The sequence below is a fragment of the Aquimarina megaterium XH134 genome, assembly GCF_000520975.1.
Lineage (GTDB): Bacteria > Bacteroidota > Bacteroidia > Flavobacteriales > Flavobacteriaceae > Aquimarina > Aquimarina megaterium.
In genome coordinates this window covers 115,343-171,296 of sequence record NZ_JACB01000033.1, presented here as the reverse complement: position 1 = coordinate 171,296, position 55,954 = coordinate 115,343, and the positions used below count along the sequence as shown (strand labels likewise).

At 32.8% G+C, this 55,954-nt stretch carries 45 protein-coding genes (1 of these 45 only partly in view); 8 read left to right on the top strand and 37 right to left on the bottom strand.

Translation table 11 applies throughout. The annotated features are described in order from the left end of the window. Window positions 1–3,031, bottom strand: a 3,031-nt coding sequence (locus tag Z053_RS30340; protein WP_025666400.1) for an Ig-like domain-containing protein, incomplete at its 3' end; no start/stop codon positions are given. Window positions 3,032–3,371: 340 nt separating this feature from the next. Here Z053_RS30340 and Z053_RS0118090 point away from each other — a divergent pair. Beyond that, entirely contained in the window at window positions 3,372–4,082 is a 711-nt protein-coding gene (locus Z053_RS0118090) for a LytR/AlgR family response regulator transcription factor (RefSeq protein WP_025666399.1), read from the top strand. 333 nt (window positions 4,083–4,415) lie between these two features. Here Z053_RS0118090 and Z053_RS0118085 read toward each other — a convergent pair whose 3' ends face one another. The 7 genes from Z053_RS0118085 to Z053_RS0118055 form a co-directional block, all read right to left on the bottom strand. Continuing rightward, entirely contained in the window at window positions 4,416–7,028 is a 2,613-nt protein-coding gene (locus tag Z053_RS0118085; RefSeq protein WP_035096380.1) for a glycosyl hydrolase family 18 protein, read from the bottom strand. Window positions 7,029–7,118: 90 nt separating this feature from the next. Further along, on the bottom strand, window positions 7,119–9,797 hold the full coding sequence (locus Z053_RS31605) for a glycoside hydrolase family 19 protein (RefSeq protein WP_081748292.1): 2,679 nt from the start codon (window positions 9,795–9,797) through the stop codon (window positions 7,119–7,121). A gap of 243 nt (window positions 9,798–10,040) precedes the next feature. After that, entirely contained in the window at window positions 10,041–12,272 is a 2,232-nt protein-coding gene (locus tag Z053_RS0118075) for a response regulator (protein ID WP_025666396.1), read from the bottom strand. Window positions 12,273–12,636: 364 nt separating this feature from the next. Continuing rightward, window positions 12,637–13,731 (bottom strand): acyltransferase family protein, encoded by a 1,095-nt coding sequence (locus Z053_RS0118070; RefSeq protein ID WP_316930199.1) that lies wholly within the window; start codon window positions 13,729–13,731, stop codon window positions 12,637–12,639. Beyond that, entirely contained in the window at window positions 13,728–15,563 is a 1,836-nt protein-coding gene (locus Z053_RS0118065) for a sodium:solute symporter family protein (protein WP_025666394.1), read from the bottom strand. Before Z053_RS0118065 ends, Z053_RS0118070 begins: the two co-directional genes overlap by 4 nt. 5 nt (window positions 15,564–15,568) lie before the next feature. Beyond that, complete coding sequence (locus Z053_RS0118060) at window positions 15,569–16,294, bottom strand: LytR/AlgR family response regulator transcription factor (protein ID WP_025666393.1); 726 nt, start codon at window positions 16,292–16,294, stop codon at window positions 15,569–15,571. After that, window positions 16,294–17,313, bottom strand: a complete 1,020-nt coding sequence (locus Z053_RS0118055) for a sensor histidine kinase (protein WP_025666392.1) — start codon at window positions 17,311–17,313, stop codon at window positions 16,294–16,296. The genes Z053_RS0118060 and Z053_RS0118055 overlap by 1 nt, the downstream gene beginning before the upstream one ends. A gap of 247 nt (window positions 17,314–17,560) precedes the next feature. Here Z053_RS0118055 and Z053_RS0118050 point away from each other — a divergent pair, with 247 nt between their 5' ends. The 6 genes from Z053_RS0118050 to Z053_RS30330 all read left to right on the top strand — a co-directional run bounded on the left by Z053_RS0118050 (window position 17,561) and on the right by Z053_RS30330 (window position 29,450). Continuing rightward, complete coding sequence (locus tag Z053_RS0118050; protein WP_025666391.1) at window positions 17,561–20,566, top strand: carboxypeptidase-like regulatory domain-containing protein; 3,006 nt, start codon at window positions 17,561–17,563, stop codon at window positions 20,564–20,566. Between the two features lie 19 nt (window positions 20,567–20,585). Continuing rightward, window positions 20,586–22,196, top strand: a complete 1,611-nt coding sequence (locus tag Z053_RS0118045; RefSeq protein ID WP_025666390.1) for a RagB/SusD family nutrient uptake outer membrane protein — start codon at window positions 20,586–20,588, stop codon at window positions 22,194–22,196. Between the two features lie 127 nt (window positions 22,197–22,323). Next, window positions 22,324–24,240 carry a glucosamine-6-phosphate deaminase gene (gene nagB / locus Z053_RS0118040; protein ID WP_025666389.1) on the top strand — a complete coding sequence of 639 codons (1,917 nt, stop codon included), beginning with the start codon at window positions 22,324–22,326 and terminating at the stop codon, window positions 24,238–24,240. A gap of 145 nt (window positions 24,241–24,385) precedes the next feature. Next, a complete protein-coding gene (locus tag Z053_RS0118035; protein WP_025666388.1) occupies window positions 24,386–25,258 on the top strand; it encodes an N-acetylglucosamine kinase in 873 nt (290 codons plus the stop codon). After that, window positions 25,258–27,561, top strand: a complete 2,304-nt coding sequence (locus Z053_RS0118030; protein WP_035096379.1) for a family 20 glycosylhydrolase — start codon at window positions 25,258–25,260, stop codon at window positions 27,559–27,561. Before Z053_RS0118035 ends, Z053_RS0118030 begins: the two co-directional genes overlap by 1 nt. A gap of 47 nt (window positions 27,562–27,608) precedes the next feature. Beyond that, window positions 27,609–29,450, top strand: a complete 1,842-nt coding sequence (locus tag Z053_RS30330; protein WP_025666386.1) for an Ig-like domain-containing protein — start codon at window positions 27,609–27,611, stop codon at window positions 29,448–29,450. Window positions 29,451–29,523: 73 nt separating this feature from the next. Here the strand turns inward: Z053_RS30330 and Z053_RS0118020 are convergent, their stop codons facing one another. Next, window positions 29,524–29,952 (bottom strand): DUF3995 domain-containing protein, encoded by a 429-nt coding sequence (locus Z053_RS0118020; protein ID WP_025666385.1) that lies wholly within the window; start codon window positions 29,950–29,952, stop codon window positions 29,524–29,526. Continuing rightward, window positions 29,949–31,082, bottom strand: coding sequence for an FAD-dependent monooxygenase (locus Z053_RS0118015; protein ID WP_025666384.1), 1,134 nt, complete (start codon window positions 31,080–31,082; stop codon window positions 29,949–29,951). Before Z053_RS0118015 ends, Z053_RS0118020 begins: the two co-directional genes overlap by 4 nt. An 85-nt stretch (window positions 31,083–31,167) precedes the next feature. Between Z053_RS0118015 and Z053_RS30325 the strand changes: the two genes are divergently transcribed. After that, window positions 31,168–31,791, top strand: a complete 624-nt coding sequence (locus tag Z053_RS30325; RefSeq protein ID WP_025666383.1) for a TetR/AcrR family transcriptional regulator — start codon at window positions 31,168–31,170, stop codon at window positions 31,789–31,791. Between the two features lie 79 nt (window positions 31,792–31,870). On the opposite strand, the gene Z053_RS0118005 is transcribed toward Z053_RS30325, so the two are convergent. The 27 genes from Z053_RS0118005 to Z053_RS0117875 form a co-directional block, all read right to left on the bottom strand. After that, window positions 31,871–32,632, bottom strand: coding sequence for a type 1 glutamine amidotransferase domain-containing protein (locus tag Z053_RS0118005; RefSeq protein WP_081748291.1), 762 nt, complete (start codon window positions 32,630–32,632; stop codon window positions 31,871–31,873). A gap of 65 nt (window positions 32,633–32,697) precedes the next feature. Further along, window positions 32,698–33,075 carry a VOC family protein gene (locus tag Z053_RS0118000; RefSeq protein ID WP_025666381.1) on the bottom strand — a complete coding sequence of 126 codons (378 nt, stop codon included), beginning with the start codon at window positions 33,073–33,075 and terminating at the stop codon, window positions 32,698–32,700. Between the two features lie 152 nt (window positions 33,076–33,227). Then, complete coding sequence (locus Z053_RS0117995; RefSeq protein ID WP_025666380.1) at window positions 33,228–34,049, bottom strand: AraC family transcriptional regulator; 822 nt, start codon at window positions 34,047–34,049, stop codon at window positions 33,228–33,230. Between the two features lie 202 nt (window positions 34,050–34,251). Continuing rightward, window positions 34,252–35,280, bottom strand: a complete 1,029-nt coding sequence (locus Z053_RS0117990; protein ID WP_035096378.1) for a hypothetical protein — start codon at window positions 35,278–35,280, stop codon at window positions 34,252–34,254. Window positions 35,281–35,504: 224 nt separating this feature from the next. Then, window positions 35,505–37,049, bottom strand: a complete 1,545-nt coding sequence (locus tag Z053_RS0117985) for an amidohydrolase family protein (RefSeq protein ID WP_025666378.1) — start codon at window positions 37,047–37,049, stop codon at window positions 35,505–35,507. Window positions 37,050–37,159: 110 nt separating this feature from the next. Beyond that, window positions 37,160–38,230, bottom strand: coding sequence for a helix-turn-helix domain-containing protein (locus tag Z053_RS30320; RefSeq protein ID WP_025666377.1), 1,071 nt, complete (start codon window positions 38,228–38,230; stop codon window positions 37,160–37,162). Window positions 38,231–38,374: 144 nt separating this feature from the next. Continuing rightward, window positions 38,375–39,691, bottom strand: coding sequence for a gliding motility protein GldB-related protein (locus Z053_RS0117975; RefSeq protein WP_025666376.1), 1,317 nt, complete (start codon window positions 39,689–39,691; stop codon window positions 38,375–38,377). Window positions 39,692–39,783: 92 nt separating this feature from the next. Next, a complete protein-coding gene (locus tag Z053_RS0117970; RefSeq protein ID WP_025666375.1) occupies window positions 39,784–40,194 on the bottom strand; it encodes a hypothetical protein in 411 nt (136 codons plus the stop codon). A gap of 77 nt (window positions 40,195–40,271) precedes the next feature. Further along, on the bottom strand, window positions 40,272–40,832 hold the full coding sequence (locus tag Z053_RS0117965; RefSeq protein WP_025666374.1) for a hypothetical protein: 561 nt from the start codon (window positions 40,830–40,832) through the stop codon (window positions 40,272–40,274). A 168-nt stretch (window positions 40,833–41,000) separates the two neighbouring features. Continuing rightward, window positions 41,001–41,456, bottom strand: coding sequence for a toxin-antitoxin system YwqK family antitoxin (locus tag Z053_RS30315; protein ID WP_025666373.1), 456 nt, complete (start codon window positions 41,454–41,456; stop codon window positions 41,001–41,003). Continuing rightward, a complete protein-coding gene (locus Z053_RS0117955; RefSeq protein WP_025666372.1) occupies window positions 41,434–41,757 on the bottom strand; it encodes a winged helix-turn-helix transcriptional regulator in 324 nt (107 codons plus the stop codon). The genes Z053_RS30315 and Z053_RS0117955 overlap by 23 nt, the downstream gene beginning before the upstream one ends. Window positions 41,758–42,224: 467 nt before the next feature. Continuing rightward, on the bottom strand, window positions 42,225–43,418 hold the full coding sequence (locus Z053_RS0117950; protein WP_025666371.1) for an alpha/beta hydrolase-fold protein: 1,194 nt from the start codon (window positions 43,416–43,418) through the stop codon (window positions 42,225–42,227). Between the two features lie 70 nt (window positions 43,419–43,488). Continuing rightward, window positions 43,489–44,334 (bottom strand): helix-turn-helix domain-containing protein, encoded by an 846-nt coding sequence (locus Z053_RS0117945; protein ID WP_025666370.1) that lies wholly within the window; start codon window positions 44,332–44,334, stop codon window positions 43,489–43,491. Between the two features lie 84 nt (window positions 44,335–44,418). Continuing rightward, window positions 44,419–44,970 (bottom strand): DinB family protein, encoded by a 552-nt coding sequence (locus Z053_RS0117940; RefSeq protein WP_025666369.1) that lies wholly within the window; start codon window positions 44,968–44,970, stop codon window positions 44,419–44,421. 54 nt (window positions 44,971–45,024) lie between these two features. Continuing rightward, on the bottom strand, window positions 45,025–45,561 hold the full coding sequence (locus Z053_RS0117935) for a Crp/Fnr family transcriptional regulator (protein WP_025666368.1): 537 nt from the start codon (window positions 45,559–45,561) through the stop codon (window positions 45,025–45,027). Window positions 45,562–45,718: 157 nt separating this feature from the next. After that, complete coding sequence (locus Z053_RS0117930) at window positions 45,719–46,246, bottom strand: Cif family virulence factor (RefSeq protein ID WP_035096376.1); 528 nt, start codon at window positions 46,244–46,246, stop codon at window positions 45,719–45,721. 168 nt (window positions 46,247–46,414) lie between these two features. Beyond that, window positions 46,415–47,836 (bottom strand): serine hydrolase, encoded by a 1,422-nt coding sequence (locus Z053_RS0117925; protein WP_035096375.1) that lies wholly within the window; start codon window positions 47,834–47,836, stop codon window positions 46,415–46,417. Window positions 47,837–47,982: 146 nt separating this feature from the next. Then, window positions 47,983–48,438: a hypothetical protein gene (locus Z053_RS0117920; RefSeq protein WP_025666365.1), complete on the bottom strand. Its 456-nt coding sequence runs from the start codon at window positions 48,436–48,438 to the stop codon at window positions 47,983–47,985. Between the two features lie 158 nt (window positions 48,439–48,596). Further along, window positions 48,597–49,010: a hypothetical protein gene (locus Z053_RS0117915; protein WP_025666364.1), complete on the bottom strand. Its 414-nt coding sequence runs from the start codon at window positions 49,008–49,010 to the stop codon at window positions 48,597–48,599. Window positions 49,011–49,067: 57 nt separating this feature from the next. Then, window positions 49,068–49,601, bottom strand: coding sequence for a Crp/Fnr family transcriptional regulator (locus tag Z053_RS0117910; RefSeq protein WP_025666363.1), 534 nt, complete (start codon window positions 49,599–49,601; stop codon window positions 49,068–49,070). A 62-nt stretch (window positions 49,602–49,663) separates the two neighbouring features. Continuing rightward, window positions 49,664–49,915, bottom strand: coding sequence for a hypothetical protein (locus Z053_RS0117905; RefSeq protein WP_025666362.1), 252 nt, complete (start codon window positions 49,913–49,915; stop codon window positions 49,664–49,666). A 20-nt stretch (window positions 49,916–49,935) separates the two neighbouring features. Continuing rightward, window positions 49,936–50,847 (bottom strand): TolB-like translocation protein, encoded by a 912-nt coding sequence (locus Z053_RS0117900; RefSeq protein ID WP_025666361.1) that lies wholly within the window; start codon window positions 50,845–50,847, stop codon window positions 49,936–49,938. Window positions 50,848–51,007: 160 nt separating this feature from the next. After that, entirely contained in the window at window positions 51,008–53,518 is a 2,511-nt protein-coding gene (locus tag Z053_RS0117895; protein WP_025666360.1) for a glycoside hydrolase family 3 protein, read from the bottom strand. Between the two features lie 212 nt (window positions 53,519–53,730). Further along, window positions 53,731–54,081: a DUF1801 domain-containing protein gene (locus tag Z053_RS0117890; protein WP_025666359.1), complete on the bottom strand. Its 351-nt coding sequence runs from the start codon at window positions 54,079–54,081 to the stop codon at window positions 53,731–53,733. A gap of 116 nt (window positions 54,082–54,197) precedes the next feature. Then, entirely contained in the window at window positions 54,198–54,575 is a 378-nt protein-coding gene (locus tag Z053_RS0117885; RefSeq protein ID WP_025666358.1) for a VOC family protein, read from the bottom strand. 5 nt (window positions 54,576–54,580) lie between these two features. Then, window positions 54,581–55,138, bottom strand: a complete 558-nt coding sequence (locus Z053_RS0117880) for a YbhB/YbcL family Raf kinase inhibitor-like protein (protein ID WP_025666357.1) — start codon at window positions 55,136–55,138, stop codon at window positions 54,581–54,583. Window positions 55,139–55,227: 89 nt separating this feature from the next. Further along, on the bottom strand, window positions 55,228–55,954 hold the 3' portion of the coding sequence (locus Z053_RS0117875) for a helix-turn-helix domain-containing protein (protein ID WP_025666356.1). It continues 113 nt past the right edge of the window; the window shows 727 of its 840 coding nt (coding positions 114–840); the start codon falls outside the window, past its right edge — the gene reads right to left on this strand; it ends in the stop codon at window positions 55,228–55,230.

Here is a 55,954-nt window from a genome sequence, read left to right as displayed (position 1 = left end):
ACCCAGGAATATTACATGTAAATTTCTCTCCTTCGTTTTGTACCTCCTGATCTTTACTATATGAAGTTCCTGCAACATATTGTGGTAATCCATCGCAATTACCATTTCCTACTGTAGTCACCGAAATTGATATCGAAGAAGAAGTTGAAGTAGCTCCACCATTATCAGTAGCTTTAGCTGTCAACGTATAATTTCCTGCAGATGCGTTAGAAATTGTATATGCATAAGGACTACTAGTATCTTCTCCCAGTTTTGTGGCTCCATTAAAGAACTCTACTTTAGTAATAGTTCCATCACTATCAGAAGCATTTGCAGTAACAGAGATTGAAGTCCCTTCGCTAAAAGAGTCATTATTATTGGGCGAAGTAATCGTAACTGTTGGAGGAGTATTATTAACCCCATTAACGGTAATGCTTATTACAGAAGATGTGGTCGATGCTCCTTGGTTATCTGTTGCTTTGGCAGTTATCGCATAGTTTCCTGCAGAGATATTTTGCCAAACATATTCGTAAGGACTAGAAACATCTTCTCCTAGTTTTGTATTACCATTATAAAATTCAACTTTAGATACTGTACCATCTGCATCTGATGCATTAGCAGATATTGTTACAGATGCTCCTTCTTGAAACGAACTATTGTTATTTGGAGAAGTAATACTTACCGTAGGACTCGTATTAGGAGTACCTCCGGTACAGTCTCCTGTTTTTGACCATGCATCCTGCCAGTGAGCTCCAGTACCTGGTGCATATGCCCAAGCTGCTGCAGAAGAACACCATCCAGGAATATTACATGTAAACTTCTCTCCTTCATTTTGCACTTCCTGATCTTTGCTATACGAAGTACCTGCTACATATTGTGGTATATTATCACATCCCCCACCGGTACTACCATTCACAGTTACAGAAACACCAGAAGATACTGTTGCTGCATTTTTATCATCTGTTGCTTTTGCAGTTAATGTGTAGTTTCCTTTAGCGACATTTGCCCATGAATATTCGTATGGTGCAGTAGTATCTTCTCCTAACAGAGTTGTACCATTATAAAATTCAACTTTTGTAATGCTACCATCAGTATCAGGATCTGATGCATTTGCTTTTATAACAATAGTAGTTCCTTCTGTAAAAGTAGCATTATTAGCTGGTTCTGTTATATTTACTACAGGTGGTGTGTTTGTGCCACTACCGTTTACAGATACAGAAACCGCAGAAGAAGTTGTCGAAGCATTACCGTTATCAGTTGCCTTTGCTGTTAAAGTATAATTACCTGCAGAAACACTCGACCACGAATATTCATATGGTGATGTTGTGTCTTCTCCTAATTTTGTACTACCATTATAAAATTCGACTTTCGTAATAGTTCCATCACTATCTGCTGCATTTGCAGTAATGAGAATTGTGTCTCCTTCTGTAAAAGTAGAATTATTGGCAGGAGCTGTTATATTAACTGTAGGAGAAACATTTCCTCCTGGTCCTCCATTAGCAAAAACTTCATTAATTTTATTCACCAAAGGGGATTTTACATTAGACCATCTTTTAAGTTTTCTACCAAAAGAAGTTGCTGTACCTCCAAATTCAAGATCACCATAGACTGTCCAAATAATAGTCCCTCCTAACTCATTATCATTAATAAACTGAGCTTTAATACCAATAGATTCTTCGTCATCATAGCTTAAAAAATACTTTCCATTCACCAAATAAGGAACCTTAGCTTCGTCATCCCATTTTCTGGTCCATCCGCTATTAGGGGATAAAGCTTTTTGTTTGATAAAGAAATAATTTGGTGTACCATCATATACTTCTTTTGGCCAATTTGTATAATCTGCTGCCGTTTGTATAGGTCCATCAGGTTGAACAGTTTCTGCTCTTTTTACAGTTTTTACATTAAGATCTGCATTTCCTTCGGTAACAACACCTCTACCATAGAATGGAGCTCCAAAACATATTTTGTTTTTAGGAACTCCTGCTTCAACAAGTTTTTGTAAAGTAGATTGCCAATTAAAAAAAGATACTTCTGCATCAGTATATGGGTAAACAGGAGCATTATGTCCTGCTTTATTAGACCAACCACCATTATAATCATAAGTCATCATGTTAAAGTAATCCATATTAGCAACTACTCCAGACCAATTAAATCCATCCAGTTTTCTTGGATCTGCAGCCATAGCCGATGTAATTAATTTTGTAGGTCCTATAGCATTACGAATTTCTTGTAGTAAAGATTCAAAATTCGCAAAATCTGCCTGACTACCTGTAAAATTCATTCCTGAAAATGGTCCTGGATATTCCCAGTCTAAATCAATTCCGTCGAAACCAATATTGATTAATCTTTTACAGTCTTCAATAAATTTTGCTCTTTTTACAGGATCGGCAGCCATTTCTGGGAAATGTTTACACATACTCCATCCACCAATAGATGCCATCACTTTCACTCCTTTTTGATGTGCAAGGTCTAGTAATCCCAAAGCTCCGTTTTCTTTTTTAAGAGGTAACGGCAATCCACCGCTTAGTCCCCAAACTGGGTGTGTCCAGGTACTAGCTCCGACCTCTACTTGAAATCCTTGAGCTTCTGCACGTCTTTTTATATCTTCATTTACATAGTTTACATATTCTAATTCTCCGAATAAAAGATGTAAATCCCAACTGCTGTACAAATCTGTATAAAACAAATCTGCAGGTTCTTGTGTCACACCATCTTGATATATATTCTTATTTCTATGATCTCCACTATGCAAAGAACCATCACGAGCTACTCCAAAAAATGAATAATTTAGAATCGTGTATTTAGAATAATCAATATTTAAATGTGTAAGAGCTCCTGCTTCAGGTACTCCTGCCGTATTGGTTTTCCAGGCGTCCCAGTTGGTAATATATCCTATAATCTGTTTTTGATGATCAGAAGTGGTAGCACTTCCTCCTGTGTTCACTTGTGCATAAGCAATGCTCGAAACGCACATAAAAATAAAAAGCAAAGATGTTTTCAGATACAAATCTCGAAAACACCAAGCCTTAAAAGTTTGGTTTAATTTTTTCATAATTTCTTACCTTAAGTTATAAATGGTTTGTGTTATTATTTACGAAAACGTTGTAGTTTTCAATGAAAAAGTAGAAAGAACTCGGGGTTTAAAAAAACTAATTAGCTGAATGACTTAAAACTGTAGATTTTCAGAAGAAAAACAGGAATAAGATGCATTTTACTCATATTCTATAATTTCTATAGGAAAAAGAGATTATCGAACAAAAACCTTTTAAAAAGAAAACAATAAAAAAGAATAAATCAGGTTACATACCCAGATAGGAAGTAAGATTTATTCATAAAAAAAAGGAGTAAATAACAACTATTTATTTATAGAATAATCTCTAAAAGACTATAGAATGAAAGTAAGATGTTTACTTGTAGACAATGACCCGCTAGCTATCAGTGCTTTAAAAAAACACTTGGCACATTTTGAACATTTCGAGGTAGTTTTTGTTTGTAATAATGCTGTTGATGCTTTTAATTTTATTCGTGAAAATTCGATTGATTTAGTTTTTGTCGATATTTATACGCCTATGGTTAATGGGTTAGAATTTATTAAAAACATACACAATCCTCCTCTTATTATTATAACTTCTTCTGATGAAGATTATGCTGTACAAGGATTTGAGTTAGGAGTCATAGATTATTTAATAAAACCAATCTCTTTGAAGAGGCTTGTAAAATCTTTACACAAAATATCCAGGACATTAAATACGGTGAACAAACTGCCATATACATCTTCATTAGAAGATCACATTTTTATTAAAGTAGATAAAAAAATGATAAAAATATATTTTGAAGATATTTTATACATAAAAAGTCTTAAAGATTATGTTATCATAAAAACAGATCACAAAGATTATGTAACACATTACAACTTATCTGCAATTACCAGGCTACTACCAGAGTATCTTTTTATAAGAATCCACAGATCATATACTATCGCCATTAATAAAATTAAGGCAATTGATAAAAATTGTATCGAAATCGATGATAAATCACTTCCTATGGGAAGAAATTATATAAAAAAAGTTAAAGGTAAAATCATAAATGGAGTTACCGTTTAAATCAAAAAAAGATCCGAGATATACCCGGATCTTTAGTATGGATAAATGACTAGCATCTATTCACAACATAACAAACAAAATTTTAATCGGTATATTGTTTAGCACCGTATTTCCTAACTAAATCTTCATTTTCATCGCCTGTCAAGTTTGCAATGAACCGAAAAGAATACTGAACTTGTTATTTTCATAACGATGAAGTTTTAGCGTTTATATTATAGTCAATGAATCTGCCAAATCAGGGCCCTAGAATGCACCTGTAAAAAAATCGTTGAGCTTGTGTTAGCAAATCAATGTTTCAGGACCCGTCATTTGGCAATTTTCTATTATTCAATTTTATTTTTTAATTACTTTTTTGGTGATTACTTCTCCACCTATATTAATTTTGTAGATATAGATTCCACTTTTAAGAGTCGATAAATCTTGTGTGAAATCTCTACTTCCTGTATATTCTCTTAAAGATTTTGTATGCATTAATTTACCATAGATATCATACACATCAATTTTCACCCATGATACTTCAGAAACTGTTATCTGATATTTTATAACATCATCTACCAATGTTTGAAATGTAACAGAAGACATATTTGGGTTACTCTTAACACAGTCTGAAACAAACTCCCACACAGAACTACTACCAGGAGTTTCACCTTCTGTCCACCATTTGGCTTTATAGATTTTTTGGCTATGGTATACTTGATCCCCACTATTATATGCAATAGATGTTATCCATTGTGGAGATCCACAAAAATCTCCACCACCAGAGCCTCCGCCACAACTAGAAACAAATTCCCATACAGAGCTACTTCCCGGGGTTTCTCCCTTCGTCCACCATTTATTGGTATAGAGATTACCGTTATAACTTACTTTTTGTCCTGCTGTCGCGTATACCTTATCAGCTTGCCATTCTGCTATTCCATCACAACTTCCTCCCACTACTTTTTCTTTTACAGTAAACATAACAACTGTCTCGGTAGATAGTCCTTCATTATCTGTGGCAATAATTTTATAAGATACTTCACCAAAGGCTCTAGGAGTCCAGTCTGTAGTATATTGAGTACCATTTGCAGATGGAGTAATTTCAATATTATTTACAATAAATTTAACAGAGCTTACCTGGGTATCGTCTGTTACCGTAGCTTTTAACTGAATTGATGACAATGCTGTTTGTTCTATAACATCTGCATCTTTTGGTTCGATAAGAGTTATTGATGGAGGTGTATTACCTCCCACTAATTTCTCCTTTACTGTGAAAACAATTGTCTTTTCTGAAGTTGCATTTTTATTATCTGTAGCAGAAGCAATGAGCGTTACTTCACCAAATGCTGCAGGAGTAAAACTGGCTGTATAGCTACTTCCATTTGCTGTAGCACTAATGTTAGTTGTATTATGCTTAAACATAAAAGATTGAATGGTTCCATCGGAATCTGTAGCACTGGCTTTTAGTGTTATCGGAGACAATTCTGTTAATTCGATAACTTGTCCATTTGTGGGAGTCTCCCATACAACTGTTGGTGAATTGTTTATAGGATCAGTGTTTCCTGCAGCCTCATTTACTGCTTTAAGAATACTTGAAGGTGAATTATAATCGGTATCTTGTGTAAGTTCCCATATGATTAACCCCTGATGCCCATACTGCTTAGAATATTTTATTTTTTCTCCAGCTAATTTTGGTGTGTTATAGTATATCTTTTTTCCATTTTCTCCTATGTATCCTCTTAGATTTTTAGGATCCTTAGGGTCATAACTTGTTGCTGCATTAGCAAAATCTTTTATGATATCCTTATAAGGAACAAATTTAGCTCCATTTCCTCCATCAGGCTTCTTTTCAGAAAAATCGTAACCATACACAGGTAGTCCGAAAGCTAATTTGGCTTTTGGCACATTAAATCCTCCTGCATGATTCCAGGCTGGTGGAGCAAATCCCATCCAATATTCTAATGCATCTTGCGCAGAATAAATTGGATTATCTGCTGTTTGTCCTTGATAAGTCCCTGGTTCTACTTTATAAAGAGAAGAATGAGGTCCTTCTGGAGATTTATCCCATGATCCTGTAAAATCATAAGACATAAGACCAATCCAATCCATATAGTCTGCCATACCATCATCATAGTTATTTCCATACCAAGATGTTCCGAATACAGCGGCTGTAATTAACTTATTAGGTATTTTGGCTCTTAGTTTCTGGCTTAATTTTGTTAACCCAATACCTGCGGGATGAGGGCCTTTATCAGCATCCCCCCATTTGCTGCCTCTTACTCTTCCTCCCTGATCTGAAGTCCCGCTAATGGCTGGATCTGCCCACCAACATTCCATATCCAAATCAACACCATCCAAATCATTCTGAGTAACATAATTAGCAATCAATGTTGCAATTTCATCTAATTTACTATCGTTGTTTTGATATTTGGTCATTAACCATAAGAACGCATAATCAGTAGCCCCTCCTAATGCAACAGATACTTTTACTCCTTTGGCTTTGGCTTTTTGAAGAACACCCAAATCGTTAAGAACAGAATCTACTTTTCTAGATTGAAACTCATCAAAAGATATAGAAGCAAAATTTGAACTATTATAATCATTATTATTTTGCTTAAACATCAAAAAAGAAATATTTAGATGTGTTACTACCTCTGGATTAAATTTATTTTTGATATCATAATCAGCAACCCAGGTAGGCAAATATCCTATAATTCGTTGTTTACCAGAGTAATCCGGGCCTAATCCTCCATCTCCACATGGTCCTATTAGTTCCCAGGAGCCGGCTCCCGGAGCATCATTAGTATAGTATTTACACTTATAATTAATATTATTATAAGAAACTTCTTGCCCTTGTTTATAAGGGACTTTACTTGCATCCCACTCTGGTGAACAGGTAGGAAAAGTGTATTGTGCATGCATCAATAGCGCACAAAAAAACATAAACAAAAATGTATAAAAATTTTTCATGATTAGTGTGATTAATTAATTCGAGTTTTTATATGTATAATCGGGTAGTTAAATCAGTAATAAAAACTACCCGAAATAGTTCCTTAGTAGTTAATTTTTAAGGATTTTCTCAAAATAAACATCGTCATTTATATATATTTTAAATACATAAAGACCATTTTTGAGATTTGACAGATCGTGCGTAAATGATTTTAGTGTCTTTGCCTGGACTCCATTAAATGATTGTGTACTTATCAATTTTCCAGAAAGATGATATAGGTTGATCTTAACCCATGATGTATTATCTGTTTTTATTCTAAAGTTTACAATATCCTGAGTTATAGTTGGAAAAACAGAGTAGTTATTTGTAGTTATTTCAAAATTACTTTTACCACAAGCTCCGATTTTTGTCCAGGCTGTTTGCCAATGTGCTCCTGTACCGGGGGCATATGCCCATGCTGCAGTAGATGAACACCACCCAGGAATATCACAACTAAATTTTTCTCCTTCATTTACTACTTCATCATTTAATCCATAAGAAGTACCTGCAACATATTGTTGTATATTTGCACAATTCCCATTTCCTCCACCGTTAGTCACCGTAACTTTTATTGCAGTAGAGGTTGAAGATGTCCCTTTATTATCTGTTGCTTTTGCCGTTAACGAGTAATTTCCTACTATAACGTTTTCGAATGTATAACTAAAAGGGCTAGCACTACTTTCTCCTATTTTATTATCATTATTAAAGAATTCTACTTTCGCAATCGTCCCGTCGCTATCAGATGCATTTACCGTGATAGGAATCGAAGTACCTGCTTCAAAAGTGGCATTATCTCCCGGAGAAGTTATACTAACAGTAGGAGCATTATTATTTCCTCCTGTTGTTTTTTCTTTCACAGTAAAAGAAATTGCTTTTTCTGAGGTATTATTTTGATCATCTGTGGCAGATGCTGTAATCGTAATTTCTCCAAATGCAGTTGGTGTAAAACTAGCCGTATAGGTACTTCCTGAAGAGATAGGAGTAATACTAGTATTATTATACTTAAAAATAAAAGATTGAACAGTTCCATCGGTATCGGTAGCACTGGCTTTTAAAGTAATCGGCGCAAGCTCTTTTTGTTCTATGACCTGCCCATTATCTGGTGATTCCCATGTTATTACAGGGCTACTTCCATTAGAAACACCGCATTCTTTTACAAACTCCCATACGGTATCACTTCCAGGAACATTACTGCTATCTGCATACCATTTGTTTTTATAGACGTTATTATTATATTTTACATAGTTATTTTTGTCTTTATAAATCCTCGATGCATTCCATTCGGGTACTTCCTGGCAGTCAAGATTTATTCCATCCCAAATAATAACTTTAATTTCTGATGTTGCCGTAGTACCATTTTCAAATACCGCATTAGCGCTTAAAACATGGTTGGTATAGCTAGATGGTGTCCAACTGAATGTTACTCCATCAAAAGTTTGATTTTCCACAGTTGTAGTAACGCTTACCAATTTTGTATTTTTTTCATCTATAGATAAGCTTACGGGAATTGGAGAAAATGTAGATTGCTCAAACATTTGGTTATTTCTGGGAGTTGTAAATGTTACCTGAGGTTTTTGTGCACAAGGTTCTGCTGTAAGATCGGCAGCATCACCACCATACCTAGCCATATCTTTACATCCACAATCAGAAAGATCATGAACTCCATCCATATCTGTCCCTATTTGATAAATATCTGTAAACCTTTCGTAGTATCCTATTCTATCTAACACCTGAGGTTTTTCTGTACCTTGTCCACATTCTACACCTCCATTAATAATATTTACAGTCATCCCTAATCCCGGAATTCTATTTTTGGTTTTATCCAACTCATTAGGAGTCCATTTATTCACCATTACATCATGAGCCGATGGTTTGGGGTATTGAGGCGTCATCCAAAACCAAATAGCAGTTTGAAAAGCCAAAGCAGCATCTTCGATTACTTTTTCTGGATGATCTAAAAGTATCTGTTTGTCTCCAAAAATGAATTCACTGGCAGGACCGTAATTATAATTGTATGATAACTGTATGGGGCCTCTTCCCTTATATGATTTTCCTGGAGTTGGAGGATAATTTGTATCTGGAGAAGCATAAGAAGCATTCGTAGGCTCTTCACGAAAGTGTAAGCCCCAAGAAAACTGTCCACCCGGGGCAGTTGACCACCCCCCAGTAGTCTCATGAGAGATATTAGCAAAAAAAGCTGTGATTTCTCTTTTTCTGGTTTCAAGGCTTCCTTCACCTAAAAAAGATCCATAATCTACTTTTTTGGTAACAATTTCTTTATCAGTATTTCTTGGTGCATCAAAATCTACATCGGTTCGAATCACTTTTGATATTCCTGTAGTCTTATCAGTACGTGTAATTCTATAAGCGTTCGTACCACATCTTCTCTCAAAGGTCACTTCGATTTTACTCATTCTATTAATGGCCTCGATAAAAGATTCGAAAGTATAAAAATCATCTTTCGGGTCTAGTACCCAAACACCACCTCCGGTGTCTTTAGCACCAAAACGATACGGAAACAAGGTGTTCCATAAATCTTTATTTATCAAATCATTCACTTGATGTAGTGGATGTATAGGTAAAAACTTATCCAGAGAGAAAGAATCAGTTGTTTTTGATATCTCGGGATATGTATTATCATCGTTAGAAAAAGTTAGATGAATAGTAAAAAGTAATACAGTAAAAATCATAATCCATGATTTCCTGCATAAAACCTGTTGGTTTTTTGGAGTAGTGAGTTTGTGTGTCATTGTTATTACAACATTTGTGTTAAGTCGTTGGCTTTCTTTTAGTTATTTAAAACCCTGATCTTAAAATACTACTTTTACGTCCTCTTGGAGAAATAAATTATACGAGTGACACTTTTTAGCACACAAAAACCATCATATTGACAATAAATGAAATTTTGGATTAATCTAATTATACAATTTTATAATTGTTCGTTTTTGAAGAAAAAAAGATCAACTAATTGGAGATATTAGACCTCGATAGGTTTATTTTTTTGAGATGGTAATCTGAATCTGTTGCAATAACGTTGTGGGTTCGAAAGGTTTATTTATTACTTTAGTAATACCAGCATCTATAAAATTTTCTTTGTTTTCTGATTCAGAAATAGCGGTTAAAGCAATAATTGGGGTTTTTTCATCTGATTTACGTATTCGTTTTGTTGTCTCAAATCCATCAATCCCCTCCATCATTATATCCATAAAAATAAGATCATATTCATTTTTCTCTGTCATTTTCAATGCTTCATAACCATCTGATGCAATTTCACATTGATAACCAAAATTAGTAATGATTTTTCGTGTAATTAATTGATTAATTTTATTATCCTCGACAACCAAAATTTTTACACCTTTCTTTTTTTTATCTTTAAATTCTGCTTGACCTATTTTCTCCTCTATATGTTCGAAAGGGATTTGAAAACTAAAAATTGTACCTTCTTTTTCGTCGGATGTAAAATCCAGCTTACTATTACATTGAAGAAGTAATTTATTAGCTATAACCAGTTCTAGAGTAGGCAGGTTATTTTCGTCTGATAAGGAAGTAAAAATAGCAGATTCGTTTTCTACAAAGGCTTTATTTAATTCTTCTTGCTTTTTCTTAGAAAAACATAAATCTTTACTCTTCAATGAAAACAAGATAGTGCTTGTCTTTTCTCTTGAAAAAAGATGCTGTACAGAAAATTCTATAATCCCCCCACTTATGTATCTAGAAGTATTTGAAAGGATACTAATAACTATTCTTGATAAGTGATCAGGATCACCCAAAAGTTTCTTGGGTAATTTATCGTCTAGTAGAAACCTAAAATCATTATTATTTTCTCCTATTATAAAGAATTTAAGAGATTCTTTAATTGTATTAACTAATTGGATAGGATCAAAAGGATGCTTTTTTAAAGAAATTTTATAGGCTTCATCCGATCTGTTTAATTCTATAATATCATTAATAAATCTTAATAGATATTTCCCCGAAAACTGTAATATATTTAACTGCTCTTTTCGTTGGCCTTCGTTCGATTCCTTATTTTCTAATAAATGTGCAATACCATTTATTGCATGAAGGGGAGTTCTTAATTCATGAGTAATATTATTTATAAACAATGTTTTCTGTTTATACGCTTCTTCTACCCTATTTTTTGCCTTTAATAATTCTTCATTTTTATGCTGTAAGAGTATGTTATTTTCTGTTTTTAGTCTAGAATTTTTATATTGAAGTAAGATCAAAAGAACCAAAATAACTATAATTACAATTCCTGATATCAAAAGATATTCATTAAGCTTTAATTGAGTTTGCTGATATTTATTCTCTGCCAGAATCCTTTCATTATCCTTTTGTTTTAGTTGAAGTTCTTTGTATCCCTTTATATCTTGAGCATACTTTTCAAGGAAGATATTATTCTGTTTTGCCTGTTCTTGGATATAATCTTTATAATAATCATTAGCTAATTTATATTCTTTTTTTCGATCATATATATCTGCAATCCCAGCAAGATATAGTGTATGATTTGCATAATTACTTGTCTTTGCTGAGTCTATTTCTCGTTTGGCAATCTCTTCACCTTTTCTAAAAAAGTTAAGCGCTTCATCATATCTATTTGTTTTTGAACATGCTGTTCCGATTCGATAATATAGATATATCAATCTTATATCTTTATGATATTTTTTTGCAAGTTCAATCGCCTTTTGAGAGATCTCATAACAGTTTTTCCAATCCGCATTTCGATAATAAATAGAAGTTAAGTTTACCAGCATATCAATACTCTGCTCTTCATACTTATATTTCTCTGCTCCGTCTATCGCTTTTTTTAAGAAAAAAACTGCTTTATCATTATCTTTTGATATTATTTTATGATATAATCCCCATAGATTATTTATATAAATTTCACCATATTGATCTTGTACTTGTTTTTGTAAGATAGTCGCTTTTTCGAGATAAGTTTCAAATCCTTCTAAATCCTGAACAGATATATACAACCCACTATGTAGTCTATAGATTCTAGCAATATACTTTTTATTGTCACTCTCTAATGCTAGTTTTTCGGTTTCATCAATTATGTTAAGAGCCTTACTTATATAGTTATGATCTATCCAATATTCTATAGAATCTAAATTTTGTTCTAAAACATTCTTCTGCTGTAGAGAAGAGAAATCATAAGTCTCTTTAGCATGAGCACATAAAATCAGTAATAAAATAAGAATTGAGGTGAATACATTTCTTTTCATATAATGTCTTGTTTTATCTTTTAGCTTAGAGTACTAACTCTATTGCCAAAAGTTTAAAATCAACTTACATATCATTAGATCTTATTCAAAAAATTATATTATTCTTGATAATTGTAATCACGAATAACAGATCTCAGGTATTTTTTAGCCAGCAGATATAAAACAAGAAGGGGTAATTATTTGTATTATAACCTACATTAGGTTTACTTTATTTTTTAACAAAAATAAAATTTATTTTTCAAAAATTTAACATAATCAATCTTTTTAGACAAAGTATTTGATAGTAAAGACACTACAAGAAGTATTTTTAATTATCAATTGTCTTAACTTCTTGTAGTACCCTTATAAATGTTTTTATTATAATCTAGACTTTAATAAATATCTTTTTCTTGTATAAAAAGTATGCCAAAAGTGTATAAAAACCAACAACAACCAATGCATAAAAAAAAGAGGACAACGGTTTATCAATCGACGGGTACACAAAAAATGTTTCAAAAAGAAATTGATGCACCGAAGTTTGAGAATCGATTTTAATCAGATAAAAAGATTTGGCAAATATCATAGAAGAAAAATAGATAATAATTGCATTTGCCCCTACATATTTCACAAGACTACCAAAATCATGTTTTTTATGATCCATAAAATAATGAAATAGTACTAAAAACAAAGTGGCATATCCCGATGTGACCAATACAAAACTACTGCTCCACAACACTTTATTGATCGGAAAAAAGATACTCCATAAATACCCTATGATCATAAAACCTCCTCCCATTGCCGCCAATAAAACAAGTTTTCGTTTTGCTGTACTTGCCAAAACCTCTCCAACAAAAATTCCGGTAATTGTTGTTACAATAGCCGGTAATGTGCTAAGTATACCTTCTGGATCATAATCTGGTTTCCAAATATGCCCTTTAAGCAATACGTAATCCAGATAATTAGCCCAGTTATTTGGTCCTCTTTCTAGAGTAGGAGAAGTCCCATCGGGCAATGGAATGTATGCCAACCATATCCAATACCCTACAAGAATAGTAACTGCTATAAAAATTAGCTGTTTTCGATTACAATTCAAATACAATATCGAGGCTACGCAAAATATAATTCCTATTCGCTGCAATACTCCAGGTAGACGTATAGATTCTGTTTCTATGAAAGGGAAATAAGGCAAAAATACATTGATAAATAGGCCTAGTACAATTAATTTTAGACTACGTATTAAGATTTTTTTATATATCGCCCAATCCGCCTTTTTATGTTTGTATACGAACGATATAGATATCCCTACAATAAATAAAAAGAAAGGAAACACAAAATCTGCCAAAGTAAGACCATTCCATTCTGCATGTAACAACGGTGTATACACATAAGACCAGTCTCCTGGTGTATTTACCAGGATCATAAGCATAATAGTAAGTCCTCTTAAAAAATCAACAGATTGTATTCGTTTAGTTATCCTCACGACATTAGGTTCTTTCCTATTGATTTCCAAACTTTCGCCAATAAAAAACCAGAAACTAAGGCTAATACCCCTATAATTCCCGCCATGATGTACTCTCCATAAAGCAAGTTCCCTACAGAAAACAAACAACTATATACCAATACACAACCTAATAGCATTGCTAGAATTCCAGAAGGTACAGACCATTTCTCATTAGATTCTACTATTTTTATCCCCTCTGCATTAGCTTCATCAACAATTTTTTTCCAGCCTGGCCCACCAGGTTGAATACTTTTATAAAAAGAGCGTAAAGTCTCTTTTGATTCTGGTTTAGTTAGATAAGTTGCCACAATCCAAACTATTGAAGTTATAATCACCATAGCTATAAATCTAAACCAGGAAGGAAATACACCTGATATTATTTCTCCGGCATCATTGGTATATCCAAATAATGAATCACCAAGAGGCGTAAAAGTCAAAATTAATGGGATAAGCATTGCAGAAAACATTACGGATATTTCACTCCATGCATTGATTCTCCACCAAAACCAACGCAAAATATATACTAATCCTGTTCCCGCTCCAAACATTAAAATAATGTCAAAAAGCTGCTTGGCATTAGTAAGATAAAGTGCAAATACAGCACTAGTCACCATAAGAACTATTGTAGTAATTCGTCCAACATTTACCAGTTCTTTTTCGCTTGCATCTTTTTTAATTTGTTGCTTATAAAAATCATTAACGATATATGATGATCCCCAATTAAGATGTGTAGATAACGTTGACATAAATGCAGCGCCCAGAGAAGCTAAGACAAGTCCTAATAGTCCTGCCGGGAGCTTTGTTAACATTGCCGAATAAGCCAAATCATGTCCTAATTTACTAGATTCAACATTAGGAAAAGCCTCTTGAATACTAGCAATATCTGGATACATTACTAAAGATGCTAATGCTACCAAAATCCATGGCCAAGGTCGTAGTGCATAATGCATAATATTAAAAAAGAAAGTAGCACCTATTGCGTGGTTTTCATTTTTTGCAGCAAGCATACGTTGTGCAATATATCCACCACCTCCTGGTTCTGCACCGGGATACCATGAACTCCACCATTGTACTGCTAATGGTATAATTAAAATTCCAATTAATGCTTCTGTATTAGAAAAATCCGGAAAAAATGAAAGTTTATCAGATACATTTGGGTGAGAGACCAAATTGCTCAACCCGCCCACTTCAGGAAGATTAATCAAATAATAAGAGGCCCCTACTGCACCCACTATTGCAACAAAGAAAAGCACAAAATCTGTATAAATCACTCCTCTAAAACCTCCTAAAGAACTAAAAACAGCTGTTACCACACCACCTATTAAAACAGTCTGTATTGGCGAAAGTCCAAGCATAATCTGCCCTATTTTAATGGCAGCAAGGTTTACGGCAGCCATGGCAATTATATTAAATACCACCCCAAGATATATCGACCTAAACCCCCTTAAAAACTTAGCGGGTTTTCCACTATATCTCAATGTATAAAATTCTAAGTCTGTCGTAACATTTGATTTACGCCATAGCTTGGCATACACGAATACGGTTAGAAGGCCTGTTAATAAAAAAGCCCACCATACCCAGTTACCAGCAACACCGTCCTGCCTTACAATATCAGTAACTAAATTTGGGGTATCGGTAGAAAATGTAGTTGCTACCATCGAAAAACCTAGTAACCACCACGGCATATTACGTCCAGATAAAAAATACTCTGCTGTATTTTTTCCAGATCTTTTAGATACCACAACTCCAATAATAATTGTGGTTAAGAAAAATGAGGCTATGATTATGTAGTCCAATGTAGTTAAAACCATTATTTTTATTTTAATAAATTTGATTTGTTTTTTAATATTCGTTGTTTGGCATGAGCCGCGTAATTCCTCCCTATAGGAATTCTTTTTTCTCCCACTTCGACAAGGTTTCCTTCTATAGATTTAACTTTATCTATAGCTATGGTATACGATTTATGAATCCTTATAAAATTTTCTGAAGGAAGTTCTTCACTGATACTTGTTAAGGATTTATGTGACATAAACGTATCTTCTAGTGTACTTACCCGGATATAATCTTTAAGACTTTCTATAAAAAGGATATCGGTTAACAAAATTTTCACCAATTTCTTATCTACTTTTAAGAAAATATGAGCCGGTTGAACCAAATCCATAGAAGGTTCATGTTTCTTTATGGCAATAAGTCTTGCCGTTAATTTATTTATAGATTTCAGAAATCGATTAAAAGAAATAGGTTTTACCAGATAATCGAGAACTTCTAGCTCATAACTTTCTAATGCATATTCTTTATATGCAGTGGTAATAATAATCTGGGGATACTCCTGTAAACTTTTTAAAAACTCTAAGCCATTCATTCTAGGCATATTAATATCTAAAAATACAGCGTCAATATCTCCTTGTTCTAATATAGATAATGCCTCTATCGGATTTTTAAAAGTATCAACGATCTGAATGTTCTTAAATTCTTTTAAAAAAGATTCAATAACTTCAATTGCCAAGGGCTCATCATCAATTATGATACATTTAATAATCATTATATAGGGATTTTAAGCAAAATCGAATACTCATTATTTTTTTGTGCTATGTTTAATGTATATTTTTTTGGGTAAAGTATTTCTAATCTTCTTTTTACATTTTTTATTCCAATTCCATTAAGTCTTTTAGTTTCTGATTCATCTTCATAATTATTTTTGGATATAAATATCAATTCATTTTCAAATCTTTCAAAAGAGATTAATAACTCCATTCTATCATTATTCCTAAGTCCATGCTTAAAAGCATTCTCAATAAATGGTAAAAACAGCATGGGAACTACTTTTACATCATCGATATTACCATTTATATCAACTCTAGAATCAACTCGATCACCATAACGCATTTTTTCGAGTTCTATATAATTATCGATATGATCAATCTCCTGCAAAAGAGGGAGCTTTTTTTTACTGGTATCATAAATCACATATCTCATAAAGTTAGATAGTTTTAATACAAGATTAGGTGCTAAATCCGATTTTTTTATTGTTAATGCATATAAACTATTAAGTGTATTAAAAAAGAAATGAGGTTGTATCTGTGCTTTTAAGTATTTTAACTCTGTTTTATATTGCAACTCACTTAGGTCTCTATTCTTATTTTGCATAATCAAAAAATCGACCGTATACTTTATTGCAGAAGTTAGTCCTACAACATACAATTCTCCTATAGCTACTGCTACAATATGATTAAACCCAAATGGATCCAGTCGTCCTTCTACTTCGGGCCAGATATCTTCGGTAACCAATAATAGGTTTAAACCTGATCTTAACATATAATGAACTCCAAGAGATATGCATAAGAAAAGTACATAATGCACATACTTTCTTTTGAATATGAACTTAGGGACCAAATAATAAATATTAAAATATACTAAGATGATGTGTAGAGGAAATTCTACAAGGTTTGATTTTAATGAATACCAATAATCATTAAAATAACTTCCCCATCGAATTACATTAAATGAAAAATAAATAATCCAAAAATATAAATGATATTTTCGTTTAATAGTCCTTTGCACGTTACCCCTCTTTTTTTTAAAAAATCATTAAATAACATCTGTTAAAATCACTTTTTTAACAAAAATTTTTGAAAAATGTAAGGCTATTTATAGAGAAAAACAAAAAAAATGAGAATATCGAATTTTAAAAAAACCGTTATCTATCAATGCATGTCGATTGTTATTAAAACCATGTCGTTGGTCTAAAAAAAATTTTGTTAAATAATTAAAATACTACTTTGAGATCATTCAAAAAACACATATTAATATGAAACAAAAGATTTTAACCCTAACCACTCTATTATTTTTTTCTTTTCTGAGTTTTGGGCAGGGAACCCAAATAACGGGGACAGTAACGGGAGCTTCAGATGGTGTGCCACTACCTGGAGTTAATATTATTGTAAAGGGAACTACAAATGGAGTACAGACCGATTTTGACGGAAATTACACAATCACTGCAGCAGCAGGAGATGTAATTCAGTTTTCCTATTTAGGAATGTCAGATAAAGAAATTACTGTAGGTAGTGAAACAGTAATAAATGTTCAATTGCAAGAAGATGCTGAACAATTAGAAGATGTAGTAGTAACTGCACTGGGGATTCAAAAAACCAGAAAATCACTTACTTATGCAGCTCAGGATATTAAATCTGATGAGCTAACAAAAATCAAAGATGCCAACCCTATCAACAGTCTTTCGGGTAAGGTATCTGGTCTTGTTGTAAACAGAAGTGCTTCTGGTGTTGGTGGATCGGTAAAAGTAACTTTACGAGGTAATACTTCTACCAGAAATAACCAACCATTATACGTTGTAGATGGTATTCCTTTATTAAACAATTCTGCGATTCAACCTAACAGTACATTTGGTGATATCGAAAATGCAGGAAATAGAGATGGTGGAGATGCTCTATCCTTGATCAATCCAGATGACATTGCAAGTATTAGTGTTCTAAAAGGAGCTTCGGCTTCGGCTTTATATGGTAGCCAGGGATCTAATGGTGTGATATTAATTACTACTAAGAAAGGTAAATCAGGAAGTTTTAGAACAAATGTATCTTCTAGTTTCACAGTAGATAACGCTGCTTATTTACTTGATTTTAATGATCGTACAGAAAAAAACATAGATGACTTCTTAGAAACAGGAACAACTGCAATTAATTCATTGTCGGTATCTGGAGGAACAGAAAATGCTCAAACTTATTTCTCGTATGCAAATACACAAGCATCAGGAATACTTCCTACTCACAATGTAAAAAAGCATACTCTTAATATTAGAGAAACGGCTAAACTATTCGATAACAAGTTAACTGTTGATGCCAATATCTTGCTTTCAACTCAAAAAATACACAATAAGCCTGTTTCTGGTTTATATTATAATCCATTAGTAGGAGCAACAGCATTTAATTCGGATACAGAAACTTTAAGTGATTATAGAGTTTTTGAAGAATTTAATGTAGATAGAAATTTAATGGCGCAACGTTGGTTTAGAGGAACTTCTGATATCGAACAAAACCCATATTGGATAATCAATAGAAATGCCAGTGATGATCAGAATCAAAAAGTTTTGGCATCTGTTTCTTTAAAATACAGGTTTAATGATTGGTTAACCGTTCAAACCAGAGGAAGTTATGACAAAAACTTTTATAAGTTTGAAAGAAGAATTCATGCAACTACCGATGGAACGTTATCTGCTTCAAATGGTCGTTATTTATTAAATGATGTAGAGGATACTCAGATCTATGGTGATATCATAGCTACTATTAATACTCCTCTTTCAGATAGTTTTAATTTAACCGCTAATATCGGTACTAGTATCAGAAAATCAGATTTAGGCGAAAGCACCTTATTAGATTCTGGTGTAGGAGGTAATTTAAAAATACCAAACATCTTTACGCTTTCTAATTTTGTAGTTGGTACAGTAGGGGTTAATCCAATATTAAAAGAAACTCAAGCAGAGCAAAAAGAAGTACAATCTCTATTTGCTAGTACTACACTAGGTTTCAAAGATATGTTATACTTAGATGTAACAGCTAGAAACGACTGGTCTTCAACAGTTTCAGACTCTTTCTTCTATCCATCTTTTGGTATTACGGGAGTTGTTTCTGAAATGTTTGAATTACCTGAAGTGATTTCTTTTGCAAAAGTAAGAGCTTCTTATGCAGAGGTAGGTAATGATATACAAAGTTTTGCTAACAATCCAATCAATACTATTGGTACTGGTCCTGGTGGGTTAAACCGTCCTACGGTAAGACCACTTACAGAGCTAAAACCAGAAACTCAAAGATCTTTTGAAATCGGTACAGAATGGCAATTCTTTAATAACCGTTTAGGGTTTGAAATTGGATATTACCAAACCAATACTATAGATCAATTTATGACAATCCAGTCTGCCAGTGGTCAAACCAATGCTAATGGTCAAACAGCAGATCAATTTGCTATCAACGCAGGGGATTTTGAAAATAAAGGTATTGAAGTTTCTATTACCGCAGACCCAATACAAACTGAGAATTTTTCATGGAACACTTCTGTAAACCTTGCTAGTAATAAAAATACTATTAAAGAATTAGATGCTAGATTAGATAGAGATTTCCTAGAATTAACTCCAATAAGTGTTAACTCTTATGCTTTATTAATTGCAGAAGGTGGGTCTTTTGGTGATATTTACGGAAAACGACTTAACAGAAATGCAAATGGATTGCCAATTCGAAATGCAGATGGTAACTTTACTCAAGCGGCACCTGATGCAAATACCAGAGGAGGTTTTGATTTATTAGGAAATGCAAATCCTGATTTTTCTTTAGGATGGAATAATTCTTTTACTTACAAAAACATAACATTATCCTTTTTAGTTGATGGAAAATTTGGTGGAGAAGTAATGAGTCTTACTGAAGCTATCGTTGATGGTTTCGGAACATTAGACAGAACAGGTAGCGTGCGAATTTTTGATGAAGCTACTGGTTCAGAAACTACAATACCAGCTGCAGAATACCATCAGGCAATTGGAGGAAGAGATAAATTTAGTGGTGAATATGTATATGATGCTACTAATATCCGATTAGCAGAATTATCTATAGGATATAATTTTAACCTTGGAGAGAATAGTTTCTTTAATTCGATCAATACTTCTTTAGTAGGTAGAAATTTATTTTTCTTTTATAAAGACGCTCCATATGACCCCAATATATCTTTAAGTACAGGAAACGGACTTCAGGGTGTTGATGTATTCGGATCGCCATCTACCAGAAGTATCGGTTTGAATGTTGGCTTATCATTTTAATTAAAAGGAATAGAATATCATGAAAAATATATTTAAAAAAATAATCATTACTGCTTTTATCTCGGTATTTGTACTCTCATGTACAGACGATTTCGAAGCATTAAATACAGATCCTAATGGATTAACGGATGCACAAAGTGAAGCCGATTTTATTAATGTAGGTGGACCATTTAATCCTATCTTTTTAAACCTGTACAGGTATGATCCTGCATGGCATACACAGTTACAGCATAATCTAAATGCAGATACTTTTTGTGGATATATGGCCCCACCAAGACCATTTGCAGGAGGAGCAAATACCACAAACTATAATTTTATTGATTTTTGGGATCAATTCCCTTGGGATATCCCATACTCTTCTACTGGAGTTATGCAAAATGCTGCATTAGTCAAAGAGCGTGGAGAAGAAAAATTTCCATTAATCTATGCGGTTGCAAAAATACTAAGAGTCGAAGGTATGCATAGAGTAACAGATGTATATGGTCCGATTGTATATTCAAAATTTGGAGTACCAGGAGCATCTTTTCCAGAATATGATACTCAACAAGAAGTATACAATCAATTCTTTACTGAACTTGATGAAGCAATCACCACTTTATCTACAGACCCAACCAATGAGCAGTTCGCTAATTTTGATCTTGTATATGGTGGAAATTATGAACAATGGATAAAATTTGCCAATACACTTCGATTACGTTTAGCTATTAGAATTTCGAAAGCAGATGCTGCTAAGGCAAAAACTGAAGGAGAGAAATCACTAGCACTTGGTGCAGGGCTTTTAGAAACTAATGCTGATAATTTTATTATTAAAGGAGGAGCAAAACATCCATTAACTGTTTTTAATTCTGAGTGGAATGACGTTCGTATGAACGCTTCTATGGAGTCTATACTAGTTGGTTATAACGATGCCAGAGGTCCTGTTTTATTTGAAGAATCTACAGTAACACCTGGATCTCTAAAAGGATTAAGAAGTGGATTACCATTATTAGACGGGTATACTGATGATATTGATCAAAAAGGAGATTATGTTGGTTTTTCTAGATTAGGAAATTCTTATATAGTAGATAAAACTCCAACTACAGATATCCAATTAATGACTGCTGCAGAAGCATATTTCTTAAAGGCAGAAGCTGCCTTAAGAGGATGGGCTGGTGCCGGTGATGCGCAATCAAATTATGAAATGGGAATCACAACTTCTTTTGAGCAACACGGCGCTGCTGGGGCATCAACCTACATTGCTGATAATGCCTCTATACCTATTGATTATGTTGACCCTGTCGGATCTCATAGTACTCCTGCATTAAGTACGATTACTATAGCCTGGGATGGCGGAGCAACAAATGAAGAAAAATTAGAGCGAATTATTACTCAAAAATGGATCGCTATGTTCCCTGATGGGCAAGAAGCATGGAGTGAGTTTAGAAGAACAGGATATCCAAAAATATTCCCTTCGGTAGCTAATAATAGTGGAGGTACGGTAGATACTGATATTCAAGTAAGAAGATTACCTTTCCCAGCTAGTCAGCGAAGTACTAACCCACAAGGAGTAGCGCAAGCAAGAACACTTCTTGGTGGTGCTGATAACGGAGGAACCCGACTATGGTGGGATGTTCCTGGTGGAAATTTTTAAAAAATTTGAGTTAGCCAAATAATACTGATAAAAGAGATGGATAGAGCAATATCTCTCGACTCCATCTCTTTTCATCAAAAGCCTTGAAATAATAAAAACAATAAAAATATCAAACTCTTGAGGAAAAATGATCCAGGAAATTGAATATAAACAGGTAGGACAGTTTGAAAAAACGAAGTTTGAGAAGATTCATAATGAAATATTTCCCGATTCTTCGACAGCTTCAAAACTTGTTGCCCACGAAATTGCAACACTAATTAAACAAAAGCAAGAAGAAGGAAAACTTTGTGTACTCGGTCTGGCTACAGGTTCTTCACCTATAAAAGTATATGAAGAATTGGTAAGCCTACATCGTTCTGGAGAGTTAAGCTTTTCAAATGTAGTTACTTTTAATCTGGATGAATATTATCCTATGGATACAGGTCACCAGCAAAGTTATTATCATTTTATGCATCAACACTTATTTGATCATGTAGATATTAACCCAGAAAACATCAACATTCCTGATGGCACCATTCCTGTTACAGAAATGGATCAGTACTGCATTGATTACGAAATGAAGATCAAAAAGTATGGTGGATTAGATTTTCAACTCTTAGGAATTGGTAGAACAGGACACATTGGCTTTAATGAGCCTGGATCACACCCTAATTCGGGAACACGAATCATCACATTAGATCATGTAACCAGAACTGATGCCTCATCTGATTTTAATGGTTTAGAAAATGTTCCTAAAAAAGCGGTTACTATGGGAATAAGTACCATAATGAAATCCAGAAGGGTGTTACTATTAGCCTGGGGGCATAAAAAGGCTACAGTAGTAAAACAAACCATAGAAGGTGAAATTACATCCAACATCCCCGCATCTTTTTTACAAGAACATAAAAATACTACGATCATCCTTGATTCTGAAGCAGCTTCTGAACTTACACGAATCAAAACACCATGGCTTGTAGATCAATGTATCTGGAAAGAACAATTAAAATTTAAAGCGGTAACCTGGTTGAGTCAAGAACTTAATAAACCTGTCTTAAAACTTACAGATAAAGATTATAATGATAATGGAATGTCTGGCCTTTTGGCAGTTGAAGGGTCGTCTTATGATTTAAACATTAAGATTTTTAATAAACTTCAGCATACCATTACAGGTTGGCCAGGAGGAAAACCAAATGCAGATGATACCAACAGGCCCGAGAGAGCTCTACCTGCAAAAAAGAGGGTTTTAATTTTTAGCCCTCACCCAGATGATGATGTTATATCAATGGGAGGAACATTCTTAAGATTAATCGATCAAGGACATGATGTACATGTTGCTTATCAGACTTCGGGTAATATAGCCGTTACAGATGATGAAGCCTTAAAATTTTCTGAGGTAGCCAATAGTGTTCACCCAGGTAAAGATGAAGATACTTTTAAGAAGGTTATAGCATTTCTTAAATCAAAAAATCCAGGTGATATTGATATACCAGAAGTTCGTTTAATTAAAGGATTAATTCGAAGAATGGAATCTTTGGGAGCTACTCGTTATTTTGGATTAGATGATGATAAAGTTCATTTTCTCGATCTCCCATTTTATGAAACCGGAAGAATTAGAAAAAATCCTCTGGGAGAAAAAGATGTAGCCCTTACAGCAGATATTATCGAAAAAATAAAACCACATCAAATATATGCAGCAGGTGATCTTGCCGATCCTCATGGAACTCATAAAGTTTGTCTAGATGCTATTTTTGAGGCTGTTAACAACCTAAAAAGTAAAAGCTTCATGAATGATTGTTGGGTATGGCTATATAGAGGTGCCTGGCAAGAATGGGACGTTTCTGAAATTGAAATGGCTGTACCTCTAAGTCCACACGAAGTATCCAAAAAAACTAATGCTATCTTATATCACCAATCCCAAAAAGACAGGGTGATGTTTCAAGGAGAGGATTCTAGAGAGTTTTGGTTAAGAGCTCGTGAAAGAAATAGAAATACAGCGATATTATATGATAAGCTTGGTCTTGCAGATTATGAAGCTATAGAAGCTTTTAAGAGATATATATTTTAAAAAATTAATGCTTTGTTTGTTAGATAAATTTTTGCAAAAAACAACCTTCCCTCATGTATTGAGGGAAAGTTGCTTTTAAAAAAGAATCTCTTCGTTATGCATCAACAATAAGACAGTACATAAATGATAAATAAACTAATGACTAATGATATTATTTGCAGATAGCGGTTCTACTAAATGTGATTGGGTTCTTGTTAAAAATGATGGAGAACTCGTTCACAAAACTAAAACCGATGGTATAAATCCTCTTTTACTTTCTGACGATACTATCATAAATATTGTTCAAAAAGCAGATACCATACTTCAAAAAAGAGATCTTATTCATAAGATTTACTTTTATGGAGCAGGGTGTGGTGAGGCCGATGCTAAGAAAAAAATAGCTCTCGTATTGCAATCCATATTTAAAAATGTAACATCTATTGTTATAGAAGAAGATATTATCGGAGCTGTAAAAGCTACAACAGAAAAACCAAGTGTGGTATGCATTTTGGGAACAGGAGCAAATTGCTGCTATTTTGATGGAGTAAACGTTATCCAAAAATCTCCTGCTTTAGGATATCTATTAGCAGATGAAGGGAGTGGTAACTATTTGGGGAAAAAATTAATTAAAGATTATTTTCTAGGTAAAATGCCAGCAGATACGGCCTCATTATTTAAGAATGATTATACTACCGAGCTTAATCAAATTCTTGATGAATTATATTGTGCTGATCACCCTAATAAGTATTTAGCTTCTTATGCTAAGTTCATTTTTAGAAATCGGGGAAATGCTTATCTCGAAGAAATTTTACATCATGGTGTTTCAAAATTTATAAGTACTTACCTTTTTCAGTATAAAGAAGAATTATCTAAATACCCTATACACTTTGTTGGTTCGGTAGCATACTACTCACAAGATATTATAAAAAAATTATTAGATGATCGTGGTTATCGGGTTAAGGGTTTTGTAAAAAAACCAATAGACCATTTAGTTAATCGCCTGATCACACAAAGAATTTCTCAAAAAACAAGTCAGTAATGAGTTTACGAATTATACCCATCTTTTTTTTAATTTTCATGGCCTGCAAAAGTCCTGATTCATCATCTCCTGTTAATCGATCTTTGAGTATTACCCCCATACCTTTCAAAGTAGATACAAAACAAGGATACTTCGAGATCAACAAAAAAACTACTTTTCAATGTAATGACACATCTTCAGAGGTTATTGCAAGTTTTTTTATCGAAAAAATCAAGACTTTTACAGGTCATTCTTTTTCAATGCATAGTGAGAGTCGCACCAAAAACAGTATTCAATTAATCAAAGAAAGTACTTTGGATTTTGGTGAAGAAGAATATCATCTATCTATATCAAAAGATGAAGTAAAAATAAAAGCTAAAACTGATCAAGGATTGTATTATGGCATGCAGACTTTTATGCAACTTCTTCCGTTATATGATGCTAATCCAAAAAATCAAATGCACCTCCCTATTAAAATCCAGGCTCTAAATATAGAAGATAAACCTCGTTTTGGTTGGCGAGGGATGCACCTGGATGTTTCTAGGCATTTTTTCTCTATCGATTTTATCAAAAAACAACTTGATATATTATCACTTTTCAAGATCAACAAATTTCATTGGCATCTTACCGATGATCAGGGATGGCGAATAGAAATCAAAAAATATCCTAAGCTTACAGAGATTGGGTCTAAAAGGAAAAATAACGATGGTTCGTTTCATCAAGGATTTTATACCCAGGAAGAAATAAAAGAGGTTGTACAATATGCCAAAGAAAGATTTATTGATGTAATTCCAGAATTTGACACACCAGGACATGCCATAGCTATTTTAGCTGGATATCCCGAATTTTCTTGTAGTAAAGAAAAATATGAAGTAAGAAATCTATGGGGTGTAGAATCCAGTATCCTTTGTGCAGGAAAAGAAGAAACTTACACTTTTATAGAAGATGTAGTTCAGGAACTATCTACCCTATTTCCATATGAATATTACCATATGGGAGGAGATGAAGTACCTAAAGATCAATGGAAAAACTCTTTAGAATGCCGAGAGTTGAAAAAACGCGAAGGCTTAAAAGATGAAAAAGAGATCCAAAGCTATTTTATGGCTCGTGTAGAAAAAATCTTATCAAAATTTGATAAAAAAATGATTGGCTGGGATGAAATCCTGGAAGGTGGCATTACTCCTACAACCAATATTATGTCATGGCAGGGAGAAGAAGGTGGAATCAAAGCTGCTAACAAAGGACATGATGTCATCATGACTCCTGCAAAATATTGTTATTTTAACTTTTATCAGGGTGACTTTAAAGCAGAACCATTAGCCTTTGGGGGATATATCCCACTAGAAAAAGTATATCACTACGATCCAATACCAAAAGAAATTAAAGACGATAAAAAGAAACATATTTTGGGTGCACAGGGAAATGTATGGACAGAATATGCTTATGAAGACAAAACAATCGAATACCTGTTATACCCACGTATTATAGCATTGGCTGAAACTACATGGTCGCAAAAAGAAAATAAAAAATTCGATGATTTCTTAAATAGATTGAATACTGTTTATGATGTGCTAGAATATCATCATGCCAATTATCATATTCCTCTTCCTGAGGGGCCTACTTCAAATAAAATTGTATTTATTGATAGTGTAAGCATTCCTTTTACCACCACACATCCGGTTAAAATGGTATACACTACAGATGGAACAGATCCAAATGCATCTAGTACAGCATATACCGAACCCTTGCATTTTAAGGAAAATGCAGAACTACGAATTGCCTCCATATTGAAAAATGGAAAAATGAGTAGTATTCGAAAATTGAACATCACAAAAGAAAATCCTATTGCCGCTTCTAATACAGCAAAACTATCTCAAGGGCTTATCATGAAAGAGATAAAAGGGGATTTTAAAAGTATCAATGATATTAAGGATACTACAAAAGTGCATACTTCTGTAGTTCAAAAAATTAAAGATGCTAATACCACTTACCATTGGGGTCATGAAGTGAATAAGAATAACTTCAAAGCTGTTTTTCTTGATGGTTATGTTGATATCCCAGAAGACGGAGTATATTATTTTTCTAGTACTCAGGATCAGGTTTGGATAGGAAATCAACTTGTTATTGATTATAAAACTCCATTAAAAAAACACCCTAAAGAAAGTTCGATCGCATTACAAAAGGGAAAGCATAAATTAAAAATAGTGTATCTAAACAATATAGCAAAAGGTTGGGCTACAGATTGGAATACTGTAGAACTTAAATACAGAAAAGCTTCTGAGGTTGATTATAAAGAAATAAACGAAAACATGATTTTTCATTAGCTGTATAATAACCTCTAAATATTCACAAACTCTTAATTTAATACACAATGAAATTACTTAAAAGATTATCAGTCGTCTTACTCATACAGGTATTCTTATTTTCCTGTACGAATGAAAATTTTTTAGAAGAAGGGGCCGCAGAGGTTCAAAATTCTGAAGCAAATCTAACAGACAAAACAGCACTCACAGAACCTATTGTCTTAGGGTATTTCCCTTCCTGGTCCGAAAGCTGGGCTGGGCCTGGGCAAGGATCTAAACTAAGAGATATTCCAGAGCACATCACTCACGTTTTTTTGGCTTTTGCAAAGCCTAATCTTCGGTATCAAAAAGGTTCTTTAGATATCACTAATACAGGTATTCAAACTCCTTATGGAGGGGATACTTTAAAAGAATCTGTTGCAGCGCTAAAATCAAAAGGAATCAAAGTTATTCTATCTGTAGGTGGAGAAACGTACTGGGGTACAGATGCAGCCTATGACATCAATTATCAACAGATCAAAGATCTTGTAGATGATATGGGATTCGAAGGTATTGATTGGGATTTTGAACCTAATGGTAGTTTTGCTACTATAGGTGATCCTATAAATGTACAACGCTTTATCGATTTCTTTACAAATTCGAGAGCCATTATGCCAAAAGGACAATACCTATTAGCTTGTGCTCCTGCTGGTGTTGGAGCCTTAGGTGGCGCAAATAATGATGATCCCTCCTCTCCTTTTGCTTATAGTAAAAGAAACACAGTAACAGGAGAGTCTGATACCAACCTATTTAATGCAACTTCTCCTAATCAAGCCATTAGCTTATTTGGTTTTGCTACTACCGGGCATATGATCCCTGTAATGGAGGCTGTTGGTGATAAAATCGATCTTATTGCATATCAAGGATATAATACAGGAGCTGCCAGTAACAGAAAAATCATGTATGATGCCTATAAACATTATTCAAGCCAGTATGGGTTTTCTATTGCAGCCGGAGTTCATTATCCTAATGAGCCTTGGGGACCGTATTATGAATATACTTATCAAAACGTAGCAGAACTATCTAATCATATTGCTGTAAATAATACCTCTAATGATGGAGTTATGATATGGCAATTATTACTGGGTAATACGACTTCATCGGCATATGGATATCTTCATGTTGCAAGCCAGGTACTAAATGGTACATCACAATCTCAGGCTATAGCAAATGCAGAAAACTATCCAGAATCTCCATACACTGGCGATGGCGGCGGAGGCGGTGGATCAGGCTGTGAATCTGCTCCCTGGAATGCCTCTGCTACTTATAACACGGGACAGGAGGTTGTCTATAATAATAAATTATATCGTGCAAAATGGTGGACCAAAAATGATAATCCATCATCAAATGCAGGAGATGGACTACCATGGGAATTCGTTCAGGATTGCAATGGTAACGGGGGAGGAAACAATCAATCTCCATCTGTATCTATTACATCTCCTACAAATAATCAATCTGTAACCGAAGGACAATCTATCAATATTACAGCAAATGCTTCTGATACTGATGGAACAATTACGAAGGTTGAATTCTTTCAAGGAACTACTAAACTCGGAGAAGACACAACAAGCCCTTATAGCTATTCCTGGAATAATGCTCCTGTAGGAAATTATACCCTAAGTGCTATTGCTACAGATAATGCTAATGCAACAACTACATCGGCTTCAGTATCTATTACGATTACTTCTTCTGGTGGTGGTAATGGTGGTTCTTGTAGTGGTATTGCAAATTGGGAAGCATATCCAACAGTATATAATGTGGGAGACAAAGTAGTATATCAAGGTACATTATACGAAGCTCAATCGGGACCAATATGGGTAACCCCAGGTAGTGGAGAACACTGGTGGAAAACCATAGGTACCTGTAACTAAAAATAGTTTTTGATTGTTAAAGTCCTCCGACACATTGGATCAGTGAAGGAGGACTTTTTTATATCTGTATTTTTCATTTTATAAGTTGAATTAATATCCCGATTACTCCAATTACCAGGCATAATGGAGAAAATATTTTTGAATCTGCTTTCGAGAATTCGGTATTCTTTATTTTCTTGAAAAAACCGACATATCTAAATTCTCCAATGGCCCGTAAGATAAAAACAGAAGGAATAAACCAGTATCCATAGATTGCTATCCAATTTGGAACCTGAATATTTATAAGCCCCGATTTTATAAGATAAATCAATCCAAATGCAACCAACACGAGCCCTACAACTAAAGTTCCGAATTTAGGAATAGTAAGTATATTCTTCTCATTGCCTTTTGTAGGAATAACCTTTTTTAATCCCCAAACACCTCCAAAAAGCCAATAGAAATGAAAGCCTCCAAGTACTGTAAAAATTAAACATAAAATTATGGATAGTATTGTAGTAATCATAAGTTTGGGATTTGAAAGATGTGTTCAGATTGTTTTCTGTTGAATGAAGAAGGTGTCATGCTCATCAATTGGTTTCGAATTCCGATTAAAATTGGATTTGATAAATGTGCAATTTTTCCAAGCATCCAACTTGCCTTTACTACTTGATGTGCTTTAGGAAGTCTTAATTTTTGAAAGGTTGCAAAAGCTTGATTCACTTCATATTTATGTAAACACTCTGATAGAATATAAGCATCTTCTATTGCCTGGCATGCCCCCTGCCCCATATTTGGGGTCGTTGCATGTGCTGCATCACCAATAAGACAAACCTTTTCTTTATACCAAAAATTAGTTGGTTTTAAATCTGATATTTCTGCTGTATTTATTTGTTCTTTTTTAGTTGAAGAAATTATACTTTTAATAACCGAATTGTACTTATCAAAGTAATTTTCAATATCATGTACAGAAAATTCATTTTTACCAGTTTTGAACGATTTCAAGGCATACCAATATACTTTATCCTTTGCTATTTGAACAAACCCGAATCGGTCTCTTTTTCCCCAGGCTTCATTTAGTTCGTTTTTGTATACACCAGGAAGTTTAAAGTCTGTTACTCCTCTCCAGCAAATTTGCTTAGCATTTCTTATTATAGTATCTGGAAACAAATGTTGTCGCACAACTGATTTTAGTCCGTCTGCACCAATGAGTGTAGCAGATTGAATTTGCTTTCCATTTTCAAACATTAGTGAATATCCATTATCGTTTGGTTTTACCTTTTTTAGACAATGACCTAAGTGTATATCATTAGATTGTAATTCATTAATTAAAATTTGTTGTAAAGTACCTCGATGAATTGCAATATTCTTTACTTTATGTTTTTTTTCGAAAAAAGATAAATTAACTTTAGAGATGGGATTTAGATCTGCTTTAGTAATATTAATCGAAGCAATGTAATTTCCATTGTCTTCAATTATTTTTCTCAACCCTAGTTTTTCATACACCTGCATTGCATTATTAGCTAAAATAATCCCCGCTCCAACAGGTTTTATATTTTCAGCTTGCTCAAAAATTCTCGTTCTAATCCCCTTTTGTTGAAGTGCAATTGCAGTGGTTAATCCTCCTATTCCTGCTCCGATAATATCTACAGTCATAAATAACAATTGTTAATATAGTACAAATGTACTAAAAAACAATCAACCTAGTACATTTGTACTAAAAAATAATATCTTTGTATTGATGAATGCAACAAAACAAAAGATTTTAATAAAATCCCTGAACCTCTTTAATGATTCTGGGATTTCAAATGTATCCTTAAGAGCCATTGCTGATAAGGCGGGGATTAGTGTGGGTAATCTGCAATATCATTTCAAAAAAAGAGAAGATATCATTGAAGCGCTCTATTTTCAGTTAGTTGAAAAAATCGACAGTATTCTTTTTATAAAAACCGATGATTTACTGCAATCATTTTTAAATATCTCTGTAGAAATTGTTACTATACTTTATGAGTATCACTTCTTTTTATTGGATTTTATAACTATCACAAGGAGAAATCAGAAGATAAAAAGGCATTATTCTGAGCTTTCAAAACGAAGAGAAATAGAGTTTATAAAAGTTGTAGATGTTCTTATTAAAAATGGGGTATTTCGTGAAGAATTGCTAAAAAATGAATATCACAGTTTATTCAAAAGGATAGAGGTTATTAGTAATTTTTGGTTTTCTTCTATTTTGATTCAAGCCGACGTTTTATCAAGGGAATCTATTGAGCAATACTCATTATTAATAAGCCAAAGTATTTATCCATATTTAACTGATGAAGCAAAAAATCAGTACGACACTATTTTTCCATCTCAGTTGGTTTAATTGGTGGTAACACCTCTTCATAGATAATATGGTGATGTTTATAGCGTATATATATTATTCATTCTGCTGTGTGTAGTTTTTATTCGCTTTTATTAAGCAATTTTAAAACTTCTTCTGCAACAAATTTTCCACTTGTAGAAAATGACGCGGTTATCAATCTGTTTTCCGAATCAATGACTTCGTAATTCACTTTTTTTTCGTGATTGTATATTTTTAGATCAGCTCCTCTTTTTTGCAATTCTACTTCCATATCGTAAGGTAATAAAGCACCAAAATTCGATTGTTTCATAATATTTTTCTCATTCCAGGAAGGAAAACTTGTCATTGTTTTATTACTTACCAAATATTCTCCAGATTTCAATTTTACGTCAATAAGCGTTGCTGTCCCATGACCTACTGTTCCGATTACTCCATTTGACTCATAGATTTCGGCTATAATTTTCTGAACTTCTTTATTTTTGTGAGTATCCCAAAATTGTCCATATCCACCGGGAATAAAAACAGCCAAATATTCTTCTTGATTAATGTCTTTGGGCTTAAGGCTGTTTTTGGTCTTATGGTAAAATACATTTGATTTTATGATTGATTTTACTATTTCTGTGGTATCTCCACTATGATATATTGGAATTTCACCTCCTTTTGGTGACATAATATCAACTTGATAATCCTTTTTAGAAAATTCATTAAACGGAATTGCTAATTCAATCAAATAAGTTCCATTTGGTTTGCCTCCCATCTTGTTAACGCTAGTGGTTATAAACAATATCTTGTTTTTTTCTACTCTCTTATTACAAGAAATCATTAAAAAGACGAATAACAATAGTGTATAATATTTTTTCATTTCATTTTTTGCTTATGATGAGTATACATGGCCTCGTACTATTCTTTACAGTGTTGCGTATAGTTTTATTCTGGTTTTGTATATGTAACCAAATCAATACCTATTCCGTTAGGATCTACAATAGCAAAGTGTCTGTCTCCCCATGATTCGTTGCGTATGTCGATTTCAACTTTTACACCTTTCTTTTTAATTTCAGTATAGATTTTATCTACATCATCAACTTCAATAGTAAGGTACATACCATTACCAGCAAAGGGCTTTTGAAATATAGGTTTTTGTGTTGGATGATTAGGTAGTAAAAAACTAATTTCAGCTTGATGATTAGGGGTGTGCATTAGCAGATAAAATTCATTTTCAAATGTAACTCCAAAATCGAGCACTTTTGTGTAAAACTCTTTAGTTTCGGTTAATTTTTCGGTGATAATTCCTGCATTTAGTTTCATAGTTTTTAAATTTTGATCTGTCTGAGAAAATACTTGTGTGGTAGCTAATAGAATAAATGTGATTTTAAAAATTTGCTTCATCATTTTAAGTTTTTATTTACTCTTCAAAACTATAGCGTTAACACAGTTAAATATTGTAAAAAACGGACATATTACTGAGTTCTCTTAAAAGCTTTATTTGGAGTGACACCATAAAAGTTTTTAAAATCTTTAATAAAATGAGATTGATCATAATAGCCAATATCATAAAAAAGTTTATTTTGTTTAAGGCTTTGATTAGACGGCTTTGCTTTTAATATATTTTGAAACTGAACAACTTTACTGAATGTTTTAGGAGAGTCACCAATATAGAATTGAAAAAGCCTTCGTAATTGTCTATTACTAATTCCTACATCTACATCTTTTTCTATATTTAATACTCCATAATTTTTTAGAATTGTATCTATGGCATTGTAAAGTCTGTTGTCATAATCGAAAACAGTATGATTTAAAATATTGGTAAAGTAAATGTCAAATTTTAATTTAATCTCTTCAATATTTAGTTTAGGATGAAAATGACTGGCTATAAATTTTGATGTTTGCGGAACAAAATCTTCCAAATTTTGAAACTTGTTACTTAGTTCGCTTGCATTAACCTTAAAGATCTGAGGAAATATAGTGGGTAAAAATCTAACACCAATGTAGTTGAATTCTGGTTGTAATACGTATTCTGTGTATTTTTTACAAAAACCAGCAACGAAATTATCTTTAGGGTTATTTATTTCAAATAGAATATCAATACAACCATCAGAAACTACTTTATAGCTAAAAGTATCATTTAGTTTTTCGGTTGTTTTTAATTGCCAATAGCAATAGATGTAAGGTTGTAATTTGGTTGTTGGTAAAAACTCAATATAATTTACATTTTCTTTAGTTTGTTGTATGGTGGGTTGAATAGGTTGAAACAGTCCCCGAATATGTCTTGTTAAATTCATATTCATTGATTTGCGGCAATAATTACTCTACTAAAACCATACTCAAAATCTATCATACCTACATATACATTAGAATTTTATTCAATATTTTTGCCTTGGTTTACTAGAATAAAATTAAACATAAAATTATAGATAACATCAGAATTATTATACGTTTGGGATATGAGAGATTTGTTGAGCTATCATTTATGCACATTGGTACTTATTCTATTGTGAGTATTATTCTATTTGCTATATTTTTGGCAGTTGAAATGTTAGACATATCTGTAAACAATTTTCCGGTTTTACCAGAATAATGACCATACCCAATTAGGTTCATAATTTTATGTGTTGTACTATTAAAATCCGACGATTTAATTTCTGAAGAATAAATTAATGAGGGTTGTCCTACTTGTCCTGATCCTGAATAAATTTCATCATTTGGGAATTTATCTTTGGAGTAGTATTCATTCCAGTCATAAGATTGATTTACTTCTATCAAAACTTTATAATCACTATGGGTATCAAAGTCGGTTTTTGATTGTATTACAAAATTACCTGTAGGTGTCGCCCCCGAAACGGCGTCTAGATCGGGCGCCCCATTTAGAGGTATATAAAGTCCATCTGAAGCTTTTATCCCTCTTTTATGAGACCAATATGGGAGTGCTTCTGGGCGTCTTACAATTGCTGGTTCCCAGTTAGCTCCAACTTTTTTACCATAATCGAATGTACTAGAAGAAATCACTCTAGAAATGTATAGAGTCTCTATATAATTACCCTTAGCATCTTCTACCCAAACTGCAAATAATGGATATTGAAACCTCTCTCCTTTTTTTAGTTCGATACTTATTTTATGTTCTCCAATTGTTTTATCCAATTCAATAGCCTGATAATCAAATGTTTCTTCAGTTGTTCCAATTTGTTTGTTTCTTATTTGATTTCCCCAATTATAAATTGTGTTAAAGACGGGCATATCAAAATATAACCCCATAACAACCAATGCGGCAATAAAGAAAATCAAGGGACTTTGGAGCTTCTTTAATCTGGGTTGCCTTTTTCCCTTTATATAATTTGATAGTGGTATTTTATTATTGATAATATGAAATATCATTCCCACAATAAATACTAAAGCAAAAAAAGTATGTAGAGAGGCCATATTTTTTTCAAAAGGCGTAAAATACATGAGTATACCCGAACCCGAAAGTATCAGGAGTATTACAATCAAAATATTGCCTAGTAGTCTTCTGTTCATAGTCGTATTTTTATTGAGAACAAAAGTATTATAGGCTTGAGGTAGTTACAATAAGGGGCAAATTTACCCCTATTTTTTTAGGATAATTTTATAATTGTTTGCCAAATTCATCATGCCCTCTTCTCCTACAGAAATAAGTTCTTTTCCTATTTAAGCTAAAGCGTATTCTGTTTTTTGAATGACTCTATACTTACTGATAATCCTTAGTTAAAAACTTCTAATTTTTAATCATTTACCTTTGCAGAAAGTGTATTTCTCTCATATTTTTTGCCATGCACAATAACAGAATTTATAGCATTATATGCCGATATATTATCTAACGGATCTTGATTAAATAACAATAAATTTGCTGTTTTACCTTTTTCGATAGTTCCGTATTTGTCAATTATATGAAAAGCATTTGCGTTATTAAATGTAGCAGCCATAAATATCTTTTCTAATGAGATTCCTGCTTCAACCCAATGTTTCATCTCTAAAAAACCATTGTATCCAGGAGGATTTGCATGATTGTTCATAGCAGGTGTGTCTGATCCAAATAACAAATTACCATTTTCACCAGATAGATAGTTCGTACTAATATTGATTTTATCTAAAACTAACTGCATCATACCAGCTATTTCTCTATCTGGGGTTTCTGAGTCAAAATAATCTCCACCATAGCTCATGATTCTCTTTTTTTGCCATAATCCTTCGTCGGTTTTTAACCATTTTAGTAGATTAGAGGGTAGTACATTTTCTAAACTTGAATCATTCATAAAATTAGAATTAAAGACATCTTTTTGCCCAGCAATTACCCTAAAAGTTGGCTGATACCCAATCTTTTTATCAGCAATAGTTGATAACAATTCTTTATGAGTTTCTGGAAGTTTACTCACATTCAAATACTCTTTTAATAATCCCCAATGCCACATTCCGTGAGCAATAATATCGACATTAGCTTCTGATCCGAATTTTTGCGCAGAAAATGAGTTTGCGTGTAACAATACAGGAATGTTTTCACTTTGTGCCTGGTGCACCAAATCTTTCATAATATCTAATGTAGGTAATTCCCAAAGCATCTCTTCGGTACCGCCAAATCCATCTTCATAAATAGTTTTCATGCAGATTCCGTCTTGTTTATTAACGATATCAGAAACCACTTTTTTTACAGAATGATCATTACTATTTATTGTATCTGGTATGCTAACATTTTTGTTGTATTTGTCATGTAAAAAGTTAGGGTAGAATTTATATCGATCTTTTGGATCATCCTCTGCCATCATAAAATCATTCATCACTTTTACTTGTTCGCCACATGTATAAATGTCGGGTTTAATCTCTTTATCTTTGATTTGTTTTATAATTCTAGGATTATAGTTGTTAGGGTCAATTAGCGTGGTGTAACCAAAATATAAATAACTATTTGGAAGCTGTTCATAATAGCTATTTGCCAATTCTGGCAGGGCTCTTACATGCTTATAATTCATCCCTGCAATAGAGCTTAAATGTACATGTGAATCTATTAACCCTGGAGTTAAATACTTTCCGGTTCCATCAATTTTTTTATAAACGCCTTTTACATTTGGTTTCTGCTTTCCGCAAAAAAGGATAGTCTCATTATTAATCAACACATTTCCTATATACTTTTTTAGTATACCGTTTTTGTTTGCAGATATTATAGTAACATTATTTATATATAATCCGTTATCTACATCGAAGGTAGGGTTATCATTTTTGCACCCTATAATAGTTAGTAACATGCTAAAAATGATTGCTCTTGATAGGTCCATTTTTTTATCTTTTATTAGACAAAACTATCATAGAGATAACGGATTGTCGCCTTAAAAGAAGATTTAGGACTCAAAATATTTTTGTAGTCGTCTCAAAAGAAGATATAAGATTAGTAGTAATTAGAATTTTTATACTGTGATGGAGATAATCCGGTAGCTTTTTTGAATGCAAGATTAAAAGTTGATTTAGAATTAAACCCACAATCAAAAGCAATACTTAACATTTTATAATGCTTATACGCTTTGTCATTTAATCTTTTCTTTACTTCTTCAACTCTCCAATTATTAATATAATCATTGAAATTCTTATTACTATGTTCATTGATAACAAAAGATAGGACTTTTGGATTTACATCTAGTGAATTCGCAAGAGTGATTAGAGAAACATCACCATCTAAAAAAGGTTTTTTCTCACTCATAAAAAGAGTTAACTTATCTAATAAATGCTTGCTTTCTCTCTCTTTTAAAATAAAATTTTTCCTTGTTGGAGTTTCCTTACCAACAAATAAAAATTGTGTATGGATAATAATTCGTAAACTCAAATAATAAAGAATCACAGCTAATAGCACCATTATTGGATAATAGTATATGAGTTCCATGTTATAATCAAAGTAAATCCATTCTGTCAAAACGTAAGCTATCCAAATAATAAAAAAACCAAAAAACATAAGTGTTAGTTGATTTAATAATTGGTATCGTATTTTAGAATAGTACGACTTATTTTGCTTATACAAGTCATAGGTTAGGTATAAATATATTGCGAAATAAACGATACTAAAACTCTCATTTATTTTTATAACATTTTGCAGATACTTCTGATAATTAACAGCATCTTTAACCATAAAATAAAACAATATATACCCCAAATTTATAATGAGAAAAGGTAGGAAATGTTTGCCCTTTAATTTTATATTTTTTGTAGTGTTTGAACATTCTTTGGTATATAAATAGAATGCAGGAGAAATTAATAAAATAAAATTGAGATTAACCAGGAACAATGCTTGATTGTTGTAAATACCTAATATTAAAACTCTTCCTAATATAGCAGCAAAACCAATTAATATTAGAGCCAAATACAATTTTTCTTGTTTCGACTTGAAGCCTTTTATTAAAAGTAATACTCCAATGATAAGACCTTGTAGAGCACCAAAAGAAATAATAAAATTAATTACTTTGTACAAACTTTTAATTCGTTAAGTTATTTTTTAGTTCAAATGTTTACATCGTTTATTATATGTATCGCAGTAGCATAAAATGTTACTAAACCACGAGTGTTTTCTACTTTTTCTAGCAATGAACACCATACATTTTGTAGTAATTCTGTTTTATTTTTTGGCGGTTTTAAAATGAATTAAATAGGGTTGTAAAGGTAAATTCTCTGTTGTTCTGAAATTGTTAGAAATTAAAATTTGGTATTCTTTTTCAGGTTCTAATTTTACTTTGATTGTCCATGCTAAAGAATCCTTTGACCAAGTTCTATCGATAACCTTTGGAAATCCAACCTTCCCTAATTCGCCATAATCTACACCTGTATTATATCCATTAAGGGGTTCAGAAAATTCAATAGTAATTTCATTTAAATCTGGATTTACTGTTTGAGAATTGTTATTAAACTGTTTAATTGCAACGACTTTTGGTCTTATGTTTTCATCTTCTTTTCTAAGTACACTTATCGGCTTTGAAAAGAAGTTCGTTTTATCAATGAAAGCATCTATTTGTTCTGCATCTTCATAGTTTAGCTCAATCATTTCTTTAATTGCTTGTTTTTTATCTATGCTGCTTTCATAATATAATTCACAAATTTCGTAGCCTATGTAATAGCCTAAATCTCTTACTCCAAAATCCTTAGGAGAATTGTTACTCCACAACCATTGGAATGTCCAATTGTAAAACATTTCTTTTTCAAACGTCTCCTTTACTTCTGGATTTCTTTTTCCATATGCTATAGCTGGTGATGAAGATCGCATGTTCATCGCTTTTACAGAAACAAACTCTGCAACTCCCTCATATAAAGACTGATACAACAAGTTGGATGGAATTGTTTTTTGCTGTGTATGAACATATTCGTGAACATTGAGTAAGATAATATTATCAAGTGGTCTGGTTTTTATGTAATTCTCTGCCCAGGTTTTCATCCGGCCTTCAAATTCTGATATATTAGTTTTTTCATCAACCATAGCTAATTCACTTCCTATCAAAACTAAGCTATCTAAAGTAGTTCCTCCACTTCTCATAGCACCAATGGTAAAATAAATTTTTGCTGGTCTCAGATTAGGGTACACAGATTTAAACTTGTCTATTCCAGCTTCTAATTCGGTTGCTAATTCCTTAGCTTTCTTTGTATTTTGACGTACCGAGTTTAAAAACTTAGGATATTTATTTATCATATTCAAAAACTCTTCTTTTTGGTATCGTTTAGATTCAATGATACCGAGCAAGCCTGGTGTGCCTTTCGAAAGGTACAATTCTTCCAATAATTGCATTTGTTGAGTAGAATCTGATACTTTGGAAATGGTATCAAAAGCTATCCAAAACCTATCTATATCAGAATTTATTACATTTACGCTATTGTTCTTTTCTGGTTTGCAGCCTATTACCATTAACAAGCAAAGAATTATTATTTGAGTTCCCTTTATTTTCATTTCCGTTTTTTGCTTACCACTAACTGTTTATTATAACAATCATAGGGTGCTGTTAAATAATTATGATTTATTATATAATCTTGTAAGTAGTTTTATTTTGGTTTTATAAATACTATTTTTCGATCAAACTCTTCTTCAAAAATATACAAGAAATCTAACTCTTCTCTGTATTCTTTATATTTTTCCCAGGGTGTCAATTTCTTTTCAGAATCAAGTTCGATTTTAATTTTTAGTAACATTTCTTTACGGAGTTGTTCTGATAGGGTTCCTTCAAAATTTTCAATTCGATCATTCTCCTCATAGTTTGTCAAAACGTTATAAAATTCTAATAATTGATTTCTGAAGTTATTTTTTATAAATATTTCAATACAAAATTCAAGGTTACTTAATTCTTGTGATATCAAAGTATCGAATATGGGAGTTACTTCTAAATAAGGTTCACCCCAAGAAAATTTCTTTTCTTCCAACCTGCATTTTGGTAATGTTTCATGATCTACCCTCATTTAATATAGCTTATTAACAATTACTTACAACGGTTTGTATTAAATGCGTTTTCAATGTGTTTTTTATACTTTATTAGCTACTTTTTATTTTTTTCATACAACTCAATTGCCTTTAAATAATTTATAGCACCGTTCATTGTCATATCATTAATAAAACCATCCAGCTCAGGGTGATTTGCGTTAACCCAGCTCACCAAAGAATCTACTTTTCTTTGCCAAATTTTCCAATTAGCATCTATACATTCTAAGGATTCAATTTTTGAGATTTTCCCAGAATTAAAAGAAATTTTGTATTGGCACGTTAGAGGGTTGTTTTCTAAAAACTCAAAACGAATAGAATTAGAAGTTACAGAGGCAATAACCTGATCATTTTTTTCTGTTAATTCTACTATTTTATATGATGTTCTAAATATAGAATCCCATTTAAACTCTTCATAAAAACTATCATGGGTATAAGGCATAATGTAATCTCCTGCAGTTATTGTAATACTATCGTTTATGAATGTTTTTAATTTATTGTAGTTGGCTGCATCTCTGGCATTATAATATGTAGTAACGATCTCCTTATTAGTTAACTTCTGATCGCTACATCCAATTAAAAAATACAAAAGAAATAGTACGAGAAAACTGTTTTTCATTAGTCGTTTTTTAAGGTTCTGTAACGTTATAAGTATGTGTCGTAACAGCGTAAAATGTTACTAAGTCACGGTTTTTAGTTTGTGTATAACGTCTAGTATATATGGTATGGTGGCGTTTAGTATACATAAACATCATCGCATTATTGTTGGTTGTTTTTTCATCACAACTTAAGTGCAATCTATTTCTTTACCATTTATATCCCAACATTTTTCAGGTATAATTTTATTTTCTTTCCAATTATTTTCTCTCTCTACTTGACCGTTTTCATAATATAGCCTCTTTATCCCTACTTCTTCTCCATCTTTGAAATATACTTCAGCTCCTAATTTTCCATTTTCATGAAATTCTCTCCATAAACCATCTTTTTTACCATTTTTATATTTATTATAGTTTATACTATCATTTTCTATTGATAGATTAGAATGAACAACTTCTGTTTTAGGTTTTGAGTTTTCTACCATTTTTATAGATGGATTTAATTTAGGTTGTTCTTTTTTATTTGAGTTTGTCTGCTCTACACAACCAACACAAATCATTAAAAACATTATAGAATGTAGAGTATGTACCAATATCGGGAATATGCTATTCTTTAGAACAATTTTATAATTGTTTACCAAATTCATCAAGGACTTCTAATACAGAAATAAGTTTTTTTCCTTTTTCTGTTAGAGAGTATTCTACTTTTTTGGGATATACTTCATAATCCATTTTTTGAATGATCCCATCCTTTACCAATTCACCCAACTGTTTAGTTAATGCTCTTTTAGAAGCTTCGGGGTTGTATTTTTCTAAATCTTTAAGCCTACAACTTCCTCTATTAAGTTCGCATAATAGTGCGAGTTTCCATTTTCCCGAAATAACATGTAATGTTCTCTCCATCGGGCAATCAATTTTTAAAGGTGTTTTTCTAGTGTAGGTTCCCATGTATAACGTTTCTTAAAATTACAAATAAACATAGTGTATATCGTTAACGAAAGTATAAAAAACAGTCCTTTTACCAGGCTAAAATGATATCCAGGGGGTACTTGTACAAGTGGGGGTACCCACTTGTACAAGTACCCTATCCTATGTTTTTGGGAGGTGTCACTTATCTTAAACATAGGGTAGTCCTGTGTTTTTACTAGGAAGCACTTGTGTTTGTAGTACCCCTCCCCACTAATTGAAGTACCCCAGACGAAGACCTGGAGTATACTACCCCTACTACCATAAGCCCCCCTAACACATTATATACCAATATTACCCCACTTATATAAGTACTAGGGGGTACTTATATAAGTGGGGTTTAGTAGATTTTATAAAAAAATATTAAAATTAAAGTTAATGTAATAAAAACTTCGACAAGCTCAGTTTGACACTAAAAAATACTTTTTAGATAACCATATTATAGTATATTATAACTTAATTTTCTTACTGTTTTTATCGTAGACATTTTTATAATACTCATAGGTTCCTTCATATTCAAAAGTATCTTTTTCCTTTTCTAATATGGTAAGGGCCAAGTCAAAATACTCTTTTGCTTGTTTATCATTTTTAGTTTTTACCAAATTCTCCCCTATTTTGTTGTACAATTGAGATTTTTGAGGATAATTTTTGAGTGCTAATTTATAAAGAGCTACGGCCTCGGCATACATTTCTTTTTTCTCTAAAAAATAACCGAAATCATAAACATCATCGAACGAAGGTATATTCGTATATCCGGTCCAATTTGAAAGGTTTTTGTAAAAATTATCAAAGTTTGTTAATACGTTTACGGTATTTAACATCTTTTCTTTTTGTTCCTCTGATATTTCCCACTTTTTAGACACTTCTAATATACCTCTATGTATACTTTCTGTTGGTATGGTAGCATGCGTAAAACCATCATACACTGAGAATTGCCAACTAAAAGTTTTTGAATTGTGATCTTGTAACAATGCATCCAGTTTCTTTACCGATGGTAAAAAGTCAATATCGGGTTTTCCCTTGTTTCCAATAGTAGTAAAAACGAATTTATTCAGTTTTTTTATCTTATCGATATTTCTCTGAATTTTTAAAACGATTTCTTCATCATCAATTTGAAGGTTAGGGCTTATTGCTATATATGCATTAAAAAGTTTTGGATTATCTACTATGCTATTTAGAACAAAAGTTCCTCCTAGTGAGTGGCCAATTGCTGTTCTAAATGGTGCGGGATGATATAACCTATCTATCATAGGGATCACCTCATGGGTAAGGTGATTTTCTAAAAACTTTGCTCCGCCAAGACTTGGTATCTTCCAATCTTCATTTACCGGCTCGGGAGTTAATTCGTATTGCCTTTTATTCGAGTTTACCCCTACAACAATACTCTTAGGTAATTCTTTTATTTCTATAAGGTAATCTATAATAGAAGTTGTTAGTTTAAAAAAAGGACTCCATTGGGCATCAAACACATATATTACAGGTAAACGCTCTGTTGTATCAACTTTTTTAGGTAGATGAACTTTGATCTCTCTTTGTTCTTTAAAATATTCTGAATCGATTTTGTGTATTACATCGTTTGTTTCCTGGGCTTTGATAGTTAGCACGAAGCCAACACAAAATAGTATATATAGTAACTGTCTCATCTTGTTTAAAAATTTCAACAAAAATAAGAGGTCAGTTTGTCACTAAATTGGTGAAATGGGACATCTATGATTACTTAAACGTCCAAAATGTATCTTCTTCGCCAAGATGCTTTACATTTTTGAAAAAAGATTTAGGGTTAAATCCTGTAAGTTTTTTAAAATGATTAATAAACTGAGACTGATCGTAATATTCGTTTTTTAAAGCTATTTCGGTAAGTGGAGCGTTATTGTTTTTTAATAAGTAATCATTCAGAGATTTTCTAAACTGAATAATATCTATATACTCTTTAACCGTACAACACATATGTTTGTTAAATAGTCTTAACAGTGTTTTTCTACTTACATTTAATTCTTCTGATAACTCTTTTACGGTAAGTTTTTCTGATGATTCTAAAATAATATGAATACATTTTTTTAGTACTTCTTCTTTAAAATCACAGAATTTATCTTCAAAAAATTGATCTAAAAGTGTCACTTTATTTTCAATACTTTTTTCAGCGTAAACCGATTCACAGCATTTTTTTAAGTCATCCCCAAAATACGTAAATGATTTCTCGATAGGATCACCAGAAATGTTGGATAAAGGAACTTTTATAAAATGATTAATTCCTGTTTCCCTAAAAACAATCCCTATTTTATCAAAAGGAGCCAAAATCTCGGCTATTCTACACTGTTTTTGTACTCCCGAATAGAGAAAACTAAAATCTGTTTTTGTATCGGGTACAGTTTTGGAGTAGTTGCAACTGTAGGTTACTTTTGAGTTTCTATATATCGTTAATGCATTTTTTGAATTGGGATAATACATAAACCGTTTTTGTAATAAACTATCTGCCGAACAATGAAAATAGTAATATGAAATATAGTCTTGTAAAAATGAGTCTTGAGGTTTATGGGTAACAAATTCTTCTTGTTTCATTGTTTATGCTACAACTCTCAGATTACTATGAAAGGTTAAAAATAGGTAATCTTTAGAAATTAAGTACTGTTCTCTTAAGAAGTATCATGAGTAGCCATTCGCTATTTTATTGCATTGTGCAATATGCCTCTGGTTATGATAAATAAGTACTCTAAACGTATCTCCTAATTTTAATGTTATCCATTTCGAAATACTGATCGATGTTTTAATCTTACTTAGATCTTTATTTCTTGCCATATCTAATAATTCTAATGTCTTGTGTTGTTGTGCTATAAACCGATCAATACATCTTTTATCCAGATCACTGTTAATCGGATCTTTATCTTTGAAGGTTTTCATGGTATTCAGTTTTTCTCTGGGAAGCATCATTTTTGCAAAATAATTTCCCAAAAGACCTGATGTGAAAACAGGTACATTTTTTCTTTTTGATGTTAGCATTCTATTTTCAATCTCAGGAAGATAAAAGTCCCCATACAAATTTAGGTGTTCCAGGCACTCTAAAATACTCCAACTCTCTGGTGTATTTCTCCAATTCAGTTTTTCTATGGGTAACTGATTATATTTTTCTGCTTCATTTATATTTTTTCGTGTTCTTTCTACCAAATCCTGTAGTAATTCTTTTGATACTATCTTCATTTGTTTTTTTTATACAAAACTCTATGATTTGAAGTTTTAAAACATTGATCGAAATTAAGATTTTTTGATTCTCGAAAGTGTTTCCGGAGTCATTCGCAGGTAGGATGCAATATATTTATTGGGTATTTCCTGAAATAACTGAGGACTACGTTTTAAAACCCTGTTATACCTTTCTACAGGAGAAGTAGTTAAAATATCTCTTTCTCTTTCCATTTGTTGTAAAACAAAATTTTCAAAAATCAGATACCACATTTTAGTATGTGCTGCAGAAGACCATATGAAGTTCATAAGATTTGCTTTTTCAATCACTTTTAAAGTTGTTTTCTTTAAAGCTTGAATATAAAAATCAGATGGTTTTTCGTTTATAAATGAATCGAGAGCTGCAATAAAATTGTCTTTATATCCAAACCGAATAGTATGTTCTTCAAACTCGTCTATCACAAAAATTCTTAAACTACCGCTTACAACCAGATATGCATTTGTATCGATACTTCCTTTTACTTTTAAATATTCATTCCTATCCAGTTTCAGTTCTTTATCCCATAAATTTTGATTGTTTATCTCCTCTAAAAGGGTTGAAATTGGGTTCATATTTTTGCGTGCTGGTGTTCGTCTTTATAAAACAAGATCACTTTTTAGTACAGGGATTTGTTGATCTTATACTAAAATAGCAAAAAGAAGTAAACTTATGGTTTGGCATCGAGAATTTCTGAAAAGGAAATCAGATGTTATAACTATCTATGTAGTGCTATTCGGGTTTATATTTTTTTCCGTTTATAAATATTTCTCCGCCAAGTTCTTCTATTTCATATCCAAACCAGTCTTTTTTAGTTCTTCTCCAGGTTTCTTTATGCTTTTGTGTAGTAAGTACGGTATCTGTAGTAATGCCATCTCGTTGAAACATCATCCTTTTCCATCTTTGAGATGTAAAAACAAGAATACTATCCTTTTTTAAAAATTGTATACTGTCTATCTCCATTTTTATACTTAGCGTGGTATCTATAATTGCCCAATCTCTTAAGGCATATTCTTTTTGTTTATCTCTTGAAATGATTTCTCCACTTTCATCATAAATCACCAGATCCTCTGGTAGCTGGCTCATATAGGCCTCTATATCTTTTGTTCGAGTAGCTTCAATACCTTTATCAATATTTCTTTGGATGATTTTACGAATGGTCGCTTTTTCAGATTCGGTTAGTATTGTTGATTTTTTGTTTGAATCGCAACTCATTGATACGATCAAAAACAAAAATCCTAGCACAAAAATATTTTTCATGATTCTTTGTATAGTATGTATCTATAATACCCAAATTTTTAAAAAAGGTTACATAAAAACTTAAGAATATCCTTTGTTTTACGTAATGCAGTTACCCATACATTTTTCGGCACAACTATCTTTCCACATTAATGAAAAAAAAGAAACCTCATCAAAATATCTATACTCCTAATTTCGTTTCCCATTTGATACTAAAGTCGTTCTGGATCCAACGGCAAGGTTCTCTATTTTTTTATCCTCATTTATGGTAAAGTCAATCCACCAATCGGGATCGGATTTAAAAATAAATTTGTGTTCGCTAATCGGTACAATAACAAACTTTCTTCCCTGGTCTCGTTGCGAATTAAGTTGTCCGTTTTCTAATGTGATGTTACGAATGGTTCCATCTTCATGAGTATAGGCTCCTGTAAATTTCTTTAACACACTCTCATCAAGTGATTTAACCTGCTCTAGATTAGATGAAACCCCTAAAACATCTGAAGCTAATTGTACGGTAAGCCCTGCCGGATAACTTCTATTTAGGTTTGATAATACAATAATTTGTAAGTCCTCTTCAAGAATCCATAGCGAGTAACACTCGGTACCATGTATGTTTCCTCCATGCTCAACCGTAGTATACTCTCCTAAAGTTGTAGTCCACCAACCTAACCCATATTTAGTTTTTCTACCATCGTGCAAGCTTTGAGAAGTGAACGCAATCTGTTTTTGTTTCTCAGATATCAATGTATTGTTTTTTAAAGCGTCGTACCAAATAGTAATATCATCGATAGTAGAAATAATGCCGCCATCTGCAAGTGTTCCTGGTTTTACAGCTTTTGCATGAACAATTTTATGAGGTTTTTCCTCGGCTATTTCGTATCCTTTAGACAATTGCGGAACGATTTCATAAAAATCATAGAAACTTGATTGTTTCATGTTTAACGCATCAAAAATATGCTCTTGAACATAAGCTCTAAACTCCTGTTTGGAGACATTTTCAACAATTTTGCCTAATAAAACATACCCAGAGTTCGAATATTTCCAATCGGTTCCCGGTTTAAAATCAAGTGAAACATTGTTGATTACATTTACAATAGTGTCCATCGTTACCCGGTCTGTACCATGATGATCATAAGAAGGTTTCACTTCTGTGTATTCTGGAATTCCTGCAGTATGCCCTAATAACTGTCGAATCGTAATATTATGATCATGTGATTGTTTATACTCGGGAATATACTCTTTAATATCACTATCCAGAGATAACTTCCCTTGTTCTTCTAACATCAAAATACAAACGGCAGTAAATTGCTTTGTAATAGAGGCTATACGGAATTTCATATCGGTTTGGGCCCTTACCTGGTGTTCTATATTTATGTTTCCGAATGCTTTTTTGAGCAATGTTTTTCCGCCTTTACGGATTAAAACAACTGCTCCTGCTCCATCTGCCGGATAATGAAGATTAATTTTCTCCTCTAATAACTGGCTTAATGTAGCTTTTTCTTGTGTTTTGGGAGTATCGGGTTTTCTATCGGTTATACATGCAGCAAAAAATAAAATTGATACTAATATAATACTAAGGAGCACAAAACTTTTTGATCGAAACAGGTTCATATACATATATTTTGTACTTAAGACCTTCGCTTTTTTAAAAGGTTACATTGAACTCTTTCTAAACTTTTTCGATTTGTAACCGTAAGAGTATCTCACATGCCTAAACCTATGTGTAAAAGGTGATATTTGTATTTCAATAAGGCTCTCTATTTAAAACTAAATCGAGATCTCATATACAGTGTGGTGAATAGATTGTTTAATTTTTCGTCTAAGTCGGGAAACATATACTTATTCTTTTTTACATCATACTTAAATTGATATTCTGGTAAATCAAATCCAAAATGCTCAGATGCCCAAAATGCTATTCCGTAAAACATACCTTCAACTTGATAGTCGCAATGATTTAGTTCTATTTTATTTAGGACTATTGTGGTTGGTGTGCTAATTTTTTTTTCAATTATTGAACTTACCCAGGTAAGGCCTTCTTTTAAAAGTTCAATTTCAACATCTGTTAAATGTGTAGTATTAGCTTTGTATTCAAAATACAGGTTATTTGATATTTTGTCTCCCTGATTGCTGTTTTTAACACTGGCCGAAATTTGTACCCAAATACCCCAACTTGTTTTTCGAATTCCATAAAGAGATGTAGATGATTTCTGCATATTATTAGGTACTTATGTCTACTATTTATGAGTATATGTCTTAACATGGTAAAATGTTACTTAACCAAGTAAATTAATTTGTATTTATTTTATGTCATTCACTATGGAAAAGATGTTATTTTCGGTTTAACACAGATTCTAATCTTACCATACTGCTTTTAATCAAAAGTAAGTACATCAGGTTCTAAAAATTCTGTTTTTGCTTTTTCCGAATTAAAAATATCAAAGCTATAATGACTATTGATGAGTTGCTTAAAATTGGTTTTTAACAGCGGAAACTCAACTATAAAATCTTTAAAATTATCAGATTTTGATTGATTCATGAAGTGATTCACTGCTTTGGTTGCAACAATGGTTAGTGTTTTGTTGTATTTGTCTTTTGCTCCTACAAGTTCTACAAAATGCTGTAACTGTTCGTGTATCTTTTTTTCGGCTTGCTCAATACCGTGATCATTAATCATAATCCACGCCAATCGTAAATGTGCTTCGTGACTAAAAATTTCTGGATTAAGTGTACACTGCGTAAATTGATTTTTAAACACTTCGTCTGTGAGTTCAAAATGCTTTTCCATATTGCTTCTCTTTTATACTATTTCTTGATACAAAGGAACAAATACGTTATTTTTTTCTCATTTACATTTGTCGATAAATTGTTTTCGTGCTCTGCTTAATTGCGTTGGAGTAATACCTAAGTAGTTTGCAATGTAATAATGCGGAATTCGATTGATTAAACTGGGGTATTCTTTTAAAAAGAGTGTATACTTTTCTACAGAGTTCAAATTTAACAAAGACACTAATCTTGATTGTAACTGTTTATTAAGTCTTTGGAACGCGTTTGTCACTATTTCGGTAATATTTTTGTCTTTATTAACCCAAGACATCACTTCTGAGTAATTTGCAACAGAAATTTCGCATTTCTCTAAAGCTTCAACAGACATGACTACATTTGTTTTGGGAATATAACTACCAATAATCATATCTCCTTCCTGATAAAAATGAGTAGTGATTTCATTGCCTTCGTTATCATACACAAACCCTCTCATCACGCCTTTAATCAACATGCCAATTTCTATACAAGGTTTGCCATATTGAAGAAAAAAATCATCTTTTCCTAATGATATCGTCTTGTGTATCGACTCGCTAATTGTTTTGTTTTGAGACATTTTTGTTTTAATTACTAACAGCGTTCTACGAATAGCGATGAACTATATTATGCGTATGCTTTCTATATTTTTTTTTCTTGTGTTGCCCACAATATTATATCGCGAAAGTCAATTTTCGCCCTTTTCGTTAACTCAATAACCTCGTTAAGATCTCCTTTTGCTAATTTCAAAATTGATAATCTTGTGTTTTCTAGATTATACTCTGAGTCAGCCATTACATGTTTTAATTCTATTGAAGAAAGTTCATCGATTACTCGATCTTTTTGTTCACCACAAAAGTCAAGATTTATACGATCTAATATCTTTTTATCCATTTGTCTGATTCCCCACAACGTTACTTGCTTTTTCTTAATGTATCGATAATTTTAGTACTTACCCAGTATATATCTTGATTACTTGTATAGAAGAAATATTTACCATCTTTTGAAACAAAAGGACAGAGTTCATGGTTTTTTGTATTGATTTTTTCTCCCATATTGATAGATTTTGTCCATGTACCATCGGTATTCTTAAAACTAATGTAAAGATCACCTCTACCTAATCCCTCTGGTCGTCTTGCACAAAAAATAACGTATGTTTCTTCTGGATCAACAAAAACATCGGCTTCGTAATTTGAAGTGTTAATTGAATCTCCTAGTGTAATCGCTTTCTGAAACTCTCCATTAATACTTTTAGAGGCATATATATCAAAGTCGTTTTGCTTTTTGTTAGCAGTTATTTTGTTGGATGAAAAATACATCGTTCCGGTTGCTGTAAATGAAATATAATATTCATTTCTATTAGAGTTGATATTGGGTCCGGCATTAATAGGTTCTGACCACTCGTTGCCCTTTTTTTCTACATACCATATATCGTGATCTTGTTTGGCTCCCATACCGTCTAATGTTCTTTCTGAGATAAAGTATAATCTGTTTTCATCTGGAGAAAGAAATGGGTCATTAAATCCGTACTTATCATGAGATAAAATAGTTCTGGGTTTGCTCCACTTGTTTTTTATAAGTTCTGAATATCTTATTTCAGTTCTTCCATTTATATCTACCCCATAGAAAAATTCTGTTGCCTCGGTATTGAAAACCGAGCCAAATTCTGATTCTGTATTTTTAGAAATAAGACCAGGTGCAAATATCTCTGGAGTTAGGGATGGAGGTTTTTGTTCTAGATACTTGAGACGCTCATCTACTTTCTGGCTCCAACTTATAAAAGGAGTTAGTAGACACCAGAAAAAACAACTAATTAGTAAACGCATATATTTCTAAGTTTTATCTATTACAGGTAACGGTATCTATAAGAAACATAAGGCAGATAATAAGCAATACGTTTCAGATTAGTGCTAACCCAAATATAAATATTTTGATCTTATCATTTTTTGACATACCTAATATTGCTTTCATTAAACCATAAAAACTCTATTTACCCTTACATCCAGGCTTAGCATCAATGTCTGATTCTAAGCGAATATTGCTAAGTCCAATATCTACGCCTTCTCCTGCGGTAATCATTAATGCAGAGCTTATTTTGGTCATATCAACACCAAGATTATCAAAACAGCTTAGACTTATTCGATATTCTTGCCAATGATCGGCAGCGATATTGATATTAAGAGTTTTATCGCAAGAAGAATTTTTATCACACATACCAATTTCGACAACTGCCTCCTTTGCTTTAAATGATTTTGCAGAGAAAGTAAGTTCCATTGCTCCATTTGCTTGGCGAGACATATTGCTTGGTGAAGCCGTACTGACCCGCATTTGATCACGATCTGATTTAGACCATTTTATTCTTAATGCATCTTCTTGTGCCATGTGGTCTGTCTTACTTATAATTAGCCCTCCAACAGATGTTGGAAAACTAGCAATTTGTTTGACCAAATTGCCTGAGTTTAACCATAATCCCCAAGGCGCAACAGGAGCACCTTTACTGAAAAACTCGCCTGTAGATACTACTTTATTATTTTCTATGCCAGAATTTTCAGAAAGTTGATTGACCGTTATATTATTATTATAAGAAAGGCCATAACCTAATTTAAATAACGGTTCATTATCTTCTGATACTACGGCACTTGCCGGCCATGAAAATGATAGACGGCCTGTAAAATCAAAAGAAGGATCTCTTTGAAATAATAAATCTGAAATACCTCCTCCTTCAGTACCAGGTAACCATGCTGCGATAAATGCATCTGATTTGTTTATTTCAGGGTTACACCATAGCGGGCGGCCTGATAGAAAAACAGATACAACAGGAATGCCTTTACTTTGAAATTCTGCCAATTTATTTACATCAAAACCATTTGGAATAAAGTCAAGGTTTTCTCTGTCGCCTTGAAACTCAGCATATGGATCTTCTCCATATACAGCAATTACAACATCAGCTTTCACGGTGGTATCTCCATTAGCTGAATAAATTACCTTACCACCTGCTGTGTTAACTGCTTCTTTAATACCATCAAGAATAGAGTCACCATTGGGAAACTCATCATTAGTATGACCTGTTCCCTGCCAGGACAATGTCCAACCACCACATGCCTTAGAGATATTTTCTGCTCCATCACCAATTACCAAAATTGTTTTCATAGCATCAATCGGTAAAGTACTGTTGTTGTTTTTAAGCAAAACCATCGACTCTCGAACCGCCTGGCGTGCGATGGCTCTATTTTCTGGTAGCCCCAAAAGGTTTTCGTCTCCTGCATTTTTACGTGTACTCGGTGCTCCTTTGGTAAATATACCCGAAGCAATTTTTACCCTAAGTATACGACGTACTGCATCATCTAAGCGGGACATTGGAATTGTTCCATTCTTTACATGCTTCAATGTGCTCTTATACAAACCTTTCCAACTGTCAGGGGCCATATACATATCCAGGCCTGCATTCAGCGACTGCGCACAATCTGTATTTGTACAACCAGGAACCTGGCCATGACCGTTCCAGTCACCTACCACAAAACCGTTAAAACCAAGTCGTTCCTTCAAGACATCTGTCAACAGTTCTTTCTCGCCATGGAGTTTTTTACCTTGCCAACTCGAGAAAGAAACCATCACTGTTTGAACACCTGCAGGTATAGCACTATAATAACCTGCCGCATGCACATTACGTAATTCTGTTTCACTAACAAGGGCATCACCTTGATCAACACCTTTTTCTGTTGCGCCGTCAGCGAGAAAGTGCTTAGCACTAGATATAACGCGACCATCTCCCATAAAATCGGCTTCGCCGAAACGGCCCTGCAATCCATAAACAATACGATCTGCATACGACTTTACAATCTTCGCTTCTTCAGAGAATCCTTCATAACTTCTACCCCAACGAACGTCTTGGGGTACTGCTAAAGTAGGAGCAAAAGTCCAATCATGACCAGATACAGTAAGCTCATGAGCAGTTACTGATGCAATTTGCTCCATCAAGTCAGGATTGTTCATCGCACCGAGTCCAATATTATGTGGAAAAATTATTGCTCCAATAAGGTTAGCATGACCATGTACTGCATCTATTCCCCATATACATGGTATCGCAACTTCAACACCTTCCTCATCAATCGATGCATTGTAGTATTCATCAGCCATTGCCAACCAAGTTTTTGGATCTGCATAAGGTAATGGCCCGGGTGCAGAATTCCCACCACTTAAAACAGAGCCCAAACGATATTTTTTAACCTCTTCTGGCGTAATAGATCCATTGTCTGCCTGAATTACCTGACCTACTTTTTGTTCTAGTGTAAGTTTTGGCAATAGGTCGTCTATTTGTGCTTCGATCACCGGATCTAATGGTAGTGCTTTAATGCTTGGCCAATCTTTGGGGTTTACAAGATCTGCTGATTTTTCTACTTCTGCTTTAGAATTATTTTTTTGAACACAGCCCAAAACTAGAATAGACAAAAGGTATAATAAAGAAACGGGTAAGATTAAAAGTTTTTTAGTGCGCATATTGAAATTAATATTAGTTGTTATTACACTAAAGAAGAATTCTATCAGGTCATAGACAATATGTAAGCTACCTTTTTTATGTTTATAAATGTTTGTAACAATTATTTTGTATTATTATCATTATCGATTTCTTATTCGTGAACACATAACATTTAGTTTAAAAAACGTAAGGTAGTTAATCAGCAATACGCCTAAGATGCTATTCACTGGCTTTATTTTTCAGTATAAAGTTCCATTGCCATATCAAATATGCTATGAATCTTTTCTATCGGAATATCTTTATTCGGGTCAATCATTAATAATTTTGTAAACGTCCTTTTTCCCTGAATTAAGTCTGGATGGTTAATTTTTACACCTTTTCCAATTGCTATGTAAGGGAATTGTGTTTTCTTATCTACCCATAAATAGCAAAAGATCTGATTTTTATACATAAAGCAAGGTAAGCGGTAATACCATTTCGACTCAAATTCGGAATTATAATCGGTTATTATAGCTTTTAATACCAAAAGGCAACTTTTAATTGGTTCTTCTTTATCAAAATAAAAATTGTCTATTGCCTTCATACAAATTGTTAATAGCATTACACCACTTACACTAGGTATTATAAATGTATTAAAAAAGCGCAAACTTTTATGATTTGCGCTTCATCAATTATTTTATATGTAATGGGTAATAGTTTTTATTCGTAGTTACTTAATTCGATTAAATTTTGATCAGGGTCTCTTATATAGATTGATCGTATTTCCCCCATAGCTCCCGTTCTATGCACTATCCCAGTAACGATATCAATCCCTTTATTTTCTAATTCAATTTTGACGGACTCGATTTCGGTTGATACTATAAAGCATAAATCTCCTGATCCGCAAGTTGGATTTTTAGCTTTTGGTTCAAATTCTTTTCCTTTTTGATGCAGGTTTATCTTTTGGTTTCCGAAAGTGAGAGCGCTTCTATTTTTGTCAAAAACCTTAGCTTCCATTCCTAAAGTAGTATAAAACTGAATTGTTTTTTCTATATCTTTTACTGTTAAGACTATATGATCAATACGATCAATTTTCATCCCTCCTACTCTTTGGTTCTTTGATAGTACATCACCATGCTAGCTTTGGCTATAGTATTATTCCAAAGATAATACCCTACGACTGCAGGATTTGTGTTTTCGTTAAGCCCCAGTTTATCGGTTTTTAAGGCATGAACAGTAATGATATATTGATGTATCCCGTGTCCTTCGGGAGGGCAAGGTCCTCCATATCCCCCTACTCCAAAATCTGTAATACTTTGTATGGCTTCTTTTGGGACTAAATTTGATTTTATATTACCAGCATTCGATACTAATTCTTTTATATTTTCGGGGATATCAAATACAATCCAATGCCACCATCCACTACCTGTTGGTGCATCTGGATCGTACATCGTTATTGCAAAACTTTTTGTGCCTTTTGGTGCATTCTTCCACGAGAGCTGCGGGGATTCATTGTTTCCGGTACAACCAAACCCATTAAATTCTTCATTAACAGTTGCTTCTCCACCTATAGAAGTACTGGTTAATGTAAATGTCTTTTGCGCAAATGAAGATATTGATATGGTAAGCAGTATGCTTAAAATAAAAAATGATTTTTTCATAATGGTTTATATTTAATTATACATACAAAATTATGAGTTAAAGAGGAGAACATTATGTTTATTTTAGGTCAAAAAGTAGTGCTAAAAGTTCAATCTAGTTGATACTGTTTTGGGGTAACACCAAATTTTGTTTTAAATGCGTGTATAAAATTCGAAAGGTTTTCATAACCAATCTCCTGATAGATTTCTGATGGTCGCTTAGTATTATTTTTTAACATAAAAGCCGAGTGTTCTAACCTTTTATCTAAAAACCATTTACTGGGTGATTGATGAAAGTGTTTTTCAAACTCTCGTTTAAATGTAGATACACTCATATTTGATAAAAAAGCCAACTCCTTCAATGTCATTTTTCTCAGCTTATTATTTTCGACCACACTAAGAAAATTTTGAAAGGAGTTACTTTGATGAGTCATCATCGAATTTATAAAATCTGTCCCATTAGTTTCTACTAAATAGATCATAATTTCCTCAAATTTTGCCTGAATCATTTTTCTTTGAATACTTGGTGCCAATCTCGAAATATCAACTAAACTAGTTACATAGTTTTTTATAAATTGATCATATTGAAATGAATATGCAGATTGTAGTATATTGCTATTAGACGTTTTGATGTCGAATTTCTGAATGAATTGCAATATTTCTTCATTAGAGAAAAACAACAATACACTTTTATAATTTTTATGTGTTGATGAGAGTTTTTCTGTCATTAAACAATGCCCCGATTTCATTAATAGAAAACTAGAATTTTCGATTAAGACAGATGAATTATTTGTAAAAACCTCCTTTTGGCCATCAATTAAAAAACTAAAGACATTT

What these genes read in the sequence shown, in the direction of transcription:
- Z053_RS0118090 (WP_025666399.1), top strand. Translation starts at nt 3,372, where the DNA reads ATGAAAGTAAGATGTTTACTTGTAGACAATGACCCGCTAGCTATCAGT.
- Z053_RS0118085 (WP_035096380.1), bottom strand. Translation starts at nt 7,028, where the DNA reads ATGAAAAATTTTTATACATTTTTGTTTATGTTTTTTTGTGCGCTATTG.
- Z053_RS31605 (WP_081748292.1), bottom strand. Translation starts at nt 9,797, where the DNA reads ATGACACACAAACTCACTACTCCAAAAAACCAACAGGTTTTATGCAGG.
- Z053_RS0118075 (WP_025666396.1), bottom strand. Translation starts at nt 12,272, where the DNA reads ATGAAAAGAAATGTATTCACCTCAATTCTTATTTTATTACTGATTTTA.
- Z053_RS0118065 (WP_025666394.1), bottom strand. Translation starts at nt 15,563, where the DNA reads ATGGTTTTAACTACATTGGACTACATAATCATAGCCTCATTTTTCTTA.
- Z053_RS0118060 (WP_025666393.1), bottom strand. Translation starts at nt 16,294, where the DNA reads ATGATTATTAAATGTATCATAATTGATGATGAGCCCTTGGCAATTGAA.
- Z053_RS0118050 (WP_025666391.1), top strand. Translation starts at nt 17,561, where the DNA reads ATGAAACAAAAGATTTTAACCCTAACCACTCTATTATTTTTTTCTTTT.
- Z053_RS0118045 (WP_025666390.1), top strand. Translation starts at nt 20,586, where the DNA reads ATGAAAAATATATTTAAAAAAATAATCATTACTGCTTTTATCTCGGTA.
- nagB (WP_025666389.1), top strand. Translation starts at nt 22,324, where the DNA reads ATGATCCAGGAAATTGAATATAAACAGGTAGGACAGTTTGAAAAAACG.
- Z053_RS0118035 (WP_025666388.1), top strand. Translation starts at nt 24,386, where the DNA reads ATGATATTATTTGCAGATAGCGGTTCTACTAAATGTGATTGGGTTCTT.
- Z053_RS0118030 (WP_035096379.1), top strand. Translation starts at nt 25,258, where the DNA reads ATGAGTTTACGAATTATACCCATCTTTTTTTTAATTTTCATGGCCTGC.
- Z053_RS30330 (WP_025666386.1), top strand. Translation starts at nt 27,609, where the DNA reads ATGAAATTACTTAAAAGATTATCAGTCGTCTTACTCATACAGGTATTC.
- Z053_RS0118020 (WP_025666385.1), bottom strand. Translation starts at nt 29,952, where the DNA reads ATGATTACTACAATACTATCCATAATTTTATGTTTAATTTTTACAGTA.
- Z053_RS0118015 (WP_025666384.1), bottom strand. Translation starts at nt 31,082, where the DNA reads ATGACTGTAGATATTATCGGAGCAGGAATAGGAGGATTAACCACTGCA.
- Z053_RS30325 (WP_025666383.1), top strand. Translation starts at nt 31,168, where the DNA reads ATGAATGCAACAAAACAAAAGATTTTAATAAAATCCCTGAACCTCTTT.
- Z053_RS0118005 (WP_081748291.1), bottom strand. Translation starts at nt 32,632, where the DNA reads ATGAAAAAATATTATACACTATTGTTATTCGTCTTTTTAATGATTTCT.
- Z053_RS0118000 (WP_025666381.1), bottom strand. Translation starts at nt 33,075, where the DNA reads ATGAAACTAAATGCAGGAATTATCACCGAAAAATTAACCGAAACTAAA.
- Z053_RS0117995 (WP_025666380.1), bottom strand. Translation starts at nt 34,049, where the DNA reads ATGAATTTAACAAGACATATTCGGGGACTGTTTCAACCTATTCAACCC.
- Z053_RS0117990 (WP_035096378.1), bottom strand. Translation starts at nt 35,280, where the DNA reads ATGAACAGAAGACTACTAGGCAATATTTTGATTGTAATACTCCTGATA.
- Z053_RS0117985 (WP_025666378.1), bottom strand. Translation starts at nt 37,049, where the DNA reads ATGGACCTATCAAGAGCAATCATTTTTAGCATGTTACTAACTATTATA.
- Z053_RS0117975 (WP_025666376.1), bottom strand. Translation starts at nt 39,691, where the DNA reads ATGAAAATAAAGGGAACTCAAATAATAATTCTTTGCTTGTTAATGGTA.
- Z053_RS0117970 (WP_025666375.1), bottom strand. Translation starts at nt 40,194, where the DNA reads ATGAGGGTAGATCATGAAACATTACCAAAATGCAGGTTGGAAGAAAAG.
- Z053_RS0117965 (WP_025666374.1), bottom strand. Translation starts at nt 40,832, where the DNA reads ATGAAAAACAGTTTTCTCGTACTATTTCTTTTGTATTTTTTAATTGGA.
- Z053_RS30315 (WP_025666373.1), bottom strand. Translation starts at nt 41,456, where the DNA reads ATGAATTTGGTAAACAATTATAAAATTGTTCTAAAGAATAGCATATTC.
- Z053_RS0117955 (WP_025666372.1), bottom strand. Translation starts at nt 41,757, where the DNA reads ATGGGAACCTACACTAGAAAAACACCTTTAAAAATTGATTGCCCGATG.
- Z053_RS0117950 (WP_025666371.1), bottom strand. Translation starts at nt 43,418, where the DNA reads ATGAGACAGTTACTATATATACTATTTTGTGTTGGCTTCGTGCTAACT.
- Z053_RS0117945 (WP_025666370.1), bottom strand. Translation starts at nt 44,334, where the DNA reads ATGAAACAAGAAGAATTTGTTACCCATAAACCTCAAGACTCATTTTTA.
- Z053_RS0117940 (WP_025666369.1), bottom strand. Translation starts at nt 44,970, where the DNA reads ATGAAGATAGTATCAAAAGAATTACTACAGGATTTGGTAGAAAGAACA.
- Z053_RS0117935 (WP_025666368.1), bottom strand. Translation starts at nt 45,561, where the DNA reads ATGAACCCAATTTCAACCCTTTTAGAGGAGATAAACAATCAAAATTTA.
- Z053_RS0117930 (WP_035096376.1), bottom strand. Translation starts at nt 46,246, where the DNA reads ATGAAAAATATTTTTGTGCTAGGATTTTTGTTTTTGATCGTATCAATG.
- Z053_RS0117925 (WP_035096375.1), bottom strand. Translation starts at nt 47,836, where the DNA reads ATGAACCTGTTTCGATCAAAAAGTTTTGTGCTCCTTAGTATTATATTA.
- Z053_RS0117920 (WP_025666365.1), bottom strand. Translation starts at nt 48,438, where the DNA reads ATGCAGAAATCATCTACATCTCTTTATGGAATTCGAAAAACAAGTTGG.
- Z053_RS0117915 (WP_025666364.1), bottom strand. Translation starts at nt 49,010, where the DNA reads ATGGAAAAGCATTTTGAACTCACAGACGAAGTGTTTAAAAATCAATTT.
- Z053_RS0117910 (WP_025666363.1), bottom strand. Translation starts at nt 49,601, where the DNA reads ATGTCTCAAAACAAAACAATTAGCGAGTCGATACACAAGACGATATCA.
- Z053_RS0117905 (WP_025666362.1), bottom strand. Translation starts at nt 49,915, where the DNA reads ATGGATAAAAAGATATTAGATCGTATAAATCTTGACTTTTGTGGTGAA.
- Z053_RS0117900 (WP_025666361.1), bottom strand. Translation starts at nt 50,847, where the DNA reads ATGCGTTTACTAATTAGTTGTTTTTTCTGGTGTCTACTAACTCCTTTT.
- Z053_RS0117895 (WP_025666360.1), bottom strand. Translation starts at nt 53,518, where the DNA reads ATGCGCACTAAAAAACTTTTAATCTTACCCGTTTCTTTATTATACCTT.
- Z053_RS0117890 (WP_025666359.1), bottom strand. Translation starts at nt 54,081, where the DNA reads ATGAAGGCAATAGACAATTTTTATTTTGATAAAGAAGAACCAATTAAA.
- Z053_RS0117885 (WP_025666358.1), bottom strand. Translation starts at nt 54,575, where the DNA reads ATGAAAATTGATCGTATTGATCATATAGTCTTAACAGTAAAAGATATA.
- Z053_RS0117880 (WP_025666357.1), bottom strand. Translation starts at nt 55,138, where the DNA reads ATGAAAAAATCATTTTTTATTTTAAGCATACTGCTTACCATATCAATA.